This is a genomic window from Streptomyces longispororuber (genome assembly GCF_024448165.1).
GTDB lineage: Bacteria > Actinomycetota > Actinomycetes > Streptomycetales > Streptomycetaceae > Streptomyces > Streptomyces longispororuber_A.
Genome location: NZ_JAMOLN010000045.1, coordinates 1 through 54,580, shown reverse-complemented (window position 1 = coordinate 54,580; position 54,580 = coordinate 1). Strand labels below are relative to the sequence as shown.

The window sequence follows — 54,580 nt, the reverse complement described above, 5'->3', positions numbered from 1 at the left end:
CGGCCGGACGGGCCGACGCGGGCGGTTCGGCGGACGGTGCGGTGGAGGTCCTCGCCGAGGGCGTCGCGCTCGCGGGCGCCTGGACGACCTCCGGTGGGCGGGGTGCGCGCGTGCGCACCGGCGAGGGCAGTGCGGCCGGGCTCGGCATCCCGCGGACCGCGCCGTCGGGGGTGAGGAAGGCGGGGTCGCCGCCGGGCACCATGCCGAGCTCGCGGGCCCGGCGCTGGAGGGCGTCGGGCGCCGAGTAGGAGTCGACCTTGCGCTGCAGTTCCTGCTCGTCGTCGGTGAGCTCGGTGGTCTGCTTCCTCAGCTTGCTGAGCTTGAACGATCCTTCGTTGAGCGAGGAGTTCAGCAGCAGGAGCGTGATGAGTCCGCCGCCGAGCAGCAGGACGACGAGGAGGACGAACGGGGTGCGGGCGGCCTGGGAGCCACCGGACGGCAGGACCGGGAACAGCCGCGCCAGCCGAGCGGCCCTCCCCCGTAGTTCGCCTTGCGCGCCCTGGGAACCCCGGGCACCCTTCGAACCTTTTGAGCCACTCGTAGCACTCATGACCACCCCTCCACGCGTGCGTGCCTCACTGGACCCTCACCCGTTCACGTCCTCGCGGATGCGCTGCGCACCTCGCAGCCGTGCCGGGGCGGCCCGGCGGTTCTCGGCGACCTCTTCCTCCGTGGGGAGTTCGGCGCCGCGCGTGAGCAGCTTGAGCCGCGGCTGGTAGCGCTCGGGGACGACCGGCAGCCCGGGCGGCGCCGTGGTGGCGGCGCCGGTCGCGAAGACCTGCTTGACCAGCCGGTCCTCGAGCGAGTGGTACGACAGGACGGCGATCCGGCCGCCGACCGCCAGGGACTTCACCGCGGCGGGGACGGCCCGCTCCAGAACGCTCAGCTCGCCGTTGACCTCGATGCGCAGCGCCTGGAAGGTGCGCTTGGCCGGGTTGCCGCCGGTGCGCTTGGCCGCCTGCGGCAGGGAGTCACGGATCAGCTCGACGAGCCGTGCGCTGTTGCTGAACGGCTCCTTCTCGCGCTCCCGCACGATGGCCGAAACAATGCGCTTGGCCTGCTTCTCCTCGCCGTACTGGCGCAGGATCCGCACCAGTTCACCGGGGGCGTACGTGTTGAGGACCTCGGCGGCGCTCATCCCGGTCGTCTGGTCCATGCGCATGTCGAGCGGCGCGTCCTGGGCGTACGCGAAGCCGCGGTCGGCCTCGTCGAGCTGCATGGAGGAGACGCCGAGGTCGAACAGGACGCCCTGGACGCGCGGGACGTCCAACCGGTCGAGGACCTCGGGCAGTTCGTCGTAGACGGCGTGCACGAGGGTGGCCCGGTCGCCGAAGGGGGCGAGCCGCTCGCCGGACAGCCGCAGCGCTTCCTTGTCGCGGTCGAGCGCGACGAGGCGGCAGGAGGGGAACGTGGAGAGCAGCGCCTCACTGTGCCCGCCGAGGCCGAGGGTGCAGTCGACGACGACCGCCCCCGGCTGGGCCAGGGCCGGAGCCAACATGTCCAAGCAGCGCTGGAGCATGACCGGGACGTGTCGCTGACTCAAGGGGCCCTCTCAGGTCCGGCGGGCTCGCACGCACTGCCGGGTCCCCGCCCGCTCGTGAAGGGGATGGTGGTCCGTCGGCGCCGGGGAAGTGACGCCGGCCGACCGGAGCGGGAGGAGGCCGAGCCGTACGTACGCGCCGCGCACGCGGGGAGCGTCCGGCGGCGCCGGGATCTCCGTGTTGCATCGTTGCGTGGTTATCTGGGGTCGGCGTCACTTTAGTCCACGGTGCTCCGCGGTCAATCAACCGGCCTGCGCGTCGCGGGCGCGTCGGCGCGAAGCCGCATTTCGCCGGAATTCACCCGTTCGGCCGAGGCCGGTCCGCCCTGTGGGTTAGCTCACAACAAGGCTCGATGACGTTCTTTGTCCCACCTCACAGCGGGCCTGGGCCACCTGCGACCACTACCGTCATATCCATGACGACCTCCGCGCAGATCCCGTCCGACGTTCCCTCCGAAGGCGCCATAACCGCCGACGGCACCGTGACCGACCGTCTCGTCGACGCGAACGGCCGGTACGCCGCCGCGTTCACCGACCCCGGCATGGACGCCCGCCCCGTGCTGCACGTCGCCGTCGTGGCCTGCATGGACGCACGGCTCGACCTGCACGCCGCGCTCGGCCTCGAGCTCGGCGACTGCCACACCATCCGCAACGCGGGCGGCGTGGTCACCGACGACGTGATCCGTTCCCTCACCATCAGCCAGCGCGCCCTCGGCACCCGCAGCGTGGTCCTCATCCACCACACGGGCTGCGGCCTGGAGTCCCTCACCGAGGAGTTCCGGCACGACCTGGAGATGGAGGTCGGCCAGCGCCCCAGCTGGGCCGTGGAGGGATTCCGCGACGTCGACCAGGACGTGCGCCAGTCGATCCAGAAGGTGCGCACCTCGCCCTTCCTGCTGCACACCGACGACGTCCGCGGCTTCGTGTTCGACGTGAAGACGGGTCTGCTGCGCGAGATCACCCCGGCCTGAGGTTCCCGATCGGTCGGCCTTCCCCTCAAAAGGTTGTAAGCCCCGACATATCGCGGCCAGTTATCCACAGGCGAGTGACACGAACCGGTAACGCCAACAAGAATGCGTGTGTGACACCCCGCGCGAGCGACGGAACTTTTCGCGCGTGGTGTCCGTGTTTCGGGGTGGGCCGGTCCGCATCGCAGAGCGTCGGCCCGGGAAAGTACGGGCCGAGGAGGGCCGGGTGACGACCTATGACGATCGAGCGAGCCTCACTGATCTGACCACCACTGTGGAGCGGGTCCGCAGGTCGGTGGAGGGTGTGATCGAAGGCAAGCCTGAGGTCGTACGGCTTTCGCTGACGGTGCTGCTCGCCGAGGGGCATCTGCTCATCGAGGATGTGCCGGGCGTCGGCAAGACGATGCTCGCCAAGGCGCTCGCGCGGTCCATCGACTGCTCGGTGCGCCGCATCCAGTTCACTCCCGACCTGCTGCCGTCGGACATCACCGGTGTGTCCATCTTCGACCAGCAGCGGCGGGACTTCGAGTTCAAGCCGGGCGCGATCTTCGCCCAGATCGTGATCGGCGACGAGATCAACCGCGCGTCCCCCAAGACGCAGTCCGCGCTCCTGGAGTCCATGGAGGAGCGGCAGGTCACCATCGACGGCAAGACCTACGAACTGCCCAGCCCCTTCATGGTGGTGGCGACGCAGAACCCGGTCGAGATGGAGGGCACGTACCCGCTGCCCGAGGCCCAGCGCGACCGGTTCATGGCCCGGGTCTCCATCGGCTATCCCAGCCCGGAGGCCGAGCTGCAGATGCTGGACGTGCACGGCGGCGTGAACCCCCTGGACGACCTGCAGCCGGTGGCGCACGCGCACGACATCGTCAAGCTGGTGGACGCGGTGCGCACGGTCCACGTCGCCGATGCCGTACGGCGCTACGCGGTGGACCTGGTCGCCGCCACCCGCACCCACCCGGACCTCAGACTCGGCGCGTCCCCGCGCGCGACCCTGCACCTGCTGCGTGCGGCCAAGGCGTCGGCGGCCCTGAGCGGCCGGGAGTACGCACTGCCGGACGACGTGCAGGCGCTGGCCGTCGCGGTCCTGGCGCACCGTCTGCTGCCCACCGCGCAGGCCCAGTTGAACCGGCGCACCGCCGAGCAGGTCGTCCTCGACATCCTGCAGCGCACCCCGGTCCCGGCCACCGACACCCGCGCACCGCAGCAGAACTTCAACTCCGCTCCGATGTACGGCCAGCAGCCGCCCGGCACCCGGAGGCTGTGATGGCGGCAGGGGGGTACTACGCGGCGGACCCGGGGGGCGGGTTCACCGACGGCGACGGCGGGACGGACGACAAGGGCGACAAGAGCGGCCTGCGCACGGCCCTCGCCGGACTGACCACGCGCGGGCGCTCGTTCCTGGCCGCCGGTGTCGCCGCGGCGGTCTGCGCGTACGTACTGGGGCAGAGCGATCTGCTCCGGGTCGGCCTGCTGCTCGCGGTGCTCCCGCTGGTCTGCGCGGGCGTCCTGTACCGCACCCGCTACCGGGTCGCGGGCAGCCGCCGCCTCTCCCCCGCGCGCGTGCCCGCGAGTTCCGAGGCCCGCGTCCATCTCCGCATGGACAACATCTCGCGCCTTCCCACCGGTCTGCTGATGCTCCAGGACCGGGTGCCGTACGTGCTCGGGCCGCGGCCCCGCTTCGTTCTCGACCGGGTCGAGGCGGGCGGCCGCCGCGAGGTCTCCTACCGGGTCCGCTCGGACCTGCGGGGCCGTTATCCGCTGGGGCCGCTGCAGCTGCGCCTCACGGACCCGTTCGGCATGTGCGAACTGACCAGGTCCTTCTCGACGTACGACACGCTGACGGTGATCCCGCGCGTGGAGCCGCTGCCCGCGGTGCGGCTCTCCGGGGAGGCCAAGGGGTACGGCGACGGGCGGCACCGCTCGCTCGCGCTCGCCGGCGAGGACGACGTGATCCCGCGCGGGTACCGGCACGGCGACGACCTGCGCCGCGTCCACTGGCGTTCGACCGCGCGCTACGGCGAGCTGATGGTGCGCCGCGAGGAGCAGCCGCAGCGGGCCCGCTGCACGGTCCTGCTCGACACGCGCGGTGTCGCGTTCCATGGCGCGGGCCCCGACTCGCCCTTCGAGTGGGCGGTGTCCGGCACGGCCTCCGCCCTGGTGCACATGCTCGAACGGGGCTTCTCCGTGCGCCTGTTGACCGACACCGGTACCGCGGTTCCGGGTGAGGGCACCGACGGCTTCGCGGGCGCCAGCCAGGAGTCGGCGGACGCCGCGGGCCTGATGATGGACACGCTCGCCGTCGTCGACCACTCCGACAACTACACGCTCTCGTCCGCGTACGACGTGCTGCGCGGGGGGAACGAGGGACTGCTGATCGCGTTCTTCGGCGACATGGACGAGGAGCAGGCCACCGTGGCCGCGAAGATGCGCCGGCGCAGCGGCGGTGCCGTCGCCTTCCTGCTCGACAGCGAGTCCTGGGCCCTGGGTCCGGGAGCGCCGGTGTCGCAGCGCTGCGCCGAGCGGCTGCGCCTGCTGCAGGAGGCGGGCTGGAGCGCGGTGGCCGTGTCGCCGGGCACCTCCCTGGTGGAGCTGTGGCGCCAGGCGGACCGGGAGCGCACCGGGACACATCCATCGAGCCCGGCCGGAGGTTGGTCATGAGCGGCGGTGCCCGCCTTTCGATCTGCGCGACGCTGGCCACGTTCCTGGCCTCGTGCGCGCTGCTGCCCCTGGTGAACCGGTCGACGTGGCTGGTCCAGGCCGCGATCCTGCTGGTGATCCAGGCCGCGGTGGGCGCGGTGGCCCGCCGGGTGCCGCTCGCACGGCCGCTGACGGTGGCGGTGCAGGCGCTGGTCTCGCTGCTGCTGCTCACCCTGGTCTTCGCCCACGAGCAAGCGCTCGGGGCGGTCGTCCCGGGGCCGGAGGCCTTCCGGCACTTCGGGCTGCTCCTGGAGGCGGGCGGCGACGACGTCAGCCGGTTCGCGATCCCGGCGCCGCTGTCCGACGGCATCCGGCTGATGCTGGTCGGCGGCACGCTGGTGATCGGGCTCGCGGTGGACGCGCTCGCGGTGACCTTCCGCAGCGCGGCCCCGGCCGGGCTGCCGCTGCTCGCGCTGTACTCGGTCGCGGCCGGCCTCTCCGAGGGCAGCGCCGACTGGCTGTGGTTCGTGCTGGCGGCCGCCGGCTTCCTCCTGCTGCTGCTCGCCGAGGGCCGCGACCGGCTCTCCCAGTGGGGCCGGGTCTTCGGCGGCACGGGGCGGGCGCCCGGTGGCGCGCCGGGGGCGGACGGCGGGAGCGGCGCGATCGCCCCGGTCCGCACCGGTCGGCGGATCGGCGCCGTGGCGCTGGGCATCGCCCTCGCGGTACCGCTCGCCCTGCCGGCGCTGGACGGCGGTCTCCTGGGCCCGTCCGGCTCGGGCGTGGGCAACGGCACGGGGGGCGGCGGCACGATCTCCGCGGTCAACCCGCTGGTCTCGCTGCAGAACAGCCTGAACCAGCCGGAGGACCGGGAGGTCATGTCGTACCGGACGAACGCACCGCAGACGTCCGACATGTATCTGCGGATCGTGGCGCTCGACGACTTCGACGGCACGACCTGGCGTCCTTCGGTGCGCAGCATCACGGACGTGCCCGAGACGCTGCCCGGCCCGCAGGGCCTCAGCGACCAGATCCGCAGGACCGAGGTCCAGACGCGCATCGCGGCGGCCGACTGGTACGCGCAGGACTGGCTGCCCATGCCGTTCCCCGCGACGAAGGTGTCGATCAACGGCCGCTGGCGGTTCGAGCGGGTCGGCCGGACGCTGGTGGGCGACCACGGCCAGACCACGCGCGGCAAGCAGTACACCGTCAACAGCCTGATCGTGCAGCCGACCGCCCAGCAGCTCGCGGACGCCGGGGCGCCGTCGACCGACTTCGCCCGTGAGTTCACGGAGGTGCCGCCCTCGCTGCCGCGGGTGGTGGAGGAGACCGCGCTCAGGGTCACCGAGGGCGCGACGAACAACTACGAGCGGGCCGTGAAGCTGCAGGACTACTTCGCGGTCAACGGCGGCTTCACGTACAACACCGAGGTGACGGCGGGCAGCGGCTCGGCCGCGATCGCCCGCTTCCTGAAGCAGAAGGAGGGCTTCTGCGTCCACTTCTCCTTCTCGATGGCGGCCATGGCCAGGACGCTGGGCATCCCGGCCCGCGTCGCGGTCGGGTTCACGCCGGGCTCGCCCGGGGGCGACGGAAAGTACTCGGTGGGCCTGCGGGACGCGCACGCCTGGCCTGAGCTGTACTTCGAGGGCGTGGGCTGGACCCGCTTCGAGCCGACGCCGAACCGCGGCACGGTCCCCGAGTACACGCAGGACACCGCTCCGGCGGGCAGCCCGACGGATCCGGCGGCGCCCACCGAGTCCGCCTCGTCGGCGCCCTCGGCCTCCCAGCCGTCCTCCTCGGAGAGCTGCTCGCTGGCCCAGCGCAAGGACGGCAGCTGTGGGAACACGGCGCCGGCGGTCGTCGGCGGCGCGACGGACGACGGCCCGCCGACCGGCCCGATCGTGCTGGGTGCGCTGGCCGTGCTGCTGGTGATCGTGGTGCCGCTGCTGCCCATGCTCTGGCGCAAGCGGATCAGGGCGCTACGGCTGGGTTCGTCCGGCCGCACCGACGACGACGTCGCCGGGCGCACGCTCGCGGCCTGGCGGGAGGTGACGGACACGGCGTGGGACCACGGCATCCCGCCGGACGAGTCGCAGACCCCGCGGAAGGCGGCGGCCCGCATCGTCCGGCTCGGGCAGCTGGATCCGGCGGCCGCCGAGTCGGTCCACCGGGTGGCGGCCGCGGTGGAGCAGGTCCTGTACGCGCCACGGCCGCAGCCCGCGTCGGGGGTCGGTGAGGACGTGCGCCGGCTGTACTCCGGTCTGCACGCGAAGGTGAGCCGGCGGACGCGGCTGCGCGCGACGTTCGCGCCGCGCTCGGCCGTCCGGGTGGTCTGGGCCCTCGCGGAGCGCCGGCAGGCGTTCGTCGTGCGGCTGCGGGACCGGCTGACCGCGCTCCGCTCACGGCCGTCCGGCCAGGAGGGGTGAGCCCTTCCGCACCCGGTTCCGTACGCGGTTCCGTACGCGGCTGAGGGCGCCGGTCACCACGAGGTGGCCGGCGCCCTTCTTCCTGACCGGGTCTCCTTACGCAGGCCCCTGACGGGGTCCCGTTACGCACAAAGGGTGACCGCCGGAGGCGGTCACCCTTCATGTACGTGTGTCAGCTGCTCGGCGCCGAGGCGCTCAGCGGCCGCCCTGCTCGTCGCGGCGGCGCTGCCAGCGCTGCTCGATCCGGTCCATCATGGAGCGCTTCTGCTTGCTCTGCCGTCGGGCCGCGGGTGCGCCTGGCACCGCTCCCGCCTGCTGTTCACCGGGCTTGGGCGCCTTGCGCCAACCGGTGACCGCGAGCACCGCACAGCCCAGCATGACGAGGAATCCCACCACGCTGATCCAGATCTGCTGCGCGACCATTCCTGCCATGAGGAGCGCGATACCCACCAGGAAGCCCGCGACTGCCTGGTAGACCCGACGTCGGGTGTACGTACGCAGCCCGCTTCCCTCAAGCGCTGTCGCGAACTTGGGATCTTCGGCGTACAGCGCTCGCTCCATCTGCTCGAGCATTCGCTGCTCGTGCTCCGAGAGCGGCACGGAGTCCTCCTCATCGTGCAGTCGCCGGGGCGACCGGGGGTCCCCTTCAGGATAGGCAGGGAATCGCCCCCGTGAAACCCGCCCCTCTACGCCAACTTCACCATTCCGGACCGCGTCACGCCGCTCCGGCTCACTGAGGCGTCATTCCCCGGTGGCCGACCCGTCATGCCGGACGGTCTACCCAGATCATACGGCGCCGAGCGTCCGATCGGGGGGCCTGTGGCGTACTCCATCTGCCGCTGCGCCGCTGATCAGCGGCGGCTCTCCGGGGCCGCTCAGCCCTTTTCGGCCACCCGCTTCTCGCCCAGCACGTGCAGTTGCGTCGCCACGGCGTGGAAGGCGGGCAGCTCGGCGGCGGCCGCCTCCAGCTTGAGAAGCTCCTGGAGAGCGCCCGGCTCGGTGTCCACGAGAACGCCCGGGACGAGGTCCGCGAAGACCCGCACCCCGTGCACGGCGCTGACGTCCACGCCCGCGTCACCGACGAGCTGGGAGAGCTGCTCGGCGCTGAAACGGCGGGGCACGGGGTCGCCCTCGCCCCAGCGTCCTGCCGGGTCGTCAAGGGCCGTTCTGGCCTCCTTGAAGTGACCGGCGAGGGCCCGGGCGAGCACGGCGCCGCCGAGGCCGGCGGCGAGCAGGCTGAGCACACCGCCGGAGCGCAGCGCGTCGACCGCGTTGCGCACGCCCTCCGCCGGTTCCTCGACGTACTCCAGGACGCCGTGGCAGAGCACCGCGTCGTACGCGTCCCGCTCGACGACGTCGAACAGGCCGGACACATCGCCCTGCACGCCCTGCACCCGGTCGGCCACGCCGGCCTCGGCGGCGCGGCGCTCCAGCGCGAACAGCGCGTTCGGGCTGGGGTCGACGACCGTGACGCGGTGGCCGAGGGCGGCGACGGGCACCGCGAAGTTGCCACTGCCGCCGCCGGTGTCGAGGACGTCGAGGGGCTGGCTCCCGGCGGCCTTGGCGCGGCGGTCCAGAGCGTCCTTGAGGACCTCCCAGACCACGGCAGTACGGAGAGACGCTCGGGGGCGCATCGGGTCCGACACGGGAGTGACTCCTCGGCGCGGCTCCGGCCGGTGGGGCGGAGCGTGAACAGGTTCGGGCGCCTCCACCCTAATGGGCCCGGACCGGCACCCATGTCATCCGTGCACGTCACCCCCGGGAGCTCAGCCCGCGTCGGGCACCTCCCGCTCCGCCACGCGCAGGTCGTCCTCCTGCCGGGGCTGGGGCAGCACCGGCTGCAGGACGAGCATCCGCTCGACGAGGCGGAGGAACATCGCCACGTCGCGCACCAGATCGTCGGCGTCGCGGACGCTGGCCGCGCCGCGTATGCCCGCCTCCGCGCGGGCGCGACGGGTCGCCCCCGAGGCGAACAGTGCGCTCCACTCGGTCAGTTCGGGGGCTATCTCGGGGAGCACTTCCCAGGCGCTCCGGATCTTGGCGCGGCGCTTCGGAGTGGGCTCGGGCCTGCCGCGGGCCGCGAGCACGGCGGCGGCGGTGCGCAGCGCGGCGAGGTGGGCCGTCGCGTACCGCTCGTTCGACGTCTCGAACGCGGCCGCCTCGTCGAGTCCGGCGCGGGCCTGGGCGAGCAGGTCGAGGGCGGCGGGTGGCGCGCCCGCCCGGCGCAGTACCGGGTGGACGTCACTCGCCGGTCCGGTCAGTGAGGGGGCAGGGCCGGTGGCGGCGCGGCGGCGTGCGGCTGCTGCGGTGGATGCCTGATGTCCAGCCATGACGAACCTCCTGTCGTCGTGTGACGGCGCAGTGGCCGTATGTGCCCATCGTGGAGTACGCCACTGACAATCGGCTCTGACCTGGGCTTTTGCTTCGATCGAAGGTTCGGGCTAGTTTTTGCACTGACCAGTCAGTGCAAAAAGAGGGGGCAGGGGGGACCATGAACGGTCCGCAGGGCGGGGCCGCGCCGAGCGGGGCAGCCGTCACCGCTGAGGGGTTCGGGCTGAAGGGGCCGCGCGGCTGGGCGTTCCGCGGCGTCGACATCGACGCGCCGGCCGGGTCCCTGGTCGCGGTCGAGGGGCCGTCCGGCAGCGGCCGCACCTGTCTGCTGCTCGCGCTGACCGGACGCATGCGCCCGGCGGAGGGCGCGGCGGAGGTCGCCGGGTTCCGGCTGCCGAAGCAGATGGGCGCCGTACGCCGGGTGAGCGCGCTCGCGCACGTGCCCGGGGTCACCGACCTCGATCCGGCCCTCACGGTGGCCGAGCACCTGCACGAACGGGCGCTGCTGCAGCGGCGGTTCGACGGCACGCTGCGCGGACTCCTCAGGCCGCCCGCGGAGCGGACCACCGAGGCGAAGCTGCGGATCGACACCGCGCTGACCGCCGCCGGGCTCGACCGCGAGGCCCTGCCCAAGGGCTCCCGCACCGCCGTGCGCGACCTGGAGCGCGTCGAGGCGCTGCGCCTCTCCCTCGCCCTGGCCCTCGTCGGCCGCCCGCGCCTGATCGGCGTCGACGACACCGATCTGAAGCTGTCGGACGCCGAACGGACCGAGGTCTGGGACCTGTTGAGGGCGATCGCCGACGCAGGAACCACCGTCGTGGCCGTGTGCAGCGAGGCCCCTCGGGGCGCGGTCGTCGTGTCGACCGCCCCCGTCCGCACGGCGACCCCCGAAGAGCACTCCGAAGAGGACTCCGAAGCGACCCCCGAAATAACGACCGACACCGACAAGGAGGCGGCCGATGCGCTCGCCGAAGCTGGCCGCGCTTGAGCTCAGGCGCTTCGGCAGGGGGAAACTGCCGCGCGCCGCGCTCGTCGCCCTCCTGCTGCTGCCGCTGCTCTACGGGGCCCTGTACCTGTGGTCGTTCTGGGACCCGTACGGGAAGCTCGACAAGATTCCCGTCGCGCTCGTCAACGACGACCGGGGGGCGACCGCCGCGGGCCGGAAGATCAGCGCCGGTGACGAGATCACCAAGGGGCTGTACGACAGCGACACCTTCCAGTGGCACGAGGTCGGCGCCGCACAGGCCGAGAAGGGCGTCGAGGACGGCACGTACTACCTGTCGCTGACCATGCCGCGGGACTTCAGCAAGCGCATCGCGTCGAGCTCCGGGAACTCTCCGGAGACCAGCGCCCTTCAGGTGCGCACGAACGACGCGAACAACTACATCGTCGGGCAGATCTCCCGGACGGTCTTCTCCGAGGTGCGCTCCGCGGCGTCCACGAAGGCGTCGCGCTCCTTCCTCGACAAGATCTTCATCTCCTTCTCGGACATCCACGACGCGACCAAGAAGGCCGCGGACGGCGCGGACCAGCTCAAGGGCGGCATCGGCCAGGCCAAGAAGGGGTCGAAGGACCTCGCCGACGGTCTGAAGGACGCCAAGAAGGGCAGCGGCGACCTGGCGAGCGGCCTGAAGAAGCTCGACAAGGGGGCCGGCGACCTGGAGACGGGCTCCCGTCAGGTCTCCGACGGCACCCAGGTGCTCGCCGACAAGGTCAACGGCGCGGCCGACAAGGTGCGCCCGTTCCTGAAGGACAACAAGAAGGCGATCGGTGACACGGCCAGGCTGGTCGCCGACTCCGCCGCGGGCGTCCGGCACAACCTGGACGACCTGGTGAAGCTCGCGCCCGCCGCGCACAAGGGCGCCCACGCGGGATCGGACGTCCTCACCGCGATCTACGAGCGGCGCTGCGAGAAGGCGCTGCTGGACGACCCGGCCTGTCCGGACCTGAAGAAGGCGAAGACGGCGGCCGAGGACGTCGCCACCGTCTCCGACGACCTGAACACCCTCATCCAGGACGAGCACGGCGACCTGGACCTCATGGACAGCCATCTGGCGACGCTCCAGAAGCAGTCCGAGGCGCTCGCCGAGCGCGCCCCGACGCTCGACCAGGACGTCGAGACCGCGGTCGCCCAGATCAACAAGCTCAACAAGGGCGCGGGCCGCGTCGCCACGGGCGCCGAGAAGCTGCACACGGGGCTCGGCACGGCGAAGACCGGATCCACCGAACTCGACTCCGGCGTCGGCAGGTTGAAGACCGGGGCGAACGACCTCAACGGCGGCATGTTCAAGCTGGCCGACGGCTCAGGGAAGCTGGCGGGCGGGCTGCACGACGGCGTCCAGAAGATCCCCGACTACGACAAGAAGGACCGCGACCAGCGCACCGGGGTGATGGCCGACCCGGTCCAGCTCGCCTCGCAGTCGCTGCACAAGGCGCCCAACTACGGGACGGGCTTCGCGCCCTACTTCATCCCGCTGTCCCTGTGGGTGGGCGCGATGGTCGCCTACATGCTGATCGCCCCGCTCAACCGGCGGGCACTCGCCGTGGGCGCCTCCTCGTGGCGGGTGGCTCTCGCGGGCTGGCTGCCCGTCGCCGCCCTCGGGCTCCTCCAGGTGGCGGCCCTGATGTCCGTACTGCACTGGGCCCTGGGCCTCCAGATGCTGCACGCGGCCGGCACGGTCGGCTTCCTGTGCCTGGTCACGGCGTGCTTCGCGGCCATCGTGCAGTGGCTGAACGCACGGTTCGGGGCGGCGGGCCGCATCCTCGTGCTCGCCTTCCTGATGCTGCAGCTGACGTCGGCGGGCGGCACGTATCCGGTGCAGACGAGCCCCGGCTTCTTCAACGCGCTGCACCCGTTCCTGCCGATGAGCTACGTCGTCGAGGCCCTGCGGCGGCTGATCTCCGGCGGCGGGCTCGGCCCCGTGTGGCAGGCGTGCGCGGTCCTCGCGGCGTTCACGGCCGGTGCGCTGGCCCTGACGGCCCTGACGGCCCGCCGCAAGCAGGTGTGGACGCTCGACCGGCTGCACCCCGAGCTGAGCCTGTGAGCGCGCCCGCAGGGCGGCCTGTGACAATCAGGGCCATGGAAAGCAGCACACGGCGCCAGGCCACCCGGCAGAAGCTCTACGAGGCCGCTGTCACGCTCATCGCGGAGCAGGGCTTCTCCGCGACGACGGTCGACGAGATCGCCGAGCGCGCCGGGGTCGCGAAGGGCACGGTCTACTACAACTTCGCCAGCAAGTCGGTCCTCTTCGAGGAGCTGCTGCGCCACGGCGTCGGGCTCCTCACCACCTCCTTGCGGGACGCGGCGCAGAAGACGGACGAACGGGGCGGCAGCAAGGTCGACGCCCTGGACGCGATGATCCACGCGGGCCTGGTCTTCATCGACCGGTACCCGGCCTTCACCCAGCTCTACGTGGCGGAGCTGTGGCGCACCAACCGCGCCTGGCAGTCCACGCTCGCCGTGGTCCGCCAGGAGGCGGTGGCCGTCGTGGAGGGCGTGCTGCGCGGCGCCGTGGAGAGCGGCGAGCTGAGCGAGGAGATCGACGTGCCGCTCACGGCGGCCGCGCTCGTGGGCATGGTCCTCGTGGCCGCCCTGGACTGGCAGGCGTTCCAGCCGGAGCGCTCCCTGGACGACGTGCACGCGGCGCTGTCGCTGCTGCTCCAGGGGCGGGTGGGCGGCGGTCAGCCGCTGACCGGCCGGGCCTGACCCGCACGTGAGCGCCGGTCCGGCAGGGCCTGTGGTCATTCTCAGGCCTCACCGGACCGGCGCATCCCCCGTTGCTCCCCCGTAGGACCCCCGTCGGGTCTCCCCCGGGTCCCCCGTGCCTCGCTCCCACCCTGACGGGCGAGAGGAGCGGCCAAGGGCACCGCGTCCGTTCCGCCGCCCCGTGTCGGCGGTACCGGAACCGTGCCCCTCTCCGTGCCCACCACTCTCCCGTCTGCGCAGGTCGGGCCCCATCCGTGTACCTACTCATCTCACCGACTAGGTACGGATACTCAGACCTGCGTGCTCATCCCCAGGCACGGAGAGTTCCGCACTGGTTACGATCTTGTCCGTGTCCGTACTCCCCCTGGTGTTCACCAGTGGCTGGGCGAGCGGCATCAACGCGTACGCGGTGGTCCTGCTGCTCGGCATCTTCGGCGCGACCGGGCTGACCGACGAGGTCCCCGAGTCGTTGCAGCGCCCTGATGTGCTGATCGTGGCGGGAGTGCTCTTCCTGTGCGAGGCCGTCGCCGACAAGATCCCGTACGTGGACTCGGTGTGGGACACGGTGCACACCGTGATCCGGCCGGTGTCCGGGGCGGTCGTGGGGGCGCTGCTCGCCGGGCAGAGCGGGTCGCTGTCCGATCTCGCGGCGGGCGCGATCGGCGGGTCGACGGCGCTGGCCAGTCACACCGTGAAGGCCGGCACCCGGATGGCGATCAACACCTCGCCCGAGCCGGTGTCGAACTTCGTGATGAGCTCCGCCGAGGACCTCGGGGTCGGCGGCATCCTGACGTTCGCGATGTTCCATCCGGAGGCCGCCGCGATCATCGCGGCGGTGCTGCTGTTCCTCGGTCTGGTGCTGCTGTTCCTCCTGATCCGGCGCATCCGCAGGTTCCTGCGCAGACGGGCCCAGCGGCGCGAGGAGAAGCGGCTCGCCCGCGAGGCGCCACCGCCGCCCTGACCTGCGAGCGGCGTTGTCGGTGGCGGCCGATAAAGTCGCCGGCATGGCACGAATTGCGGTGATCGGCGCGGGCATGGGCGCCATGGCGGCCGCCGCTCGGCTGGCCGTCGCGGGCCACCGACCGGTGGTCTTCGAGCGCGCGTCGACGTACGGCGGGGCGGTCGGCAGGTTCGAGCGCGACGGCTTCGCGTTCGACACCGGCCCTGGCCTGCTCCACCTGCCCGCCGTGTACCGCGACCTGTTCGTGAAGACCGGCAAGGAGCCCCTGGAGGACCTCGTCGGCCTCACCCAGGTCGAGCCCGCCGTGCGGCACGTCTTCGCGGACGGCACGACGACGGACCTGCCGAACGCGCGGCGTGCGGGGGTCGCCGAGGCCCTGGACGCGGCGGTCGGCGCGGGCGCCGGCGCGCGCTGGTCGGCGTTCATGAACCGGGCGCGGGAGGCCTGGGACCGCTCCCGGCGCCCCCTCCTCGAAGAGCCCCTCTGGCCGAACTGGCAGGTGCTCGCCGACCGCGAGCCGTACCCGGCGGTGGTCCGGCGGCGCCTGCTGCGCAAGGACCGCGCGGCGACGACGCTCGCCGGCATCGGCGCCCTCGAACTCGGCGGCGACCCCCGCCTGGTGGCGCTCCTGGAGCAGTACGCGCTGGCGTACGGCCTCGATCCCCGCACGGCACCGGCGAGCGCCGCCGTGCTGCCGTACATGGAGCAGACCTTCGGGACGTGGGCGGTGACCGGGGGCCTGCGCGCCCTGGCGGACGCCGTGTACGACCGCTGCCTGAAGCGGAAGGTCGAGTTCAGATTCGGCTCGGCCGTCGCCCGCGTCATCGTGCGGGACGGCCGGGCGTCGGGCGTGGAGCTGGCCGACGGGACGGTGGAGGACGCCGGGTTCGTGGTGGCGGGCGTCGCCCCGCGGGTGCTCGACGGACTGCTGCCCGGGCAGGGCGTCCGGGGCGAGGTCCCGGCCCAGTCCGAGGCGTCGTGGCCCAGCCGCCTCACGGTGCACCTGGCGCTGCGCGGGACCGCGCCGGAGGGCACCCCGCACCGGACCGTGGTGCACGGCCCCGACCGGGACGCCGAGTTGGCGTGGCTCTTCGACGGCGGGGCGCGACCGCCGAGGCCGACGGTCACGGTGCTGCGCGCCGGTGACCCGTCCCAGGTGCCGGACGCGGGGCACGAGGCGGTCACCGTGACCGCGACGGTGCCCTCGCACGCGCGCGTGGCCGAGGCCGAGGTGGAGTCCGTCCTCGCGGCGGCCGAGCGGGCCGTGCCCGGGCTGCGCGAGCGCCTGCTCTGGCACGAGGTCAGGACGCCTCAGGACATCGCCGAGGCGACCGGCGCGGACGGCGGCGCCGTGCCCGCGCCCGCGCTGGCCGCGGCCCAGGGGCGGCTGCTGCACGCGGCGAACGGCACGGAGCTGGCCGGTCTGTTCGCGGTGGGCGGCTGGTCGCACCCCGGCGGCGGACTGCCGCACGCGGGCATGTCGGGGGCGCTGGTGGCGGGCCTGATCGTGGAGGGCCCGGAGTTCCGCGGCTCCCAGTGAGCCGCGGACGGCGGAGCGGGCCGCGGCAGGGGGCCGCGATCCGGCTTCAGTACCGGTACTGCTGCTCGTTGTAGCCCGTGTCGTACCCGGTGTTCGGGTCGTGCTGCGGATAGCCGGGATAGGGCTGCTCGGGCGGGAGTTCACCGCCGTAGTTCTGCTCCTGGCCGTCCCCGCTGCGCTGCTGCGGCACCCAGACGCCGCCGGGCGGGGTGTCCGAGCCGTAGCCCGCGGCCGTCGCGTACGGGTCGGCGTACTGCTGCTGCCCGGTGGCGTACGGATCGCCGTACTGGGGCTGCTGGGGGTAGGTCTGGGCGCCGATGTACGGGTCGGAGTACGGCGCGGCGTACGGCTGCTGGCCGGTGTCGTAGCCGTAGCCCTGCTGCTGGTCGTAGCCGTAGGACGCGGTGTCGTAGCCGTAGCTTTGGGCGCCCTGCGCCGACTGCGCGTACGCGGTGTCGCTGTAGACGCCGTACTGGCCTGTGTCGTCCGGCATCGGCTCGGCCGCGTACACGGTGGTTTGCTCGGCCGGGGACTCCGGGACCGGTGCGTAGGCCTCCTGGGGCGGCTGCTCGTACTCCAGGTCGGAGACCTCGAGCGTGGGGTCCTGGTGGGGCGCTTCCCTGCGACGGCGCTTGTCGGAGCCCGGCTTCTCGGCACCCTCGGGGCCGTGCTTGAGCGCCCAGCCCGCTGCGAAGCCCCGGCGGAACGACAGCGTGACGTACGTCTGGCCGATCGCGAAGGCGATGGCGCCCACGCCGATGACGACCACCGACGGCATCAGGACGCCGAGGACGACTCCGACGAAGCCCACGAAGGCCAGCAACCGCCAGCGCAGCCTCGCCTTGTACTGCAGCAGCACCTCACCGAGGAGCCAGAGTGCCACCAGCCCGAATGCCGCATAGAGGACCGCCCAGCCCATGTACGCCCCTCTCGTACGGCCGTATCCCCCTACGGGTACGGCCCATCAGGCCCGCTGGTCGTGCAGGCCCAGGTTTTCGTAGATTTCCAGCGTCGCCGTGGAGTTGTTGAGCGTAATGAAGTGCAGACCCGGCACTCCCTCGTCAAGCAGCTTGGCGCAAAACTCCGTAGCGAAGTCGATGCCAATGGAGCGTACAGCGGCTGGATCGTCTTTGGCTGTGAGGATCCGCTCTTTCAGCGCCGGAGGGAAGTCGGCGTTGCTGAGCTTGGGCAGGCGTTCGAGCATGCGCACACTCGTCACCGGCATGCATTCCGGGATGATCGGGGTGTCGCAGCCCGCGGCGGCGACCTTGTCGCGCAGCCGCAGGTACTCCTCCGGGTAGAAGAACATCTGGGTGATCGCGTAGTCGGCGCCGGCCCGGCACTTGTCGACGAAGTGCCGCACGTCGGAGTCCCAGTCCGCGGAGCGCGGGTGCATCGCGGGGAACGCGGCGACGCCGACGCAGAAGTCGCCGGACTCCTTGATCAGTTCGACGAGTTCGGCCGCGTACGTCAGGCCCTCCGGGTGCGAGACCCAGTCACCCATCGGGTCGCCCGGCGGGTCACCGCGGACCGCCAGCATGTTCCGGATCCCGGCGTCGGCGTACTGGCCGATGATGTTGCGCAGTTCGGCCACCGAGTGCTCGACGGCGGTGATGTGGGCGACCGGCGTCAGCGTCGTGTCCCCGACGATCTGCTGCGTCTCCTTGACGGTGCCCGCGCGCGTGGAGCCGCCGGCGCCGTACGTGACGGAGACGAAGTCGGGTGCGACCGCCTCGACCCTGCGCAGCGCGTTCCACAGGTTGCGCTCGCCCTTCGCGGTCTTCGGCGCGGAGAACTCGAACGAATACGTCGTCTTGCCGGTCGCGAGCATGTCGCGCACGGTGCGAGCGCGATCAGTCCTGGTGGAAGCGGTGCCAAGGGCCATACGGGCAGGTTACTGACGGAATCCGGTTGCCCCTAATCCCCGTCCACCCTGCGGACAGCGGGCCGGAACGCCTGTTCCCCACCGGTCACACGGTGCGCAGGCGCTTGGCGAACTCGGCCGCCGCGGCACCCGGATCGGCGGCCTCGGTGATCGCCCGGACGACGACGACGCGGCGGGCGCCGGCGTCCAGGACCTCGTCCAGGTTCCCGAGGTCGATGCCGCCGATGGCGAACCAGGGACGGTCGGTGCCGAGGCCCGCCGTGTACCGCACCAGGTCGAGGCCCGGGGCGTACCGGCCGGGCTTCGTGGGCGTCGGCCAGCAGGGGCCGGTGCAGAAGTAGTCCACGCCCTCCTGGACGGCGGCCGCGGCGGCCTCCTCGTCGGCGTGCGTGGAGCGGCCGATCAGGACGTCCTCGCCGAGGATCGCGCGGGCCGCGGGGACCGGCAGGTCGCCCTGGCCCAGGTGCAGCACGTCCGAGCCCGTCGCGTGGGCGACGTCCGCCCGGTCGTTCACCGCGAAGAGCTTGCCGTGGCGGCGGGCCGCTTCGGCGAACACGGCGAGGTGCTCCAGCTCCTCGCCCGCCTCCATGCCCTTGTCGCGCAGCTGCACGATGTCGACGCCGCCGGACAGCACGGCGTCGAGGAACTCCGGCAGGTCGCCCTGGCGCTTGCGCGCGTCGGTGCACAGGTACAGCCGTGCGTCGGCGAGCAGCGCGCGCTTGGAGTCGGCCATGGAAGTCCCCCCGTAGGTGGTGCGGTGTCGGTGGCGTGCGCACCACGCGGGTCGTGGTGCGCACGCCGGACGGTCGTCAGGTCAGACGGCGAGCGCCTGGGCGCGGCGCTTCACCTCCGTGCCGCGATTCTCGCTCAGCGCCTGCGCGGGGGTGCCGGGCAGGGTCGCGTCGGGAGTGAAGAGCCACTCCAGCATCTCTTCGTCGGTGAAGCCGTCGTCCCGCAGGAGCGTCAGGGTCCCGGTGAGGCCCTTGACGATCTTGTCGCCGTCGATGAAGGCGGCGGGCACGTGCAGTGCCCTGTTCTCACCACGGCGTACGGCGATCAGCTGGCCTTCCTTCACCAGCTGCCGCACACGCGTCACCTCGACACCGAACTGCTCGGCGATGTCGGGGAGGGTGAGCCAGTCGGGGACGAGAGCATCCGTCTTTGCGTCAATCTCGGTCACAGGACAAGCGTGCCATCCCGGACTGACACTCGGAAGCCGGGCCCCTCTGACCAGGCGTTCCGTGCGCGCGAACGGGTCGGCCAGGCCGCTCGGGCCGTTCAGGCCACCGCGGTCTTGAGCGGCCGGGCGGGGTCGGCCAGCCTGTCGGGGTCCAGGACGGTGCCCGCCTCGATGAGCTTGCGCCCCTGCGCGAGGTCGCGGGGCTTGCCGACGGCCAGGACGGCCACGAGGGCGCCGTCCCGCAGCCAGCACACCGACCACGCCGCGCCGGCCGGGTCGCCGCGCCAGACCGTTGTGTCGGCGACCTCGTGGTGGCCGGCGTACTGCACGAAGCGGCCGAACTGCTCGGACCAGAAGTAGGGCACCGGGTCGTAGGCGGCCGGGGTCTCGCCGATGATGTTCGCCGCGACGGTGCGGGGCCCCTGCAGCGCGTTGTCCCAGTGGTGGACCATCAGGCGCTTTGCGTAGCGCGTCGACGGGAAGGACGAGCAGTCCCCCACCGCGTACACGTCGGGCACGGAGGTGCGCAGCCGCTCGTCCGCCACCACCTCGCGGTGGGCGCCCAGTTCGATGCCGGAGCCGGCCAGCCAGCGGGTGGCGGGGCGGGCCCCGATGCCGACGACGACGGCGCCCGCGGGCAGCCGTGTGCCGTCGTCCAGGACCACCGCCCCCTCCTCGACGCTCGCCACGCGCGCGTGGGTGCGCAGCCGGGCTCCGGCGTCGGCGTACCAGGCCGTCATGGGGGCGGCGATCTCCGCGGGCAGCGCCCCGGCCAGCGGTCGCTCGGCCGCCTCCACGACGGTGACCCGGCAGCCCGCCTCGCGGGCCGCTGTGGCGAACTCGGCACCGATCCAGCCGGCCCCGACGACGACCACGTCGCGCTGCTCGGCGAGGACCGGGCGCAGCCGCTCCGCGTCGTCGAGGGTGCGCAGCAGGTGCGTGCCGGGCATGGCGTGCGCGCCCGGCAGCCGGACCGGTTCGGCGCCGGTGGCGACGACCAGGACGTCGTACGGGACCGGGCCGTGGGCCGTGTCGAGCTCGTGGTCGGCGGGGCGCAGGCCGGTGACCTCACGGCCGAGTTCCAGGGTGACGCCGAGCGCCTCGAAGTCGACGTCGAAGGCCGAGCCCTCGGCCTTGCCGAGCAGGACGGCCTTGGACAGCGGCGGGCGGTCGTAGGGCTGGTGGGGTTCGGCGCCGATGAGCGTGACGGCGCCGGGGAACCCCTGTTCGCGCAGCGCCACCGCCGTCTGCACGCCGGCCATGCCCGCGCCCACGATGACGACGTTCCGCTGCCCCGTGGGCGTCCCGTTCCCGCTCCGCTGCTCACTCACGGGATCACCTTAGGCACCTGATCTTGTGTCAGTCAGCGGCGTGGGCCACTCCCGGCCCGTGACGTCCTGCACACGTGTCACCGGTTTAGTGATCAAGCAGGTGCGGTGATCTCCTCGACGACGCTGGTCCCGCTGCCCTCCTGCGACTCCCAGGCCCAGGTCTCGTCGAGCCGCACGCGCCCGTCGGGCCGTTCGGACACGACGGAGACGCAGTGCCCCGACGACGTGCTGCCGTCGGTCCTCAACTGGACGTAGCGGAAGTCGAGCCGGTCGCCGGCGCGCGTCCCCACGAGGTGTCCCCGCACGACGTCGCCGCCTTCGTAGTCGGCCCAGATCCGGCCGTCCCGCTCGTGGTAGCGGAAGCGCGTCCTGGTTCCCACCTGCCCCGGCGCCTGGTCGGCTACGGGGGCGAGGACGAGACCGTCGAGGGATCGGGCCACGGGCGGAGGCTCCCTTACTGGGGCTGACGGCGAAGAGTTAGGGTGGCCAACGTAAAGCACTCGCGGGAGCCCGTACGCAGCGGGCTGAGAGGGAGGCTGGAGCGGCCTCCGACCGTACGAACCTGATCCGGGTCATGCCGGCGAAGGGAGGGGCTGGACGCCCATGTCGCGTACGCCGAGCACCACCACCGACGCAGTCGTCGTCGGGGGCGGCATCATCGGTCTGGTCACCGCGTGGAGGGCCGCGCAGCGCGGTCTGTCCGTCGCGGTCGTGGACCCCGAACCGGGTGGCGGGGCCGCCCAGGTGGCGGCCGGGATGCTGGCCGCCGTCACCGAACTCCACTACGGCGAGCAGACGTTGCTGGGCCTCAACGTCGAGTCGGCGCGGCGCTATCCGGAGTTCGCCGCGGAGCTGTCCGAGGCGTCGGGCCGGGACCTCGGCTACCGCGCGTGCGGCACGCTGGCCGTCGCCCTCGACGCGGACGACCGGGCACACCTGCGGGAACTGCACGCCCTGCAGCGGAAGTCGGGCCTGGAGTCCGAGTGGCTGTCGGGCCGGGAGTGCCGCCGCCTGGAGCCGATGCTCGCGCCGGGCGTGCGCGGGGGCCTGCGGGTCGACGGTGACCACCAGATCGACCCGAGAAGGCTCGCGGGCGCCCTCGTGACGGCCTGCGAGCGGTCCGGTGTGGTCTTCCACCGGACGTGGGCCGAACGGCTCTCCGTCGTACGGGGCCGGGCCCGCGGGATCGTCCTCGCGGACGGCGGCGAGCTCGCGGCGGACCAGGTCGTGCTCGCGGGAGGCAGCCGCAGCGGTCAGCTGGCGGGGGTGCCCGACGAGGTGCTGCCGCCGGTCCGGCCGGTCAAGGGCCAGGTCCTGCGGCTGACGGTGCCGAAGCGGTACGCGCCGTTCCTGAGCCGCACGGTCCGCGCCGTGGTCCGCGGCAGCCACGTCTACCTGGTGCCGCGCGTCAACGGCGAACTGGTCGTCGGTGCCACCACCGAGGAGCTCGGCTGGGACACCGAGGTCACGGCGGGCGGCGTCTACGAACTGCTGCGCGACGCCCACGAACTCGTCCCCGGCATCACCGAGCTGCCGCTGACCGAGACCCGCGCGGGCCTGCGCCCCGGCTCTCCGGACAACGCGCCGCTGCTCGGTCCGACGGCGCTGCCCGGACTCCTCCTGGCCACCGGCCACTACCGCAACGGCGTGCTGCTCACGCCGGTCACCGGCGACGCCATGGCGCAGGTCCTGGCCACCGGTGAACTCCCGGAAGAGGCCCGCCCGTTCACCCCCAGGCGCTTCAGCGGCGCCTCCTTGGAGCAGCCCGCATGAACGTATCCGTCAACGGTGAGTCGCGCGCGGTGGCGTCCGGCACCACCCTGGACGCCCTCGTGGCCACCCTCACCGCCGCGCACTCCGGTGTCGCGGCCGCGCTCAACGAGACCGTCGTCCCGCGCGCCCAGTGGCCCGTCACGGCGCTCTCCGAAGGAGACCGCGTCGAAGTGCTCACCGCCGTACAAGGAGGCTGACTCGACCATGGCTGACGACGCTTTCGTCCTCGGCGGCACCACCTACTCCTCGCGCCTGATCATGGGCACGGGAGGGGCGCCGAGCCTCGACGTCCTGGAACGCTCCCTGACCGCGTCGGGCACCGAGCTCACCACGGTGGCCATGCGCCGGGTGAACGCCGGCGTCCACGGGTCGGTGCTGTCGGTCCTGGAGAAGCTCGGCATCGGGGTGCTGCCGAACACGGCGGGCTGCTTCACCGCGGGAGAGGCGGTCCTCACGGCCCGCCTCGCGCGCGAGGCGCTCGGCACGGACCTGATCAAGCTGGAGGTCATCGCGGACGAGCGCACCCTCCTGCCGGACCCGGTCGAGCTGCTCGACGCGGCCGAGACGCTGGTGGACGACGGGTTCACGGTGCTTCCCTACACGAACGACGACCCGGTCCTCGCCCGGAAGCTGGAGGACGTGGGCTGCGCGGCGGTCATGCCGCTCGGTTCCCCGATCGGCTCCGGGCTCGGCATCCGCAACCCGCACAACTTCCAGCTGATCGTCGAGCACGCGCGCGTGCCGGTGATCCTGGACGCGGGCGCGGGCACGGCCTCCGATGTGGCGCTCGCCATGGAACTGGGGTGCGCGGGTGTGATGCTCGCCTCCGCGGTGACCCGCGCGCAGGAGCCGGTCCTGATGGCCGAGGGCATGCGGCACGCGGTCGAGGCCGGCCGCCTCGCGTACCGTGCCGGACGCATCCCCAAGCGCCATTTCGCGGCGGCGTCGTCCCCTTCGGAGGGGCAGGCGCGGCTGGATCCCGAACGCCCCGCGTTCTGATCGCACGCCCGGTCACAGCTCTGCTGCAGTACGGATCCGGTCCCGCCGCACGGGACCGGCCTGTCGGTGGCTCCTCGTAGACTCGCTGCGTGGACACGACCCTTCAGGACCCGTTGCTCGGGCATGTGCTCGACGGCCGGTACCGCATCGACGCACGCATCGCGGTCGGCGGGATGGCCACGGTCTACCGGGCCGTGGACACCCGCCTCGACCGGGTGCTCGCGCTCAAGGTGATGCACCCCTCGCTCGCGGCCGACGCCTCGTTCGTCGACCGCTTCATCCGCGAGGCCAAGTCCGTCGCCCGCCTCTCGCACCCCAATGTGGTCGGCGTGTACGACCAGGGCACGGACGGCGCGTACGTGTATCTGGCGATGGAGTACATCGCGGGCTGCACGCTCCGTGACGTGCTGCGGGACCGGGGAGCGCTCAGGCCGCGCGCGGCGCTGGACATCCTGGAGCCGGTCCTCGCCGCGCTCGGGGCGGCGCACCGCGCGGGCTTCGTGCACCGCGACATGAAGCCGGAGAACGTCCTGATAGGGGACGACGGCCGGGTGAAGGTGGCGGACTTCGGTCTCGTCCGCGCGGTGGACTCGGTCACGAACACGACGGGTTCGGTCCTCGGCACGGTGTCGTACCTGGCTCCCGAGCAGATCGAGGACGGCACGGCGACCGCGAGCGTGGACGTGTACGCGTGCGGGGTCGTGCTCTACGAGATGCTGACCGGCGCCAAGCCGCACTCCGGGGAGACCCCCGCCCAGATCCTGTACAAGCACCTGAACGAGGACGTGCCGCCGCCCTCCGCGCTGGTCCCCGGCCTCCCGTTCGAGCTGGACGAGCTGGTCGCGTCGGCCACTGCCCGCACCCCCGCGGTCCGCCCGCACGACGCGGTGGCACTGCTCGGCGACGTCAGGAACGCCAGGTCGGCGCTCAGCGACGCCCAGTTGGACGCGGTGCCGCCGCAGGCCCGCGACACCGAGCACGCGGGCGCCGACGACCGTACGAGCGTGATCCCGCGGGCGGTCCGGACGAACGCGGTGCAGCTGCCGCTGCCCGCCCCGGAGGACGAGCTCAACCGCACGAGCCGCCTGGCGACCCCACCGCCGGCGCCGCCCGCGCCCGCGCGGCGCCCGGGCGGCCGCGGCCCGCGGCGCGGCGTGTTCCTGGTCGTCGCCGCGGTGCTGCTGGCCCTCGGCGTGGGGGCGGGCGTCTGGTACATCAACTCGGGGCAGTTCACGAAGGTCCCCGCCCTGCTCACCAAGACCGAGGCGCAGGCGAAGCAGCGGCTCGACGAGGCCGGGCTGCAGACCGGCCGGATCACGCGCGCGTACAGCGACGCGTACAAGCGCGGCACGGTGATGGCCACCGATCCCGAGTCGGGTGCCCGCATCCGGGACGACGGCACGGTGAACCTGACGGTGTCCAAGGGCCCGGAGACGGTGAAGGTCCCCGACCTGAAGGGCACCCCGCTCGCCACGGCGAAGAGCGACCTGGAGGGCCGGGGCCTGGCACCCGGCATGATCACCAGGTCGTTCAGCGAGGAGATCCCGAAGGGCTCCGTGATCAGCACGGACCCGGCGGCGGGCGCGACCCGCAAGTCCGGTTCCGCGGTCGCCCTGGTCGTCTCCAAGGGCACGCCGGTCGACGTCCCCGACGTCACGGGCGACTCCGAGGACGACGCCGTCGCCGAGCTGGAGGAGGCCGGTCTGAAGGTGGAGATCGCCACGGACCGGGTCAACTCCGAGGAGGACAAGGGCGATGTGGCCGAGCAGTCCCCCAGTGCGGGCAAGCTGCTCGCCGAGGGCGACACGGTGACGCTGACGATCTCCAAGGGCCCCGTGATGGTCGAGGTCCCGGACGTCACGGGCAAGAAGGTCGACGAGGCGCACGCCGAGCTGGAGGCCGCCGGCTTCAAGGTCGACGAGGACCGCGGTCTGCTCGGTCTCTTCGGTGACACGGTGAAGGACCAGTCCGTGGAGGGCGGGGACGAGGCGCCCAAGGGGTCGTCGATCACGATCACCATCCGGTAGGACCACGGGGCCGGGCGGGTGACGCTCCGGCCCCATGACACCCTTGACCGGGTGAACAGCAGCATCCGCAACCCGATCGGCGGTCACGTCCCCGTGGCCGGCGGCCTCGCCTCCGTGGGGCTCTCCTACGCCCACGAGCTGAAGGCCGAGACCGTCCAGGTCTTCGTGGCCAACCCGCGCGGCTGGGCCACTCCTCCCGGCAACCCGAAGCAGGACGAGGAGTTCCGTGCCCGGTGCGCCGCCGAGGGCGTACCGGCGTACGTGCACGCCCCGTACCTGATCAACTTCGGCTCGCACACCGAGGCCACCGTCGAGAAGTCCGTGGAGTCCCTGCGGCACTCGCTGCGCAGGGCCCGCGCGATCGGCGCCCTCGGCGTCGTCGTGCACACCGGGTCCGCGACGGGCGGCCGTGAGCGTGGTGTCGCGCTCGCCCAGGTCCGGGAGCGGATGCTGCCGCTGCTCGACGAGCTGACCCACGACGACGACCCGTTCCTGCTGCTGGAGTCGACGGCGGGCCAGGGCGCGTCGCTGTGCTCGCGCACGTGGGACTTCGGCCCGTACTTCGACGCCCTCGACCACCACCCCAAGCTGGGCGTCTGCCTCGACACCTGTCACATCTTCGCGGCGGGCCACGACCTGACGGGCCCGGCCGGCATGACGCAGACGCTGGACCTGCTCGTGGAGACGGTCGGCGAGGGCCGGCTCAAGCTGATCCACGCCAACGACTCCAAGGACGTCGTGGGCGCCCACAAGGACCGTCACGAGAACATCGGCTCCGGCCACATCGGGGCGGACCCGTTCCGCGCGCTCATGGCGCACCCGGCGACCGAGAACGTCCCGCTGATCATCGAGACGCCCGGCGGCAAGGAGGGGCACGCGGCGGACGTCGCCCGCCTCAAGGAGCTGCGCGGCTGACGATCGCCCCGCCGGTAGGGACAGGCCCTAGAGCTCGGGGCCTTCCCCGGGCCCTTCCTGGTACGAGTACCGCTGCTCACGCCACGGGTCGCCCACGTTGTGGTACCCGCGCTCCTCCCAGAACCCGCGCCGGTCCGCGGTCATGTACTCGACGCCGCGCACCCACTTCGGCCCCTTCCAGGCGTACAGGTGCGGGACCACGAGACGCAGCGGGAAGCCGTGCTCGGCGGTGAGCAGTTCGCCGCCCTTGTGGGTCGCGAAGACGGTGCGCTCGGAGGCGAAGTCCGCGAGCCGCAGGTTCGAGCTGAACCCGTACTCGGCCCAGACCATCACATGCGTGACCGCGGGGTCGGGCGGGGCCAGCTCCAGGATCGTGGCGGCCCGCACGCCGCCCCATTCGGCGCCGAGCATGCTGAACTTCGTCACGCAGTGCAGATCGCCCACGACGGTCGCGTACGGCAGCGCCGAGAACTCCTCGTGGTTCCAGCAGTGCTTCTCACCGTCGGCGGTGGCGCCGAAGACCCTGAACTCCCAGCGCTCGGGCCGGAACTTGGGCACCGGGCCGTAGTGCGTGACCGGCCAGCCGCGCTGCAGGCGCTGCCCCGGCGGAAGCTCCGGCTGCACTGCTCCCCCAGACTCGCGACCCACCGGATGACCCATGCCTCCATCCTGACAGACCTCGGGCAGTGGACGTGACCACGCGGCCTCCGACGGCCCGCGGTCGATCATCGATTCGGGCAACTCCTACTAAGCATGCACTTACTGGACGCTTTTCTGTGCCGATGCAAGGATGCGCGGAACCTGCCCAGTCACCCTCTTGGAAGGAGCCTCTGCGATGCAGGGCGACCCCGAGGTCATCGAATTTCTCAACGAGCAGCTGACCGCCGAACTGACGGCGATCAACCAGTACTTCCTGCACGCCAAGATGCAGGAGAACTTCGGCTGGACGAAGCTCGCGAAGTACACGCGGCACGAGTCGTTCGACGAGATGAAGCACGCGGAGGTGCTGACCGACCGGATCCTGTTCCTGGACGGCCTGCCCAACTACCAGCGGCTCTTCCACGTCCGGGTCGGCCAGACGGTCACCGAGATGTTCCAGGCCGACCGGCAGATCGAGGTCGAGGCGATCGACCGGCTGAAGCGGGGCATCGAGGTGATGCGCGCCAAGGGCGACATCACGTCCGCAAACATCTTCGAGTCGATCCTCGAGGACGAGGAGCACCACATCGACTACCTGGACACGCAGCTGGAGCTGGTGGACAAGCTCGGTGAGGCGCTCTACATCGCCCAGCTCATCGAGCAGCCGGAGAGCTGATCAGGCGGCTTCCGGGAGCTCCGCCCGCGGCGCGAGGGCGACGGCCGAGTCACCCTGCTCGACCAGCTCTCGACGGGGGCACGCGCCGCGGCCGAGGAGGGCCTGGATCCGGCGCACGCACGACCCGCAGTCGGTGCCGGCCTTGCAGGCCGAGGCTATCTGGCGGGGGGTGCAGGCACCGTCCTCCGCGTGCTTCTTGACCTGCGCCTCGGTGACCCCGAAGCAGTTGCAGACGTACACGCGGTTCCACCTCCCGGTCGGGACTCATAGGTAGTGCCGTCCCGATTGATCGGTGAGGCTAACCTAACCTTACCCGCCGGGCCGGAAGCACAAAAGTGCCGTGGGGCGCGGATCCCTGTGATCCGCGCCCCACGGCGTTACGTACGGTCAGTGAACGTCACTGGTCGCGGTACATCTCCGCCACCAGGAACGCCAGGTCGAGCGACTGGCTGCGGTTCAGGCGCGGGTCGCAGGCCGTCTCGTAGCGCTGGTGCAGGTCGTCGACGAAGATCTCGTCGCCGCCGCCCACGCACTCGGTGACGTCGTCACCGGTGAGCTCGACGTGGATGCCGCCCGGGTGCGTGCCGAGCGCCTTGTGGACCTCGAAGAAGCCCTTGACCTCGTCGAGCACGTCGTCGAAGCGCCGGGTCTTGTGACCGGAGGCCGCCTCGTACGTGTTGCCGTGCATCGGGTCGGTGATCCAGGCGACGGTCGCGCCGGAGGCGGTGACCTTCTCGACCAGCTCGGGCAGCTTGTCGCGGACCTTGTCGGCACCCATGCGGACGATGAAGGTCAGCCGGCCCGGCTCGCGGTCCGGGTCGAGGCGCTCGATGTACTGCAGCGCCTCCTCGGCCGTCGTGGTCGGGCCGAGCTTGATGCCGATCGGGTTGCGGATCTTCGAGGCGAACTCGATGTGCGCGCCGTCCAGCTGACGGGTGCGCTCGCCGATCCAGACCATGTGGCCCGAGACGTCGTACAGGTTGCCCGTCCGCGAGTCCACGCGGGTCAGCGCCGACTCGTAGTCGAGCAGCAGCGCCTCGTGGGACGCGTAGAACTCGACCGTCTGGAACTCGGCCGGGTCGGTACCGCAGGCGCGCATGAAGTTCAGCGCGTTGTCGATCTCACGGGCGAGCTGCTCGTAGCGCTGGCCGGACGGGGACGACTTCACGAAGTCCTGGTTCCAGGCGTGCACCTGGCGCAGGTCCGCGTAGCCCCCCGTGGTGAAGGCACGCACCAGGTTCAGCGTCGAGGCGGACGCGTGGTACATCCGCTTCAGGCGCTCGGGGTCCGGGATGCGGGCGGCCTCGGTGAACTCGAAGCCGTTGACGGAGTCGCCGCGGTAGGTCGGCAGGGTGACGCCGTCGCGGGTCTCGGTCGGCTTGGAGCGCGGCTTGGAGTACTGGCCGGCGATGCGGCCGACCTTCACGACCGGCACCGAGGCGGCGTACGTCAGCACGGCGCCCATCTGGAGCAGGGTCTTCAGCTTGTTCCGGATGTGATCTGCGGAGACGGCGTCGAAGGCCTCGGCGCAGTCGCCGCCCTGGAGGAGGAACGCCTCTCCCTTGGCGACGGCAGCCAGTCGGGCGCGCAGCTGATCGCACTCGCCCGCGAAGACGAGCGGCGGATACGACTCGAGCTCCGCGATCACATCGCGCAGAGCCTCGGCATCGGGGTACTCGGGCTGCTGCGCCGCGGGCAGGTCTCGCCAGGTGTTGCCAGCGCTTGCGCTGGTCTTAGCGTTCACGGTCACCTCGCCAACATTACGGGTTCATGTCTCGCGTCCATTCCACCGCTCATCTTTTGAGACGGACCAGACACGTCTGAGCCGGACCCGCCGGGATCGGGTACGGTGACGCTCATGTTCGCGCAGCTTCTCAACCGCACCTGGTGGTGGACCGCACATCCGGCGGCCCACTGACTGCGCGTATCCGAATCCGCGAAGGCCGCCCGAGGGGCGGCCTTCAGTGTTTTCCGACACCGACAGCGGCTGTTCCTCCTGAACCGACTCTCCGAAAGTCACCGGAAGGAACCAGCCGTGTCGCTGACCGACCTGCTCGCCGACGAACGCCCCTTCGCCCTGCTCCGCCGCCGCACCCCCGGCCGTGACCACGACACCGTCGAGGTCCTGATCGGCCGGGTCGGCGTGCACGAGAAGCTCGCCGACGTCCCGGAGGGCCTCGCCCTGGTCCCCTTCCGGCAGATCAGGGAGCGCGGCTTCGACGTCCGCGACGACGGCACCCCGCTCGCGGTCCTGGTGCCCGAGGAGTCGTACGAGCTGCCGCTCGCCGAGGCCCTGGAGCAGTTGCCGCGGCACGACGTCCGGGTCAGGGACGGCGGGTTCGACGTCGACGACGACACGTACGCCGGCATCGTCGGCCGGGTCCTGGACGAGGAGATCGGGCGGGGCGAGGGCGCCAACTTCGTGATCCGCCGGACGTACCGGGGCGAGATCCCCGGGTTCTCCCGGGCCGACGCCCTCGCCCTCTTCCGGCGGCTGCTCGACGGGGAGCGGGGCGCCTACTGGACGTTCGTCGTGCACACCGGGGACCGCACGCTCGTGGGCGCCAGCCCCGAGGTGCACGTGCGGATGTCCGGCGGGACGGTCGTCATGAACCCCATCAGCGGCACGTACCGCTACCCGGCCGCCGGGCCGACGCCGGACGATCTGCTCGCCTTCCTCGCCGACGGCAAGGAGATCGAGGAGCTGTCGATGGTCGTCGACGAGGAGCTCAAGATGATGTGCACGGTCGGCGACATGGGCGGGGTCGTCGTCGGGCCGCGGCTGAAGGAGATGGCCCACCTCGCGCACACCGAGTACGAGCTGCGCGGGAAGTCCACCCTGGACGTGCGGGACGTCCTCAAGGAGACGATGTTCGCGGCGACCGTCACCGGCTCCCCCGTGCAGAACGCCTGCCGGGTCATCGAGCGGCACGAGGTCGGCGGGCGCGGCTACTACGCGGGGGCGCTGGCCCTGATCGGCCGGGACGCGGGCGGCGCGCAGACCCTCGACTCGCCCATCCTGATCCGGACCGCCGACATCGACGCGGCCGGGCAGCTGCGGGTCCCGGTCGGCGCCACGCTCGTCCGCGGCTCGGACCCGGCGAGCGAGGTCGCCGAGACGCACGCCAAGGCCGCCGGGGTGCTGGCCGCGCTGGGCGTGCGGCCGTCCCGTCCGCGCGAGGACCACGCGCGGCCCGCCCTGGCCGACGACCCGCGGGTGCGGGCGGCGCTGGACGGGCGGCGGGCGGCGCTCGCGCCGTTCTGGCTGCGGATGCAGGAGCGGGCCGGCGAGCTGACCGGGCACGCGCTCGTCGTCGACGGCGAGGACACCTTCACCGCGATGCTGGCGCACGTGCTGCGCTCGTCGGGTCTGGAGGTCTCGGTGCGGCGGTACGACGAGCCGGGGCTGCGGGAGACGGTGCTCGCGCACGCGGGGCCGGTGGTGCTCGGCCCCGGGCCCGGCGACCCGTCCGATCCGGCCGACCCGAAGATGCGGTTCCTGCGGTCGCTGGCGGCGGAGCTGATCCGCGGGCACGGGCACGGCGTGCTCGGGGTCTGCCTCGGGCACGAGCTGATCGCGGCCGAGCTGGGTCTGGAGATCGTGCGCAAGGACGTGCCCTACCAGGGCGCGCAGACCGAGATCGACCTCTTCGGGCGCACCGAGACCGTCGGCTTCTACAACAGTTTCGTGGCGCACTGCGACGACGAGGCGGCGGTGGAGCTGGCCGCGCACCACGTGGAGGTCAGCCGCGACCGGGGCAACGGCGAGGTGCACGCGGTGCGCGGTCCCGGCTTCGCGGGCGTGCAGTTCCACCCGGAGTCGGTGCTGTCGCTGCGCGGGGCGGGCGTGGTGCGCGAGCTCCTCGGTCAGCTGTTGGGCGCCGCGGGCACCAGGACGTTCTCGGAGCGGCGGCCCGCCCGGTAGTCCACGACGTTCTGCATCGTGGTGTCGATGATCTGGCCGACCGCGTCCACGGTGTAGTACGCCTGGTGCGACGTGACCAGGACGTTCGGGAACGTGACGAGGCGGGCCAGGGTGTCGTCGTCGACGATCTCCAGGGACTTGTCGAGGAAGAACAGGCCCGCCTCGGCCTCGTACACGTCGAGGCCGACACCCGTGAAGCGGCCCTCGCGCAGTTCGGCGACGAGGGCCTTGGTGTCGACGAGGCCTCCGCGGCTGGAGTTGATCAGGATCGCGTCGTCCTTCATCGTGCGCAGCGCGGCGGCGCCGACGATGTGCTCGGTGGCGGGCAGCAGCGGTACGTGCAGGCTGATCAGGTCGGCCTCGGCGAACAGCTGCTCCTTCTCGACGTACTTCATGCCGAGCTCGACGCAGTTCGGGTTCTCGGCGACGTCCCAGCCGAGCAGGTTCATGCCGAAGCCGTGGGCGATCCGGGTGAACGCCTCGCCGATCTTGCCGGTGCCGAGGACGCCGACGGTGCGGCCCCGCATGTCGCGGCCGAGGAGTCCGTCGAGGCGGAAGTCGAAGTCGCGGGTGCGGTTGCTGGCGCGGACGATGCGGCGGTTCACGGCCATCGCCAGGGCCCAGGCGAACTCGGCGACCGAGTACGGCGAGTAGTACGAGACCCTGGCGACGGTGAACCCGAGGCGCTCGGCGACCTCCAGATCGATGTTGTTGAAGCCGGTGGAGCGCTGGGCGATCATCTGCGTGCCGCCGGCCGCGAGGGTCTGGAGCACGCGGTTGTTGAGGGTCGCGTTCACGCTCGTGGAGATGATCTCGTAGCCCGCCGCGATGGGGGCGGTGTCCTCGTTGAGGAAGACGTCCAGGCAGCGGACGTCGTGGTGGCCCTCGAAGGCCTTCTCGATGAGGGGCTTTTCGTCGGATTGCACGCCAAATGCGAGGATCTCCATGGGCGCGAGTCTAGGCCGCCCAGGCCCCTCCGGCAGCCCCGGAACGTCAGCCGAAGAAGACGCCCACCTCCCGGTACAGGGTGGGATCCACCGTCTTCAGGCGCGCCGTCGCCTCGGCGATGGGCACGCGCACGATGTCCGTGCCGCGCAGCGCGACCATCTTGCCCCAGTCCCCGTCCCGCACCGCGTCGATCGCGTGCAGGCCGAACCGGGTGGCCAGCCAGCGGTCGAAGGCCGACGGCGTGCCACCGCGCTGGACGTGCCCGAGGACCGTGGTGCGGGCCTCCTTCCCGGTCCGCTTCTCGATCTGCTTCGCGAGCCACTCGCCGACGCCGGAGAGCCGGACGTGCCCGAAGGAGTCGAGCGACTCGTCCTTGAGGACCATGTCGCCGTCGCGGGGCATCGCCCCCTCGGCGACCACCACGATCGGTGCGTACGACGCCTTGAAGCGGGAGGTGACCCAGGCGCAGACCTGGTCGAGGTCGAAGCGCTGCTCGGGGATGAGGATGACGTTGGCACCGCCGGCCAGGCCCGAGTGCAGGGCGATCCAGCCCGCGTGCCGGCCCATGACCTCCACCACCAGGACCCGCATGTGCGACTCGGCCGTGGTGTGCAGGCGGTCGATGGCCTCGGTGGCGATGCCGACGGCGGTGTCGAAGCCGAAGGTGTAGTCGGTGGCGGAGAGGTCGTTGTCGATGGTCTTCGGTACGCCGACGGCCCGGATCCCGTACTCGTCGGTGAGGCGTGCCGCGACGCCGAGGGTGTCCTCGCCGCCGATCACGATGAGGGCCTCGACCTCCTGCTTGGCGAGGTTCTCCTTGACGCGGCGGATGCCGTGCTCCGCCTGGAGCGGGTTGGTGCGGGACGAGCCGAGGATGGTGCCGCCACGGGGCAGGATGCCGCGCACGGCGGGGATGTCGAGACGGACGGTGTCGTTCTCCAGGGGGCCTCGCCAGCCGTCCCGGAAGCCGACGAAGTCATAGCCGTACTCCTGCACGCCCTTGCGGACGATGCCCCGGATGACGGCGTTGAGCCCGGGGCAGTCGCCGCCTCCGGTCAGTACTCCGACCCGCATCGCGTAACTCCCTTGTCACGGTGAGCAGTTCGGAAAACTGTCCCGCGCGGAGTCACTCGTCGTCCAGACCCCGCTCGATCGCGTACCGCACGAGCTCCACGCGGTTGTGCAACTGGAGCTTGCCGAGGGTGTTCTGCACGTGGTTCTGGACGGTGCGGTGCGAGATGACCAGCCGTTCGGCGATCTGCTTGTAGCTGAGGCCCTTGGCGACCAGGCGCAGTACCTCGGTCTCCCGGTCCGTGAGCTCGGGGGCCTTCGGCTCGTCGGCGCCGGCGGCGGCCGCGGGCTCGGAGGCGAGCCGGCGGTACTCGCCGAGGACGAGACCTGCGAGTCCTGGCGTGAACACCGGGTCGCCGACGGCCGTGCGGCCCACCGCGTCGATCAGCTCGTCCGTCGACGCCGACTTGAGGAGATAGCCGGTCGCGCCCGACTTCACCGCCTCCAGCACGTCGGCGTGCTCGCCGCTCGCGGAGAGGACGAGGACGCGCAGCGCCGGATCGGCGCCGACGAGCTCCTTGCAGACCTGGACCCCGGGCTTGGCCGGCAGGTTCAGGTCGAGGACGAGGACGTCGGGGCCCACGGCCTGGGCGCGGCGCACCGCCTGCTCGCCGTCGCCCGCCGTGGCCACGACGTCGAAACCGGCCTCGGCCAGGTCGCGGGCGACGGCGTCGCGCCACATCGGATGGTCGTCGACCACCATGACCCTGATCCCGGCCGCGCCGTCCCCCGCATCCGCGGTCTGCTGTGCGCTCATCGCTCCGGACCTGCCTTCCCCCGTGACGTTCATGGCGTTCTCTGCTTCTTCGGTACGTTCAGTTCCACCTCGGTGCCCTGGCCGGGGACCGAGATCAGTTCGGCGGTGCCGCCGATGTCGCGCAGCCGCCCGCGGATGGACTGGGCGACGCCGAGCCGCCCCTCGCCCTCCGCCTGGGCGAGCCGGCCGTCGGGGATGCCGGGCCCGTCGTCCCGCACGGTCACGATCACCGTGTCCGGCTCGTCCTCGACCAGGATCCACGCGTGCGCGTCCGCGCCCGCGTGCCGCCGCACGTTGTCCAGGGCGGCGCTGACCGCGGCGGCCAGCTCCCGGGCCGCGGCGGGCGGCATCAGGACCGGGGCGCCCGGCTCGGCGAAGGTGACCCGGGCACCGGCGTGCCCGGCGAGCAGGGACCGCAGGTCGCGGGGCGCGGCGTCGTCGTCCGGGTGGCCGTCGGGGTCGTCGGGACGGTCGAAGGCGCGCACGACCGCGCCCAGGGCCGTGTCCTCGGAGGCCCGGGACGTGTGGGTCAGTCCGCCGGCGACCAGGGTGCGCAGCGCGACCTCCTGCTCGCCCGCCATCCGGCCGAGCTCGGCGGCCTCACCGCCCAGGGCGGTGCCGCGCCGCTGCACCATGGCGAGGACCTGGAGGACGCTGTCGTGGATGTCGCGGGCGAGCCGCTCCCGCTCGCGCGTGGCGGCCTCGATCTCCAGGGCGCGGGCGAGGGTCCGCTCGGAGGCGCGGGCCACCTCGACGACGTAGCCGATCGCTATGCCCGCGATGCACACCAGCAGGACGTTGTGGATGATGCTGCGGCTGATGTCGCCGCGCTGCACGACGTTCGAGACGCCGATGGCCACGGACGCGGTGGCCGCCCAGCGCCAGCCGCCCTTGAGGGCCCAGGCGAGGACGGCGCCCGCCGTCCAGATCGACGGCAGCGTGGAACCGCCGGTCACGGCCCGGTCGTGGCCCGCGACCGGTGAGAGCAGGATGCCCACGACGGCGATGGTCAGGTCGGCGGTGAGGAACCGCTTGGTGCACCGGCGGCCGCCCGACACCTGCGGCAGCGTCGCCAGGGTCCACACGGCCAGGACCACGAAGTAGGCGATCCCGACCCAGGGGCGCTCGTACACCTCGTACGCGGAGGCGAAGAGCCCGATCCCGTACACCATGGTGAGCACGCGATAGCCCATGAGGGCGCGCCACAGCGGCTGCTCGACCGACATCCGGACGACCCGCTCGCGCCTGGCTGTGTTCCCCATGTCTCCCCCCGACCCCGGCACGTGAGGAACGACGCGACTAGGAGCCGCCCCGTTCCTTCTCCAGCGCCTTCTGTGTCTCCTTCAGCGCTTCTTTCTGCGCGTCCTTCTCGGCCTTCTCCGCCTTCGCGGCGTCCGCGATCTGCCGCTTCGCGGCGGTCGCGTACATGTCGACGTACTCCTGGCCGGAGAGCTTCATGATCTCGTACATGACCTCGTCGGTCACCGCGCGCAGCACGAACCGGTCGTGCTCCATCCCCTGGTAGCGGGTGAAGTCGAGCGGCTCGCCGATGCGGATGCCGGGGCGCATCAGCTTGGGGAGGACCTTGCCCGGGGGCTGGATCTTCTCCGTGTCGATCATGGCGACGGGGATGACGGGGGCACCGGTGGCGAGCGCCACGCGGGCCAGGCCGCCGGGCTTGCCGCGGTAGAGGCGGCCGTCGGGCGAGCGCGTGCCCTCGGGGTAGATGCCGAACAGCTCGCCGCGCTCCAGGACCTCGATGCCGCTCTTGATGGCGGCCTCGCCGGCGCCGCGCGAACCCGAGCGGTCCACCGGCAGCTGGCCGACGCCCTTGAAGAAGGCGGCCGTGAGCTTGCCCTTCACGCCCGGCGTGGTGAAGTACTCGGCCTTCGCGATGAAGGTGACCTTGCGGTCGAGGACGGCCGGCAGGAAGAACGAGTCCGAGAAGGACAGGTGGTTGCTGGCCAGGATCGCGGGTCCCTCGGCGGGGATGTTCTCGAGCCCCTCCACCCACGGACGGAAGCCGAGCTTCAGCGGCCCTCCGATGGCCACCTTCATTGCGCCGTAGATCAACCCACTGCCTTCCCTCGTGCCCGGACCCTCGTACCCGTATCAGTCCGAGGATCAGACCTTAACCCGCGGCGCCGCTCAGGGGCCCGATGACCCTGGTCGGTGTCAGTCCGGTCGCGTACGGTGAAGTTCTCGTCCCGATGCCTGATGCCCCTCTCCCCACCCCTACCTTCACGAACAGGAGACCGATGGTGCCGGTCCTTCCTGGAGCCGAGCCGTACCGCCACGAAGGCGGCGAGGTCGGTGTCCTCCTCTGTCACGGCTTCACCGGATCCCCCCAGTCGCTGCGGCCCTGGGCGGAGTATCTGGCCGAGCGCGGCCTGACCGTCTCGCTCCCGCTGCTGCCCGGTCACGGCACCCGCTGGGAGGACATGGCGGTCACCGCCTGGCAGGACTGGTACGCGGAGGTGGACCGCGCCCTGGGCGAGCTGACGGAGCGCTGCTCGCAGGTCTTCGTCTTCGGTCTGTCCATGGGCGGCGCCCTCGCGCTGCGCCTCGCGGCCCGGCACGGCGACCGGATCGCGGGCCTCGTCCTGGTGAACCCGGGGAACAAGGTGCACGGCCTGTCCGCGTACGCGCTCCCGGTCGCCCGGCACCTCGTCCGCACGGTCAAGGGGATCGCCAGCGACATCGCCAAGGAGGGCGCGGTCGAGGTCGGCTACGACCGGGTGCCGCTGCACTCGGCGCACCAGCTGCGCACGTTCTTCCGGCTCGTCGACCGGGAACTGCCGCAGGTGACCCAGCCGTTGATGGTGTTGCACAGCGTCCAGGACCATGTGGTGCCGCCCGCCGACTCGGCCCGGGTGCTCGGCCGCGTGTCGTCCACGGACGTCACGGAGATCCTGCTGGAACAGAGCTACCACGTCGCGACGTTGGACCTGGACGCGGACCGGATCTTCGACGAGAGCTACGCGTTCGTCGACCGGCTCGCCCCCGGTGCAGGCAAGATTCCCAGCGAGGGCGCGACAAGCCCCGGCGAGGGCGCGGAAGGGACGGCCAGCGGTGGCTGAGCAGGAGCGGAGCGGGCCCGAGAGGCCGGAGAGCCCGGACGGCGGCGAGAGCCGGGAGCCCCAGCTGCCCGGCGGCGAGCAGCCGCAGGAGAGCGAGGAGCACGATCCCCTGCTGCCCGCCGACGAGGACGCCGCGTGGGCGGAGATCGTCGCCGGGTACGGGGAGGAGCCGCCGGACCCGCCGGGCGCGAAGCCGTTCAAGTCGGTGGAGGACCTGGCCCTGCTCGACCCGGAGACGAATCCGACGCCGGACCGCGACGAGCCCCCGCAGCAGGAGCCCCGGAGCCCGCTCGGCTCCTCGGTCTCCTTCGCGCCCGGGGTCGCCGCCACGCCCGGCCCGCGTGACTACAGCGCGCCGGAGGCGTCCGACGAGGACTTGGGCGAGGACGACGAGGACGACGAGGGCCACTTCGTCCCGCCGGAGCCTCCGCCGCTCCCGGAGGCGGACGTCACGGCCAAGTTCGCCTGGCTGGCCGTGATCGGCGGCCCGGTGCTGCTGCTCCTGTCGGTGCTGCTCGGCTGGGACATGACGTGGTGGCTGGCGACGCTCTGCATCGGCGGTTTCCTCGGCGGCTTCGCCACGCTGATCGCGCGGATGCGGCCGAGCGACGAGGAGGACGACGACCCGGGGCGCGGCGCCGTGGTCTGAGCCCGACCCGTACCTGCCGAGGGCCCGCCGGATCCGCTCCGGCGGGCCCTCGGCGTGTGCGGAGGGAACTCGTTCGCGGGCTGCGGCGAAGTACCTGTGAAACCAGCCCACGCCCTCGAGGCGTTCACACGGACGAGAGGAGCCCCGATGACCGTCGGCCCCCGGGTACCCGATGAGGACAGCGACGCCCGGTCGATCGCGCGGTCGCGGGACGAGCCCGAACAGTTCGCCGCGCTCTTCGACCGGTACGCCGACGCCGTGCACCACTACGCGGCGCGGCGGCTCGGTCCCGAGGCGGCGGAGGACCTGACGGCGGAGACCTTCACCACCGCCTTCCGGCAGCGCCACCGCTACGACCTGACCAGGCCCGACGCCCGCCCCTGGCTCTTCGGGATCGCCACCAACCTCGTCGGCCGGCACCGCAGGGCGGAGGCGCGCCGCTTCAAGGCGCTGTCCCGCATCCCGGAGCCGGTCGAGCACGAGGAGCCGGTGGCCGATCGCGCGGTGGCCAGGGCGGGGGCGCACGGGCTTCGCCGGGACCTGGCGGCCGCCCTCGCCGGGCTTCCGGCGCGGCAGCGGGACGTGCTGCTCCTGGTGGCCTGGGCCGACCTCGGGTACGAGGAGGCGGCGCAGGCGCTCGGGGTGCCGGTCGGCACCGTCAGATCCCGGCTGCACCGGGCTCGCAGCACATTGCGCGAGGCACTGGGTGGTACCGATCCGACCGCTCCGACCGCCCTCCGGGAGGCACACGCCCATGACTGACACCGACCGCGAACTCGACCCCGCCCTGCGGGAGCTGAGCGACTGGGCGGGCGACGCCCCGCCGCTGTCCCCCGCCGCCCGCCACCGGATGCGCGGCCGGCTGCTCGCCGTGGCCGACGGCCGCCGCCGCAGGCTCTGGCAGCGGCCCGGCCTGCGGATCGCCGCGTCCGGCCTGGTGACGGCCGCGCTCACGGCGACCGTGCTGGTCGTGGTGCGCGACGACCCCGGCACGAGCACGGCCCGGCAGACCGTGCGCCCGGTGTCCGCCCGCACCGTCCTGGCCGGCGCCGCCGCGTACGAGCGCGAGCACCCGCGGGCGGTGCCGACGACGCCGCCGCGCGACGACCAGTTCGTCTACACGAAGGAGATCATCAAGGAGACGGACCGGAAGACGGGCAGGACCGTCACGCACGTCGACGAGAACTGGCGCTCCGTCGACGGTTCGCAGCGGTCCTGGGTGATGGAGGTCGGCAAGGGCTGGTGGGCGCCGCCGCTGAAGAAGAACGAGTCGGTGTGGCCGCCGCAGGACTGGACCCGCCTGGAGAAGCTGCCCACCGACCCGGAGAAGCTGATCCTCTCGCTGCTCCACAAGACGGGGCCGAACGACAGGAACGACTCGCTCGACGAGATCACCGAGCAGGAGTGGTCCGAGATCCACTTCAGCCTCGCCGGGCTGCTCAAGCTCGTCCCGGTGATGCCCGAGGGCCTGCGCCCTGCCGCGTTCGAGGCGCTCGGCATGGTGCCGGGCGTGAAGACGGTGCAGGACCAGAAGGACGCGAAGGGCCGCACGGGCGTGGCGGTCACGTACGACGACCCGACGCTGCCGAAGGGCGTCTCCGGCTACGGCGGCTATTTCATCTTCGACCCGAAGACCTACGAGTTCCTCGGCTTCCGGGACGGCCGCACCTCCGGTGACGGACCGGGCATGAAGAAGTACACCCAGCTCTCCTACCTGGACGGCTGGGCGATCACCGACCGGGCGAAGCAGCGCCCCTAGGCGGCGGGCACACGGAGGGCGGCCAGGACCGGAAGGTGGTCCGTGGCCGCCCTCAACTCGTCCTCGTCGAGGAAGTCGGGGACCCCGCAGCCGAGCACCTCGATGCCCTCGGTGGCGAGGATCGCGTCGATCCGCTGGTGCGGGTCGGCGGGCGTCGACGTGTACTCGCGGCCCCAGGGCGCGGCCGCCCAGCAGTCGTTGAGGGCCTTGGCGAGCCGCCGGAAGGTGCGCCCGTCGGGCCGCTCGTTGAGGTCGCCGCCCACCACGGCGTGCGGCACGCCCGAGGCCCGGATGGCCTCGACCCGGTCGAGGAGCAGGCCGCCCTGCGCGTACCGCTCGTCCTTCTGCAGGCTCAGATGGCAGCTGACGACGCCCAGTCTCGGGCCCTGTGCGCCGCCGAACCGGACGACGGCGGTCGCGAAGCCGCGCCGGTGCAGTCCGGGGGTGAGCGGCAGCAGGACGTCCTCGGTCCGCTCGACGGTCGCCCGCAGGGAGCACAGCAGCGCGGGTCCGGCCGCGCTGCCGCCGCCGGAGAGGATCACCAGGTCGGCGGCGCGGGCGAGCCGGGCGAGCTGTTTGCGCCAGCGGAAGAACCGGGGCGCCTCCTGGATCAGTACGAGGTCGGGCGCGCAGGCCTTCATCACCCGGGCGAGCGCGACGGGGCTGTCGCGCATCGAGCGGATGTTGTAGCTGAGGACGCGGATGACGGCCGAACCGTCGGATTCGGTACGGGAGTTGGGGAGTTCGGTGAGCGAGCCGGAGTCCATGACGATCAAGATACGCCGGTGCCCGCCGCCCCCGAGGGGAACGACGGGCACCGTCACGCGTCCGGGTCTCACATGACCGGGTCGGGCTCCCGCGCCAGGTCGGCGGCGCCGACCATGCCCGCCTTGTTGCCCAGCTGGGCCGCGATGACGTCGGCGACCGGCCGCCAGTTCCCGCCGACCAGCCAGCGCTTGTACGACTTGCGGATCGGGTCGAGCACCAGCTCGCCCTCGTCCGACAGACCGCCGCCGACGATGAACGCCGAGGGGTCGAAGAGCGAGGCCAGGTCGGCCAGACCGGCGCCGGCCCAACGGGCCAGCTCACGGTACGAGTCGACGGCCACGGCGTCGCCCTCGCGTGCGGCGCTGGAGATGTGCTTGCCCTCGATGCCGTCCGGGGTGCCGTCGCCGAGCGACAGCAGGTACTCGGCGTTCTCGGGGGTGGCGTTGGCGCGCTGCTTCGCGTACCGCACCAGCGCACGCCCGGAGGCGTACTGCTCCCAGCAGCCCTGCGAACCGCAGCCGCACAGCAGGCCGTCCGGCACCATCCGGATGTGGCCGAACTCGGCGGCGACGCCGAAGTGACCGCGGCGCAGCTTGTTGCCGATGATGATGCCGCCGCCGAGGCCGGTACCGAGCGTGATGCAGATGACGTTGCGGTGGCCCTTGCCCGCGCCGAACTTGTACTCGCCCCAGGCGGCCGCGTTCGCGTCGTTCTCGACGACGACCGGCAGACCGACGCGCGCCTCGACCTTCTCCTTCAGCGGCTCCTGGCGCCAGTCGATGTTGGGCGCGAAGTACACGGTGGAGCGCTGGCGGTTGACGTAACCGGCCGCACCGATGCCCACACCGACGATCTCGTGCCCGGCCCTGGCGCCCTCGACGGCGGAAGCGATCGCGTCCACGATGCCTTCGGGCGTGGAAGGCGTCGGCACCTTGAACGTCGAGAGGATGTTGCCTTCCTCGTCGACCACGCCGGCCGCGATCTTCGTGCCGCCGATATCGACGCCGATGGTGAGTCCCATGAATCCCTCAGTTCGGTCGAGCCCCGCTACGGCCCACCGTACCTGAGCGCTCTTCAGTCCAGGTCGATGTGCTCCCCGCCGGGGCCTTCGTCCTTGGGGTTCGCGGAGCCGTCGGCGTCCTTGGCGTCGCCGGTGGCCGTGGGGTCCGTGGAGCGCTGGGTCCAGCGGCGCTCCTGGCCCTCGACGGCCGACCGGTAGGCGGCGAGCAGCTCGGAGCCCGCGGCGGCGAGGTGGTCGAGGACGTCGGAGTTGCGCTCGATGACGGGCTCGACGACGGACCTGGCCTGCCGGACGACCTGCTTGGCGACCTGCTCGGCGGTGCCCTGCGCGACGGCGCCCAGGAACGGGGCCTGTACGGACGAGAGCTTCTCGGTGACGGCGTCGACGAGCCTGCGCAGCTCCTCGGCGGCCGAGCCGGGCGGCGCCCCGTGCTCGGCGCGGCGGCGGGCCTGCTCCGCCGCGAGATCCTCGGCGCACGCCTTCTCCCAGGCGTCGGCGTCGACCTGGGGGGCGGGCTGCTCGGTGGCGTCGCTCATGGCGGCTGACTCCTGCGGAGAGCTGAAGAGATGCTGAAGCAGTGACGACTTCGACGTTACCCGAACGGGTGCACCGGCTTCACGGGGTCTGCGGCCACAGATCCGGATCCGGGGCGAACCGGACGCACAGCTCGCCGTCGACGAGTCCGGCCCCGGCCACCGTGCAGCGGCGGGGTGCGGAGGGCAGCGGGACGATGCGGCGGAACGGGCCGGCGCCGACGACCAGCTCGTCGCCCCGCCGGATCAGCGTCAGCTCCTCGCGCACGGCGCCGGGCAGCGGTATCCGCCAGACCAGCACGCCGTCGGCCCTGAGCCGGTCCTCCACGGGCCAGGCCACCGGTCCGGCGGCGCTGCCGGGCAGCGGTACGTCGAGGTCGGCGGGGCGGGCGTCCCGGCCGAGGTGGGCGATCTCGTACGCGCCCTGCTCCCATCCGGCGATCACCTTGCGCTGCCGGGCGGCGGCGTCGGCGAGCCACGGGTCGGTGGAGCCGTCGGGCAGGACGCGGTTGGCGAGCACGGCTTCGAGGCGCAGGCCGTGCAGGGCGAGGCCGGTGCGGGTGGTGCGCAGCGTCTCGGCGGCGGCCAGGGTGGGTTCGGCGACGAAGCGTACGAGGGTGCTGCCGGCGTCGATCACGGCCTGGGCGGCGGCGAGTTCGGAGTCCCAGCGGGCCGCGGTCTCGTAGAGCCACTCCGCGGGCATCGGCACCCCGGCGAGCCGGCCGAGGACGGGGCGCAGCGCGCGGGCGGCCTGCCGCTCGGCGGGCAGCAGGCGGCGCAGATAGCGGCGCAGCTGCTCGGGCAGGGCGAGGATCGAGACGGCCCGCGGGGCGGGCGGCAGGTCGACGACGACGAGGTCGTACCGGTCGTCGGGGGCGTCCCGCAGGGCCCGCAGCAGCGCGAGTTCCTCGCTGCCGGGCAGCGGGGTGAGTTCGTCGGCGTCGAGCCGGGCGGCGCCCAGCAGGTCGAGCGCGGAACCGGCCCGCTCCTGCAGGGCGACGAGGTCGTCGCGGAAGTCGTCGGCAGGGGCGAGCCGGGTGACGGTGACGCCGGGGAGGTCCTCCACGGCGTCACCGGTGACGAGGCGGGTGCGCAGGCCCTGCCGGGCCGCCTTCAGGGCCGTGGCCGAGGCGACGGTCGTTCGGCCGGAGCCGCCGGGGCCGGTGATGAGAAGGGTGCGCATGGAACGTGAGGCTACTGTGCCCGCGCCACGGGGCTCCGCCCCGGACCCCGCTCCGCGGTCGCCGGAGGGCGCTACGTGCCCGACTCGACGCGCTTCTTCAGGCCGGCCAGCGCCCGGTCGATGATGACCTTCTCCGCCTTGCGCTTGATCATCCCGAGCATCGGGATCTTCACGTCGACGGTGAGGGAGTACGTGACCTCCGTGCCGGCGCCGGCCGGCTTCAGCACGTACGAGCCGTCGAGCGAGCGCAGCATCTGCGACTTCACGAGCGTCCAGGACAGCTCGTTCTCGCCCGCCCACGTGTACTGGAGGGTCTGGTCGTCCTTGATAGCGCCGGCGTCCATGACGAGGCGGACCTGCTCGGCGCGGCCGGAGTCGTCGGTCGCGAGCACCTCGGCCTCCTTCACCTCGCCCGTCCAGTCCGGATAGCGGGCGAAGTCGGCGATCACGCCCATGACATCGGCCGGTGCCGCCTCGATCGTGATGCTCGAGCTGGTGTGTTCCGCCATCGCCGTGGCTCCTCCAGATGCGGTCCGCCGTGCGTACGTGTGTGTCGCGTGAAGGCTATCGCGCATGGGCGTCCCCGCCGTCACCACTCCAGGGCCCAGGGCCGTCCCGCGCTCGCGAAGTGGCCGACATTGACGCACTCGGTGGCGCCGATCCGCATCCGCCGGGCGAGCGGCTGGTGGACGTGGCCGAAGAGCGAGTAGCGGGGCCTGGTGCGGCGGATGACGTCGAGCAGCGCCCGGCTGCCGCGCTCGAAGCGCCGCGCGACGGTGTCGTAGACCAGGTCGGGCACTTCCGGCGGGATGTGGGTGCAGAGCACGTCCACCTCGCCCACGGCCTCGATCTTCGCGGCGTACTCCTCGTCGTCGATCTCGTACGGGGTCCGCATCGGGGTGCGCAGCCCGCCGCCCACGAACCCGAAGACCCAGCCCCCTATCTCCACGCGCTGCCCGTCGAGCACGGTCGTGCCCGGGCTCGCGTACTCGCTCCACAGCTGGGGCATGTCGACGTTGCCGTAGGTGGCGTACGTAGGACTGGGGAACGCGGCGAACAGCTCGGCGTACTGCTTGCGCACCGCTTTCTCGATGGCCGGGCCGCGGTCGACCCCGGCCCAGAGCTGCGCACCGAAGGCGCGGGCCTCCTCGAAGCGGCGGGCGGTGCGGAGCTCCACGAGGCGTGACGCGTTCGCAGAACCGAACAGATCGGGAAAAATGCCGCGCGAGTGATTGGCGTAGTCGAGAAAGAGGACCAGGTCACCGAGGCAGAGCAGGGCGTCGGCGCCGTCTCCGGCTCGTGCGAGGTCGGTGGAGTTTCCGTGCACATCGCTGACTACGTGTACGCGCATGCGATCACCCTAGGACGATGGGTCGAAGGTGGGTAGAGGCCGCCGGACCTGCGGTTACTTCCTAGTCAGGAAGCACGTGGACTACTGTGCGCACAGCACCGCCATGTCGTGTGACGCAGCGAACATCTGGCCTGGACCCCCTACCGAAAGACCAGTACTGGTGGGTAACGTCCGGGCAGTCCAGTCGTGCTCAGTTCAAATACCTGAGTATCTGAGCTCCGAGCACCTGCCCGATCTTGGACCGCACCGACGCAGCACACAGAGTCGTGGCGCCGGCGCCCTATGAGGAGCAGCAGTCTTGCGCGAGTTCAGCCTTCCGGCTTTGTACGAGGTCCCTGCGGACGGCAATCTGACCGACATCGTCCGCAGAAACGCCGCGCAGCATCCTGACGTCGCCGTCATCGGCCGCAAGGTCGGCGGCAACTGGACGGACGTCACGTCCGTCCAGTTCCTGGCCGAGGTGCAGTCCGCCGCGAAGGGCCTGATCGCCTCCGGCGTACAGCCCGGCGACCGGGTCGGCCTGATGTCGCGCACGCGGTACGAGTGGACGCTGCTCGACTTCGCGATCTGGAGCGCGGGCGCGGTCACCGTCCCGGTCTACGAGACGAGTTCGGCGGAGCAGATCCAGTGGATCCTCGGCGACTCCGGCGCCGTCGCGATCCTCGTCGAGTCCGACGCGCACGCCGCGGCCGTCGCCTCCGTGCGCGACCACCTGCCCGCCCTGAAGCACGTCTGGCAGATCGACGCGGGCGGCGTGGAGGAGCTGAACCGCGCCGGCGCCGAGGTCTCCGACGCGACGGTCGACGAGCGCAGCGCGGCGGCGAAGGCCGACGACCCGGCCACGATCGTCTACACGTCCGGCACGACGGGCCGCCCCAAGGGCTGCGTCCTCACGCACCGCAGCTTCTTCGCGGAGTGCGGCAACGTGGTCGAGCGCCTGAAGCCGCTCTTCCGCACCGGCGAGTGCTCGGTCCTCCTCTTCCTGCCGGTGGCCCACGTCTTCGGCCGCCTGGTCGAGGTGGCCTCCCTGATGGCCCCGATCAAGCTGGGCCACGCCCCGGACATCAAGAACCTCACGGACGAACTGGCCGCGTTCCGGCCCACGTTGATCCTGGGCGTCCCGCGCGTCTTCGAGAAGGTCTACAACTCGGCCCGGGCCAAGGCGCAGGCCGACGGCAAGGGCAAGATCTTCGACAAGGCGGCGGACACGGCGATCGAGTACAGCCGCGCCCTGGACACCCCGAAGGGCCCCTCGCTCGCCCTGAAGCTCAAGTACAAGACGTTCGACAAGCTGGTCTACAGCAAGCTGCGGGCCGTGCTCGGCGGGCGCGGCGAGTACGCGATCTCCGGTGGCGCGCCGCTGGGCGAGCGCCTCGGCCACTTCTTCCGCGGCATCGGCTTCACGGTCCTGGAGGGCTACGGCCTCACCGAGTCCTGCGCGGCCACCGCCTTCAACCCGTGGGACCGCCAGAAGATCGGCACGGTCGGCCAGCCGCTGCCCGGCTCGGTCGTCCGGATCGCCGACGACGGCGAGGTCCTGCTGCACGGCGAGCACCTGTTCACCGGCTACTGGAACAACCAGGGCGCCACGGAGGAGGCCCTGGCCGACGGCTGGTTCCACACGGGTGACATCGGCACGCTCGACGAGGACGGCTACCTCCGGATCACCGGCCGCAAGAAGGAGATCATCGTGACGGCGGGCGGCAAGAACGTCGCCCCGGCCGTCATCGAGGACCGGATCCGGGCGCACGCGCTCGTCGCCGAGTGCATGGTGGTCGGCGACGGCCGCCCGTTCGTCGGCGCCCTGGTCACCATCGACGAGGAGTTCCTCGGCAAGTGGGCCACGGACCACGGCAAGCCGGCCGACGCGACGGTCGCGTCGCTGGCGGGCGACGCGGATCTGCTGGCCGCGATCCAGTCGGCCGTGGACGACGGCAACGCGGCGGTCTCCAAGGCGGAGTCGGTCCGCAAGTTCCGGATCCTCGGCACCCAGTTCACCGAGGAGTCGGGTCACCTGACGCCGTCGCTGAAGCTGAAGCGGAACGTGGTGGCGAAGGACTACGCGGACGAGATCGAGGCGATCTACCGCGGGTGACCGGGTGACATCCGCCGCGGCACTTACGCCCCGGCGGGCCCCCGCGGCTCTCGTCGTGGCTGGTCGCGCAGTTCCCCGCGCCCCTTCAGGGGCGCGGGGAACTGCGCGAGAAGCCCCACCGGCCCGCACCCGCCCACGACGCGACACCCGGCAGAAGCGGAAGCGCTAGAGCAGCTCCCGCAACCGCTCCGCCAACAGATCCCACCGCCACCGTTCCTCCACCCACGCGCGGCCGCGCTCCCCCATCCGCCGCCGCAACTCCGGATCCAGCAGCAACGCGACGACCCGGTCCGCCGCATCCTCCGCGGACCCGCCCCGGACGACCCACCCGGTCTCCCCGTCCAGCACCGCGTCCGGCGCCCCACCGGAGTCACCGGCCACGACCGGCAGCCCGGTCGCGGAGGCCTCCAGGTAGACGATGCCGAGCCCCTCCACGTCGAGCCCGCCGCGCCGCGTCCGGCACGGCATCGCGAACACGTCCCCGGCCCCGTAGTGCGCGGGCAGCTCCGCCCACGGCACGGCCCCGGTGAAGCGCACGGAGTCCGCGACCCCGGTCTCCACGGCCAGCTTGCGCAGCTCCTTCTCGTACGGCCCGCCGCCGACGACGAGCAGCACCGCGTCCGGCACCGCCGCCAGGATCCGCGGCATCGCCAGGATCAGCGTGTCCTGGCCCTTGCGCGGCACGAGCCGCGAGACGCAGACGACCACCGGCCGCTCCGAGAGCCCGAGCCGCGCCCGGACCAGGTCGCCGCCCGACCCGGGGTGGAACGTCTTCTCGTCGACCCCCGGCGGAAGTTGGGCCATGCGCTCCGCCGCGGCGGGCGTCAGCGCCGCCGCGATCCGGGACCGCGTGTACTCGCCCAGGTACGTGACGGTGTCGGTCGACTCGCCGATCCTGCGCAGCAGTTGACGCGAGGCGGGCAGCTGCGCCCACCCCGCCTCGTGCCCGTGCGTCGTCGCGACGATCCGCTGCGCGCCCGCCTTGCGCAGCGCGCCCCCCATCAGCCCCAGCGGAGCGGCCGCCCCGAACCACACCGACGTACAGCCGTGCTCCTTCAGGAGGCCCACCGCGCGCCGGGTCACGCGCGGCGTCGGCAGCAGCATCGTCGTACGGTCGCGTACGACCGTGAACGGCTGCTCGGCGTCGAAGGCGGCGGTCGCCTCGATGCCCTCCTTGCTCCGCTTCCACGTGGACGCGTAGACGACGAGCCGCTCGGGGTCCAGGCGCAGCGCCATGTTGTGCAGGAACGCCTGGATGCCACCGGGGCGGGGCGGAAAGTCGTTCGTGACGAGCAGGGTCTTCGGTGTCTTGTGCATCGCCGCAGACAGTACCGAACCGACTCCCCGGAACGCGCCACGCCGCCTGGCTCCATGGCCACCGCACAGTCCTCCCAGGCATGATGGCTCGAATGAAGACGCGAAATCCCGCAGCGCTCCTGATCACCTGGGCCCTGACCAGGACCCTGCTCCTGCTGTGCGTCTTCAAGGTCGTCGTGGTCCCGGGCCCCGACGTGACCAGCGACGTGTCCGTGATCTACCACGGCTGGTTCGACGTGCTGCGCACCGGAACGTTCCCGCTGGACGACGTGACGTGGCAGTACCCGCCGGCCGCGGCGGTCGCGATCCTCTCTCCCGTGCTGCTGCCGTTCCTGTCGTACGCGCACGCGTTCTTCCTGCTGGCCTTCCTCGCCGACGCCGCCGTCTTCCTGATGCTGCTGTACGTCGCCGACCGGCAGGACAAGTCGCGGCGCGGCGTGTGGGTCTGGGTGGTCGGACTGCCGCTGCTGGGGCAGACGGTGTACGCCCGCTACGACGTGATGGTCACCGCCGTCGCGGCCGCCGCGCTGCTCGCCGCCGCCCGGCATCCGAAGGCGGCGGGCGTGCTGGCCGCGATCGGCGCGATGCTCAAGGTGTGGCCGGCGCTGCTGCTCGTCGGAATGCGGCGGGGCCGGGCCACCCGGGAGTCGTGGGGCGCGGCGGCGCTGACGGCCGGCGGGCTCCTGGTCGCTTTCACGATCGCGATGCCGGGCGCCATGGCCTTCCTGACGTTCCAGAAGGACCGGGGCACGGAGGTCGAGTCGCTGGGGTCGCTGGTCTTCCACGTGGCGCGGCAGTTCGGCTGGTCGGGCACGGTGCAGCTGAACTACGGCTCGGTCGAGTTCCTCGGTCCGTACGTCGATCTGGTCAGCGCCCTCGCGCAGGGGCTCACGGCGCTGGCGTTCGGCTGGCTGGTGCTGTGGCGGCTCAGGGCGCGCGCCTGGGGGTCCGGCACGCTCGCCGACGCGGCGCTGACGGCGGTGCTGCTGTTCACGACGACGAGCCGGGTGATCAGTCCGCAGTACATGCTGTGGCTGGTCGGGCTCGCCGCCGTGTGCCTGCTGTTCCGGGAGAGCCGGATGACGCTGCCGGTGTGGCTGGTGCTCGCGGCGACGTTCGTGACGTTCCTGGAGTTCCCCGTCTGGTTCTCGCACGTCGTCGCCAGCGACTGGCTCGGCGTGACGCTGCTCCTGGTGCGCAACGGCCTGCTGGTCGTGGCGACGCTGAGCGCCTGCCGCCGGCTGTGGCGGGCGACGGTGACCGAGCCGAGGCGGGCGGAGCGCACCCCGGTGCCCCCTCAGGCGGCCCGTGACCAGTCGGTGGGCGCCGCTTCCTGAGCGGCCGCCCGCCGGGCCATGACCAGTAGGCAGCCGCACTGCACGGCCATCGCCGCCCCCATCACCGCGCACACCCCGGCGAGACCCCAGAGCCCGGACAGCCAAGCGGCGCACGGCAGTTGGAGGAGCGTCCCGAGCAGCGTCACCCGCAGCACCTTCGGCGCTCCCCCGCTGCCCTCGAAGACGCCGCCCAGCGCGATGAACCCGGCCAGGAGCACCAGGTACGGGCCGACGCAGCGCAGGAACAGCGCGCCCTCCACGGTCACGTCGTGGGGTGCCCCGAACGCCCGCATCAGCCACGGCGCGAGCGCCAGGAACAGCAGGGCGGCCACCAGGCCCACGGCCCCCGACACCACGACCGCCTGCCGGCCGACGGCGCCGCGCTCGTCGTGGCCCGCGCCCCGCCGGTGGGCGGTGTGGATGGAGGCGGCCTGGCGCACCGCATAGAACGCCATCGTCGCGACGTAGAGGATCTTGTACGCGACGGCGTACGCGGCGACGGCCGTCACCCCGAGCCTGGCCACCACCGCGACGAGCGCGAGCGCACCCGTCTGCCGCACGGTGAAGTCGGCGGCCATGGGCAGCCCGGTGCGCGCCACGGCCCAGGGGCTGCCCACCCCGACCGCGCCGGCCAGCAGCGGGTCGCGCCGCAGCACCCGGAGCCCCGCCGCGAGCGCGACGAGCCGGGCCGCCACGGTCGAGACGGCCGCGCCCACCACCCCGTACCCACGGATGAGCAGCGGGTCCAGGACGAGGATCAGGCCGTTCGTGAGGAGGGCGAGCCGCATCGGGGTGCGGGTGTCGCCCGCGCCCTTGAGGATGCCGTCGACGAGCTGCTGCGCGTAGAAGACGGCCATGCCCGGCAGGGAGACGCCGAAGTACGCGACGGCGAGCCGCACCGCGCCGCCGCCGTCCCCGAGCGCGAGCCGTGCGACGTCCTCGCGCAGCAGCCAGCCACCGCCCGCGACGACGGGCACGAGCAGCGCGCACAGCCCCACGCCGCCGCGCACCGCGGCCCGCAGCGCGCCGGGGTCCTGCGCGCCCCTGGCGTGCGCGACCAGGACCGTCGTGCCGGAGCCGAAGACCAGGGCGACGCCGAGCAGCACGTTCTCGACGTTCGTCGCGACGGCGACCGCGGCGACGGCCTCCCCGCCGAGCCGGGCCACCCAGAGGGTGTTGATGATCCCTGCCGCCACGTTGGCGAGCAGCGAGAAGTACACGGGCCGCGCGAGCTCGACGAGTGTCCTGCGGTGTTCGACGGCCTCCACGGCCACCATCCCTTCCCCAGCCGGTACCTCTTTTCGAGGTATCGGATACCTCGAAAAGAGGTAGCATGCCGTGACCGGCCACCGCAACCACTCCGGAGCGCCCATGCTGGAGCTGCCGATCCTCGGCTTCCTCTACGAACAGCCGCTGCACGGCTACGAGTTGAAGGAGCGCATCAAGTCCCTGAGCGGCCACGTCCGCCCGGTCAGCGACGGCGCGCTCTATCCGGCGATCACCCGGCTCGTGAAGGCGGGCAAACTCGACGAGCACACGGCCCCCGGCTCGGGCGCCGCCCCGCGCCGCGTCCTGACCCTCACGGACGCGGGACGCACCGCCCTGCTCGACCGCCTCCGCACGCCGAAGGACATCGAGATCACGGACCAGACGCGCTTCAACACGCTGCTCGCGTTCCTGCGCCACCTCGCCGACCCGGCCGAGCAGGCCGCGGTGCTCCGCCGCCGCCTCGACTTCCTGGAGACCCCGGCGAGCTTCTTCTACGACGAGGAGGGCAGGCCGGTGCGTGCGGAGGAGCCCGACGACCTGTTCCGGCAGGGGATGCTGCGGGTGGCGCGGGCGACGGGGAAGGCGGAGCGGGCGTGGCTGCGGGAGGCGATCACGCAGCTGGGGGCGTGAGCCTCAGCCCAGCTCGGAGCGCACGTACTCCCGCCAGCGCGCCACGAAGTCCTTCTCCTCGACCCCGAGCACGCTCGCCAGTGCCCCCTCGACCGCGCCGGTCCGCTGCCGGTGCCCGCCGACGGCCCGGTAGAAGGCCTTGAGCTTCTCCTCGCCCCAGCGGTCCGCGATCATCCGGCAGGCCATCCAGCCGGACTCGTAGGCGCGGGCGAGCTCGGCCGCGTCACCGCTGAACCCGAAGGCGGCGTCGTCCGGGAGCTCGGCGGGCGCGCTGCCGTCCCGCACGGACCGCTGCAGTTCGGGCGCCGCCTGCCCCGCCGTGCGCCCGGTGCCGCGGTAGCCCACCCAGTCCGCGTACCCCTCCGACAGCCACAGCGGCGTCGCCGCCGAGGTCACGGCGCGGGTGGCCACGTGCGTGGTCTCGTGGGTGAGGACGACCTGCTTGCCGAAGGAGCCGAGCACGCCGTACGCCTCGGGGTTGAGGATCACCCGGTCCGCCGGGGCCGTGCGCGAGCCGCCCGCCTCACCCGTCGTGACGGCCGCGATCCCCTGGTAGCCGGAGGCGGGCGCCCCCAGCAACTCCCCCATGCCGTCGAGCGACTCGGGCACGAGCACGACGACCCCGCGGGCCCAGTCCGAGCCCCAGGCGTCCACGACGGCGGGCACCGCGTCGTCGGCGATCCGCGCGTACGACCGCAGCACGGACCGCTGCTGCCCGACCCCGAGCACCAGGCTGTGGTCCCCCTGCACGGCGGTCACCCTGCCCTGCTCCCACAGCTGCCGCCCCGACTTGTTCACCGGCTCGTCCTCGACGACGCGCCAGCCGCCGTCCTTGCGTTCCAGCGTCAGTCTGCGGGCGGCGACGACGGGCGCCCCGTCGTACCCGTCGACGCGATAGCGCAGTTCGGCCTCCGCCCCGATCCGGGAGCCGCGGCCGTCGAGCCGCGTGAGCTCGTACTCCCATGACTTCAGCGGGACCTCGGCCAGGTCGGAGAGCAGGTACGGATCGGCGCCGCCGGTCGCCCGGTACGCGCCGGCGTCCCCGTCCAGGACCGCGTCCGCCCGCCGGTCGAGCACCCGCTGCACGGCGGCCGTGCGGGGGTCGGCGGGCGACTCGGCGCCGCGCTCGCACCCGGAAAGCCCGACGAGCAGGGCGCCCAGCACCACGAAGGAGCCCGCCCTGCTCATCGCACGCCGTCGACCAGCCATCTTTCTGATCGTACGGCGAATCCCCGCAGGGAGCCTCAGACCCGGGTCACGGATGAGACGGGCATCATGCCGACCGGGTCGTACCGCACCGGCGCGCCCGGGTACGGCGCGTGGATCACCTGGCCGTTGCCCGCGTAGATGCCGATGTGGTGGGCGTCCGAGCCGTACGCGACGAGGTCGCCCGGCTGCGCCTGCGACAGGGAGACCTGGCGGCCCGCGTACCGCTGGGCCTGCGAGGTGCGCGGCAGACCGACCCCGGCCTGCGCGTACGACCACTGCATCAGGCCCGAACAGTCGAACCCGGACGGCCCGTTGGCGCCCCAGATGTACGGCTTGCCGAGCGCGGACTGGGCGGCGGCGAGGGCCGTGGCGGCGCGGGCCGACGAGGCGGCGCCCGCCCCGGACAGATCGGGGCGGCCGTCACCGCGCGAGGCCCGGTCGTAGGCCGCCCGCTCGGCGCCGGGCAGCGAGTTGAGCAGCCTGCGCGCCTTGGCGAGCTTCGCCTCGACGCTGCGCTTGTGCCGGGCGACGGCCTTGCGGCTCGCGTCCAGTTCGGTGAGCTTGCGCTGTGCCTCGGCCCGCTCCTGGGCCAGTTCCCGCTGCGCGTCCTGCAGTTCGCCGAGCTCGCCGGCCTGCCGGGCGCTGAGCCGGTTGAGGGTGCTGGCCCGGTCCAGGTAGGCGTCCGGGTCGGAGGAGAGCATCAGGGCGAGCGAGGGATCGATGCCGCCCGAGCGGTACTGGGCGCCGGCCACCATGCCGAGCGCCCGCCGCATCTTGTTGATGCGCTCCTGCCCCCGGGCCACTTCGTCCTGCGACTTCGCCAGCTCCTCGCGGAGCCGGTCGGCGCGCTCGTCGGCCTTGTTGAACGCCTCGGTGGCCTTCTCCGCCTGCTCGTACAGGCGGTCCACCTCGGCCTTGGTGTCGGCCGGCCTGTCCTGCGGGGCTGCGCCCGCGGGCACGGCGCCGAGTGCGGCCGCCGTTCCCGCTACGGCCACGGTCAGGACGATTGCGCGCGTGCTCCGGTCGGATCCTGCTGACCCGGAGTGCGCGGTACGGCGATGGGACCCCACGGGTGGCCGCTCTCCCTTCCGCTGACGTGCCCCGGTGATCCGGGGAATGCGCGCCGACAGTAGCCGCGCGACTACCGCCCGGCCAACGACCGTTCGGGGCACACAAAACCGCGCGCCCCGCCTATGACGCAGGTCACGGGCGGGGCGCGGGGTCAGCGACAGGGTCCGGAATTCGCCCGAACGGGCGCGTTTCCGGATGCCGTTGGTAAGAGGATCAGATGCGGACGCCGAACTGGAACGATCCGATGGTGCTCATCGACTCGTAGCGGACGACGGCGCCGGGGTGCGGGGCGTGCAGCACCTGGCCGTTTCCGGCGTACAGGCCCACGTGCGCGAGGCTGTTGAAGAAGACGAGGTCGCCCGGCTTGAGCTGGCTCATGCCTATCTTCGGGCCGTCGTTCTGCTGCGTGTAGGTGGTGCGGGTGATCCCGACACCGGCCTGGTTGTAGGCCCACTGCGTCAGACCGGAGCAGTCGTAGGAGTTGGGACCCGTGCCGCCGGAGACGTAGGGCTTGCCGAGCTGGGTGGCGGCGGCGCTCAGGGCGGCGGCGCCGCGCTTGGAGGCGGGCACCTCGTTGCCGAGGTCGACGCGGCCGGCGGAGTCGCGGCTGGCACGCTCCTCGGCGGCGGCCATCTTGGCGCGCTCCTGGGCGGTCAGCGTGTTGAGCAGCTTCTGCGCCTCGCCCAGCTTCTTCTGGACTTCCTTCTTCTTCTTGCCCAGCTGGGTGCGGGTGTCCGCGAGGTCCTGGAGCTTCTCGGACGCCTCGGCGCGCTCCTGGGCCAGCGTGCGCTGCTTCGCCTGGACCTTCTTCAGCGACTCCAGCTGCTGGGCGCTCAGCGAGTCGAGGGTGGACGCCTTGTCGAGATAGCTGTCCGGGTCGGCGGAGAGGAAGAGCTGGACGGAGGGGTCGATGCCACCGGAGCGGTACTGCTGGCTGGCGAGCGAACCGAGGCCGGTGCGGAGCGTGTTGAGCTCCTCCTGCTCCCGGGCGACCTTGTCCTGAAGCTCGCCGATCTCCTTCTCGAGCTTCTTCTGCTTCTCCTTGGCCCCGTTGTAGAGGTCGGTGGCCTTGC

General features: G+C 72.2%; 53 protein-coding genes and 1 riboswitch. Of the genes, 23 read left to right on the top strand and 30 right to left on the bottom strand.

Annotated features, from left to right (window positions below; all coding sequences use genetic code 11):
* Positions 1-550 (bottom strand): septum formation initiator family protein (locus M4J07_RS15670; protein WP_255972231.1); only part of this gene is annotated, 550 nt, incomplete at its 3' end.
* Positions 551-586: 36 nt separating this feature from the next.
* The gene (gene rsmH / locus M4J07_RS15665; protein WP_255972229.1) at positions 587-1,543 is read right to left on the bottom strand and encodes a 16S rRNA (cytosine(1402)-N(4))-methyltransferase RsmH; all 957 of its coding nucleotides are present in this window, start codon (positions 1,541-1,543) and stop codon (positions 587-589) included.
* A gap of 413 nt (positions 1,544-1,956) precedes the next feature.
* On the opposite strand from rsmH, the gene M4J07_RS15660 reads away from it, so the two are divergent.
* The 4 genes from M4J07_RS15660 (at position 1,957) to M4J07_RS15645 (ending at position 7,571) form a co-directional block, all read left to right on the top strand.
* Positions 1,957-2,511, top strand: coding sequence for a beta-class carbonic anhydrase (locus tag M4J07_RS15660; protein WP_255972227.1), 555 nt, complete (start codon positions 1,957-1,959; stop codon positions 2,509-2,511).
* 223 nt (positions 2,512-2,734) lie between these two features.
* The gene (locus M4J07_RS15655) at positions 2,735-3,775 is read left to right on the top strand and encodes an AAA family ATPase (protein WP_255972225.1); all 1,041 of its coding nucleotides are present in this window, start codon (positions 2,735-2,737) and stop codon (positions 3,773-3,775) included.
* A complete protein-coding gene (locus M4J07_RS15650; RefSeq protein WP_255972223.1) occupies positions 3,775-5,169 on the top strand; it encodes a DUF58 domain-containing protein in 1,395 nt (464 codons plus the stop codon). Before M4J07_RS15655 ends, M4J07_RS15650 begins: the two co-directional genes overlap by 1 nt.
* Entirely contained in the window at positions 5,166-7,571 is a 2,406-nt protein-coding gene (locus M4J07_RS15645; protein WP_255972221.1) for a transglutaminase TgpA family protein, read from the top strand. Before M4J07_RS15650 ends, M4J07_RS15645 begins: the two co-directional genes overlap by 4 nt.
* 195 nt (positions 7,572-7,766) lie before the next feature.
* On the opposite strand, the gene M4J07_RS15640 is transcribed toward M4J07_RS15645, so the two are convergent.
* The 3 genes from M4J07_RS15640 to M4J07_RS15630 all read right to left on the bottom strand — a co-directional run bounded on the left by M4J07_RS15640 (position 7,767) and on the right by M4J07_RS15630 (position 9,901).
* Positions 7,767-8,171 (bottom strand): DUF3040 domain-containing protein, encoded by a 405-nt coding sequence (locus M4J07_RS15640; RefSeq protein ID WP_255972219.1) that lies wholly within the window; start codon positions 8,169-8,171, stop codon positions 7,767-7,769.
* Between the two features lie 275 nt (positions 8,172-8,446).
* On the bottom strand, positions 8,447-9,217 hold the full coding sequence (locus tag M4J07_RS15635) for a methyltransferase (RefSeq protein WP_255972217.1): 771 nt from the start codon (positions 9,215-9,217) through the stop codon (positions 8,447-8,449).
* 120 nt (positions 9,218-9,337) lie between these two features.
* Positions 9,338-9,901, bottom strand: coding sequence for an SAV_6107 family HEPN domain-containing protein (locus M4J07_RS15630; RefSeq protein ID WP_255972215.1), 564 nt, complete (start codon positions 9,899-9,901; stop codon positions 9,338-9,340).
* A gap of 161 nt (positions 9,902-10,062) precedes the next feature.
* On the opposite strand from M4J07_RS15630, the gene M4J07_RS15625 reads away from it, so the two are divergent.
* From M4J07_RS15625 to M4J07_RS15605, 5 genes are all read left to right on the top strand, one after another.
* Positions 10,063-10,890 (top strand): ATP-binding cassette domain-containing protein, encoded by an 828-nt coding sequence (locus tag M4J07_RS15625; RefSeq protein ID WP_255972213.1) that lies wholly within the window; start codon positions 10,063-10,065, stop codon positions 10,888-10,890.
* On the top strand, positions 10,862-12,946 hold the full coding sequence (locus M4J07_RS15620; protein ID WP_255972212.1) for a YhgE/Pip family protein: 2,085 nt from the start codon (positions 10,862-10,864) through the stop codon (positions 12,944-12,946). The genes M4J07_RS15625 and M4J07_RS15620 overlap by 29 nt, the downstream gene beginning before the upstream one ends.
* Before the next feature lie 35 nt (positions 12,947-12,981).
* Complete coding sequence (locus M4J07_RS15615; RefSeq protein WP_255972210.1) at positions 12,982-13,608, top strand: TetR/AcrR family transcriptional regulator; 627 nt, start codon at positions 12,982-12,984, stop codon at positions 13,606-13,608.
* A gap of 349 nt (positions 13,609-13,957) precedes the next feature.
* Positions 13,958-14,569 (top strand): DUF4126 domain-containing protein, encoded by a 612-nt coding sequence (locus M4J07_RS15610; RefSeq protein ID WP_255972208.1) that lies wholly within the window; start codon positions 13,958-13,960, stop codon positions 14,567-14,569.
* 43 nt (positions 14,570-14,612) lie between these two features.
* On the top strand, positions 14,613-16,109 hold the full coding sequence (locus M4J07_RS15605; protein ID WP_255972207.1) for a phytoene desaturase family protein: 1,497 nt from the start codon (positions 14,613-14,615) through the stop codon (positions 16,107-16,109).
* 46 nt (positions 16,110-16,155) lie between these two features.
* Here the strand turns inward: M4J07_RS15605 and M4J07_RS15600 are convergent, their stop codons facing one another.
* The 6 genes from M4J07_RS15600 to M4J07_RS15575 all read right to left on the bottom strand — a co-directional run bounded on the left by M4J07_RS15600 (position 16,156) and on the right by M4J07_RS15575 (position 20,945).
* Entirely contained in the window at positions 16,156-17,028 is an 873-nt protein-coding gene (locus tag M4J07_RS15600) for a hypothetical protein (RefSeq protein ID WP_255972205.1), read from the bottom strand.
* A gap of 45 nt (positions 17,029-17,073) precedes the next feature.
* Positions 17,074-17,994: a methylenetetrahydrofolate reductase [NAD(P)H] gene (gene metF / locus M4J07_RS15595; RefSeq protein ID WP_255972203.1), complete on the bottom strand. Its 921-nt coding sequence runs from the start codon at positions 17,992-17,994 to the stop codon at positions 17,074-17,076.
* A gap of 85 nt (positions 17,995-18,079) precedes the next feature.
* On the bottom strand, positions 18,080-18,727 hold the full coding sequence (thiE, locus tag M4J07_RS15590) for a thiamine phosphate synthase (protein ID WP_255972201.1): 648 nt from the start codon (positions 18,725-18,727) through the stop codon (positions 18,080-18,082).
* Between the two features lie 81 nt (positions 18,728-18,808).
* Entirely contained in the window at positions 18,809-19,174 is a 366-nt protein-coding gene (locus M4J07_RS15585; RefSeq protein WP_255972200.1) for an Rv2175c family DNA-binding protein, read from the bottom strand.
* Between the two features lie 98 nt (positions 19,175-19,272).
* Positions 19,273-20,436 (bottom strand): NAD(P)/FAD-dependent oxidoreductase, encoded by a 1,164-nt coding sequence (locus tag M4J07_RS15580; protein WP_255972240.1) that lies wholly within the window; start codon positions 20,434-20,436, stop codon positions 19,273-19,275.
* A gap of 161 nt (positions 20,437-20,597) precedes the next feature.
* The gene (locus tag M4J07_RS15575) at positions 20,598-20,945 is read right to left on the bottom strand and encodes a hypothetical protein (protein ID WP_255972198.1); all 348 of its coding nucleotides are present in this window, start codon (positions 20,943-20,945) and stop codon (positions 20,598-20,600) included.
* A gap of 52 nt (positions 20,946-20,997) precedes the next feature.
* Positions 20,998-21,111: riboswitch (TPP riboswitch) on the top strand.
* Here M4J07_RS15575 and thiO point away from each other — a divergent pair.
* From thiO to M4J07_RS15550, 5 genes are all read left to right on the top strand, one after another.
* Entirely contained in the window at positions 21,109-22,278 is a 1,170-nt protein-coding gene (gene thiO / locus M4J07_RS15570) for a glycine oxidase ThiO (RefSeq protein ID WP_255972196.1), read from the top strand. It overlaps the preceding riboswitch by 3 nt.
* Positions 22,275-22,475, top strand: a complete 201-nt coding sequence (gene thiS, locus M4J07_RS15565) for a sulfur carrier protein ThiS (RefSeq protein WP_255972195.1) — start codon at positions 22,275-22,277, stop codon at positions 22,473-22,475. The genes thiO and thiS overlap by 4 nt, the downstream gene beginning before the upstream one ends.
* Before the next feature lie 7 nt (positions 22,476-22,482).
* On the top strand, positions 22,483-23,277 hold the full coding sequence (locus M4J07_RS15560) for a thiazole synthase (protein WP_255972193.1): 795 nt from the start codon (positions 22,483-22,485) through the stop codon (positions 23,275-23,277).
* An 89-nt stretch (positions 23,278-23,366) separates the two neighbouring features.
* Entirely contained in the window at positions 23,367-25,304 is a 1,938-nt protein-coding gene (gene pknB, locus M4J07_RS15555; RefSeq protein ID WP_255972192.1) for a Stk1 family PASTA domain-containing Ser/Thr kinase, read from the top strand.
* A gap of 51 nt (positions 25,305-25,355) precedes the next feature.
* Entirely contained in the window at positions 25,356-26,219 is an 864-nt protein-coding gene (locus M4J07_RS15550) for a deoxyribonuclease IV (RefSeq protein WP_255972190.1), read from the top strand.
* Between the two features lie 27 nt (positions 26,220-26,246).
* Here the strand turns inward: M4J07_RS15550 and M4J07_RS15545 are convergent, their stop codons facing one another.
* Positions 26,247-26,879: a sulfite oxidase-like oxidoreductase gene (locus M4J07_RS15545; protein ID WP_255972188.1), complete on the bottom strand. Its 633-nt coding sequence runs from the start codon at positions 26,877-26,879 to the stop codon at positions 26,247-26,249.
* A gap of 175 nt (positions 26,880-27,054) precedes the next feature.
* Between M4J07_RS15545 and bfr the strand changes: the two genes are divergently transcribed.
* Positions 27,055-27,534 carry a bacterioferritin gene (gene bfr, locus M4J07_RS15540; RefSeq protein WP_255972186.1) on the top strand — a complete coding sequence of 160 codons (480 nt, stop codon included), beginning with the start codon at positions 27,055-27,057 and terminating at the stop codon, positions 27,532-27,534.
* On the opposite strand, the gene M4J07_RS15535 is transcribed toward bfr, so the two are convergent.
* Together M4J07_RS15535 and M4J07_RS15530 are read right to left on the bottom strand one after the other, a co-directional pair.
* On the bottom strand, positions 27,535-27,774 hold the full coding sequence (locus M4J07_RS15535) for a (2Fe-2S)-binding protein (protein ID WP_255972184.1): 240 nt from the start codon (positions 27,772-27,774) through the stop codon (positions 27,535-27,537). It abuts the gene before it with no gap.
* A 157-nt stretch (positions 27,775-27,931) separates the two neighbouring features.
* On the bottom strand, positions 27,932-29,284 hold the full coding sequence (locus M4J07_RS15530; RefSeq protein ID WP_255972182.1) for a class II 3-deoxy-7-phosphoheptulonate synthase: 1,353 nt from the start codon (positions 29,282-29,284) through the stop codon (positions 27,932-27,934).
* A gap of 285 nt (positions 29,285-29,569) precedes the next feature.
* On the opposite strand from M4J07_RS15530, the gene M4J07_RS15525 reads away from it, so the two are divergent.
* Positions 29,570-31,459: an anthranilate synthase family protein gene (locus tag M4J07_RS15525; RefSeq protein WP_255972180.1), complete on the top strand. Its 1,890-nt coding sequence runs from the start codon at positions 29,570-29,572 to the stop codon at positions 31,457-31,459.
* On the opposite strand, the gene M4J07_RS15520 is transcribed toward M4J07_RS15525, so the two are convergent.
* The 5 genes from M4J07_RS15520 to M4J07_RS15500 are packed head-to-tail and all read right to left on the bottom strand — an operon-like array spanning position 31,402 to position 36,305.
* Positions 31,402-32,406, bottom strand: a complete 1,005-nt coding sequence (locus tag M4J07_RS15520; protein ID WP_255972178.1) for a 2-hydroxyacid dehydrogenase — start codon at positions 32,404-32,406, stop codon at positions 31,402-31,404. The two genes, M4J07_RS15525 and M4J07_RS15520, sit on opposite strands and share 58 nt — an antisense overlap.
* Positions 32,407-32,452: 46 nt before the next feature.
* Positions 32,453-33,481, bottom strand: coding sequence for a 6-phosphofructokinase (locus M4J07_RS15515; protein WP_255972176.1), 1,029 nt, complete (start codon positions 33,479-33,481; stop codon positions 32,453-32,455).
* 52 nt (positions 33,482-33,533) lie between these two features.
* Positions 33,534-34,235, bottom strand: a complete 702-nt coding sequence (locus tag M4J07_RS15510) for a response regulator (RefSeq protein WP_255972174.1) — start codon at positions 34,233-34,235, stop codon at positions 33,534-33,536.
* A gap of 29 nt (positions 34,236-34,264) precedes the next feature.
* Positions 34,265-35,497: a MacS family sensor histidine kinase gene (gene macS, locus M4J07_RS15505; RefSeq protein ID WP_255972172.1), complete on the bottom strand. Its 1,233-nt coding sequence runs from the start codon at positions 35,495-35,497 to the stop codon at positions 34,265-34,267.
* Between the two features lie 37 nt (positions 35,498-35,534).
* On the bottom strand, positions 35,535-36,305 hold the full coding sequence (locus M4J07_RS15500) for a lysophospholipid acyltransferase family protein (protein WP_255972238.1): 771 nt from the start codon (positions 36,303-36,305) through the stop codon (positions 35,535-35,537).
* A 191-nt stretch (positions 36,306-36,496) separates the two neighbouring features.
* Between M4J07_RS15500 and M4J07_RS15495 the strand changes: the two genes are divergently transcribed.
* The 4 genes from M4J07_RS15495 (at position 36,497) to M4J07_RS15480 (ending at position 39,723) form a co-directional block, all read left to right on the top strand.
* Positions 36,497-37,315 (top strand): alpha/beta hydrolase, encoded by an 819-nt coding sequence (locus M4J07_RS15495; RefSeq protein ID WP_255972236.1) that lies wholly within the window; start codon positions 36,497-36,499, stop codon positions 37,313-37,315.
* A 64-nt stretch (positions 37,316-37,379) separates the two neighbouring features.
* Positions 37,380-37,964 (top strand): hypothetical protein, encoded by a 585-nt coding sequence (locus tag M4J07_RS15490; protein ID WP_255972234.1) that lies wholly within the window; start codon positions 37,380-37,382, stop codon positions 37,962-37,964.
* A gap of 147 nt (positions 37,965-38,111) precedes the next feature.
* Positions 38,112-38,726 (top strand): RNA polymerase sigma factor, encoded by a 615-nt coding sequence (locus tag M4J07_RS15485; protein WP_255972170.1) that lies wholly within the window; start codon positions 38,112-38,114, stop codon positions 38,724-38,726.
* Positions 38,719-39,723 (top strand): CU044_5270 family protein, encoded by a 1,005-nt coding sequence (locus tag M4J07_RS15480; RefSeq protein ID WP_255972168.1) that lies wholly within the window; start codon positions 38,719-38,721, stop codon positions 39,721-39,723. Before M4J07_RS15485 ends, M4J07_RS15480 begins: the two co-directional genes overlap by 8 nt.
* Here the strand turns inward: M4J07_RS15480 and M4J07_RS15475 are convergent.
* The 6 genes from M4J07_RS15475 to M4J07_RS15450 all read right to left on the bottom strand — a co-directional run bounded on the left by M4J07_RS15475 (position 39,720) and on the right by M4J07_RS15450 (position 44,579).
* On the bottom strand, positions 39,720-40,490 hold the full coding sequence (locus M4J07_RS15475) for an endonuclease/exonuclease/phosphatase family protein (protein ID WP_255972166.1): 771 nt from the start codon (positions 40,488-40,490) through the stop codon (positions 39,720-39,722). The two genes, M4J07_RS15480 and M4J07_RS15475, sit on opposite strands and share 4 nt — an antisense overlap.
* A gap of 68 nt (positions 40,491-40,558) precedes the next feature.
* On the bottom strand, positions 40,559-41,512 hold the full coding sequence (locus M4J07_RS15470; RefSeq protein WP_255972164.1) for an ROK family glucokinase: 954 nt from the start codon (positions 41,510-41,512) through the stop codon (positions 40,559-40,561).
* 53 nt (positions 41,513-41,565) lie between these two features.
* The gene (locus tag M4J07_RS15465; RefSeq protein ID WP_255972162.1) at positions 41,566-42,048 is read right to left on the bottom strand and encodes a DUF5304 domain-containing protein; all 483 of its coding nucleotides are present in this window, start codon (positions 42,046-42,048) and stop codon (positions 41,566-41,568) included.
* A gap of 79 nt (positions 42,049-42,127) precedes the next feature.
* Positions 42,128-43,228 carry an ArsA family ATPase gene (locus M4J07_RS15460; protein ID WP_255972160.1) on the bottom strand — a complete coding sequence of 367 codons (1,101 nt, stop codon included), beginning with the start codon at positions 43,226-43,228 and terminating at the stop codon, positions 42,128-42,130.
* 71 nt (positions 43,229-43,299) lie between these two features.
* On the bottom strand, positions 43,300-43,737 hold the full coding sequence (locus M4J07_RS15455) for an SRPBCC family protein (protein ID WP_255972158.1): 438 nt from the start codon (positions 43,735-43,737) through the stop codon (positions 43,300-43,302).
* 80 nt (positions 43,738-43,817) lie between these two features.
* Positions 43,818-44,579: a metallophosphoesterase family protein gene (locus M4J07_RS15450; RefSeq protein ID WP_255972156.1), complete on the bottom strand. Its 762-nt coding sequence runs from the start codon at positions 44,577-44,579 to the stop codon at positions 43,818-43,820.
* Between the two features lie 298 nt (positions 44,580-44,877).
* Between M4J07_RS15450 and M4J07_RS15445 the strand changes: the two genes are divergently transcribed.
* Positions 44,878-46,674, top strand: a complete 1,797-nt coding sequence (locus tag M4J07_RS15445) for an AMP-dependent synthetase/ligase (RefSeq protein ID WP_255972154.1) — start codon at positions 44,878-44,880, stop codon at positions 46,672-46,674.
* A 165-nt stretch (positions 46,675-46,839) separates the two neighbouring features.
* Here M4J07_RS15445 and M4J07_RS15440 read toward each other — a convergent pair whose 3' ends face one another.
* The gene (locus M4J07_RS15440) at positions 46,840-47,991 is read right to left on the bottom strand and encodes a glycosyltransferase family 4 protein (RefSeq protein WP_255972152.1); all 1,152 of its coding nucleotides are present in this window, start codon (positions 47,989-47,991) and stop codon (positions 46,840-46,842) included.
* Between the two features lie 92 nt (positions 47,992-48,083).
* On the opposite strand from M4J07_RS15440, the gene M4J07_RS15435 reads away from it, so the two are divergent.
* Positions 48,084-49,328, top strand: coding sequence for a glycosyltransferase family 87 protein (locus tag M4J07_RS15435; RefSeq protein ID WP_255972150.1), 1,245 nt, complete (start codon positions 48,084-48,086; stop codon positions 49,326-49,328).
* Here the strand turns inward: M4J07_RS15435 and M4J07_RS15430 are convergent.
* Complete coding sequence (locus M4J07_RS15430; protein WP_255972148.1) at positions 49,289-50,596, bottom strand: MATE family efflux transporter; 1,308 nt, start codon at positions 50,594-50,596, stop codon at positions 49,289-49,291. The genes M4J07_RS15435 and M4J07_RS15430 overlap by 40 nt on opposite strands.
* 103 nt (positions 50,597-50,699) lie before the next feature.
* Here M4J07_RS15430 and M4J07_RS15425 point away from each other — a divergent pair, with 103 nt between their 5' ends.
* Positions 50,700-51,227 carry a PadR family transcriptional regulator gene (locus tag M4J07_RS15425; RefSeq protein WP_255972232.1) on the top strand — a complete coding sequence of 176 codons (528 nt, stop codon included), beginning with the start codon at positions 50,700-50,702 and terminating at the stop codon, positions 51,225-51,227.
* Between the two features lie 3 nt (positions 51,228-51,230).
* Here M4J07_RS15425 and M4J07_RS15420 read toward each other — a convergent pair whose 3' ends face one another.
* From M4J07_RS15420 to M4J07_RS15410, 3 genes are all read right to left on the bottom strand, one after another.
* A complete protein-coding gene (locus M4J07_RS15420; protein WP_255972147.1) occupies positions 51,231-52,436 on the bottom strand; it encodes a hypothetical protein in 1,206 nt (401 codons plus the stop codon).
* Positions 52,437-52,471: 35 nt separating this feature from the next.
* Positions 52,472-53,506 (bottom strand): C40 family peptidase, encoded by a 1,035-nt coding sequence (locus M4J07_RS15415; RefSeq protein ID WP_255972145.1) that lies wholly within the window; start codon positions 53,504-53,506, stop codon positions 52,472-52,474.
* A 214-nt stretch (positions 53,507-53,720) separates the two neighbouring features.
* On the bottom strand, positions 53,721-54,580 hold an 860-nt coding region (locus M4J07_RS15410; protein WP_255972143.1), incomplete at its 5' end, for a C40 family peptidase.

Bases quoted from the DNA above. Each gene is read 5' to 3' on its own strand.
- M4J07_RS15660 (WP_255972227.1), top strand. From the start codon at position 1,957: ATGACGACCTCCGCGCAGATCCCGTCCGACGTTCCCTCCGAAGGCGCC.
- M4J07_RS15650 (WP_255972223.1), top strand. From the start codon at position 3,775: ATGGCGGCAGGGGGGTACTACGCGGCGGACCCGGGGGGCGGGTTCACC.
- M4J07_RS15645 (WP_255972221.1), top strand. From the start codon at position 5,166: ATGAGCGGCGGTGCCCGCCTTTCGATCTGCGCGACGCTGGCCACGTTC.
- M4J07_RS15630 (WP_255972215.1), bottom strand. From the start codon at position 9,901: ATGGCTGGACATCAGGCATCCACCGCAGCAGCCGCACGCCGCCGCGCC.
- M4J07_RS15625 (WP_255972213.1), top strand. From the start codon at position 10,063: ATGAACGGTCCGCAGGGCGGGGCCGCGCCGAGCGGGGCAGCCGTCACC.
- M4J07_RS15620 (WP_255972212.1), top strand. From the start codon at position 10,862: ATGCGCTCGCCGAAGCTGGCCGCGCTTGAGCTCAGGCGCTTCGGCAGG.
- M4J07_RS15615 (WP_255972210.1), top strand. From the start codon at position 12,982: ATGGAAAGCAGCACACGGCGCCAGGCCACCCGGCAGAAGCTCTACGAG.
- M4J07_RS15605 (WP_255972207.1), top strand. From the start codon at position 14,613: ATGGCACGAATTGCGGTGATCGGCGCGGGCATGGGCGCCATGGCGGCC.
- M4J07_RS15600 (WP_255972205.1), bottom strand. From the start codon at position 17,028: ATGGGCTGGGCGGTCCTCTATGCGGCATTCGGGCTGGTGGCACTCTGG.
- metF (WP_255972203.1), bottom strand. From the start codon at position 17,994: ATGGCCCTTGGCACCGCTTCCACCAGGACTGATCGCGCTCGCACCGTG.
- thiE (WP_255972201.1), bottom strand. From the start codon at position 18,727: ATGGCCGACTCCAAGCGCGCGCTGCTCGCCGACGCACGGCTGTACCTG.
- M4J07_RS15580 (WP_255972240.1), bottom strand. From the start codon at position 20,436: ATGGCCGGCGTGCAGACGGCGGTGGCGCTGCGCGAACAGGGGTTCCCC.
- thiO (WP_255972196.1), top strand. From the start codon at position 21,109: ATGTCGCGTACGCCGAGCACCACCACCGACGCAGTCGTCGTCGGGGGC.
- thiS (WP_255972195.1), top strand. From the start codon at position 22,275: ATGAACGTATCCGTCAACGGTGAGTCGCGCGCGGTGGCGTCCGGCACC.
- M4J07_RS15560 (WP_255972193.1), top strand. From the start codon at position 22,483: ATGGCTGACGACGCTTTCGTCCTCGGCGGCACCACCTACTCCTCGCGC.
- M4J07_RS15545 (WP_255972188.1), bottom strand. From the start codon at position 26,879: ATGGGTCATCCGGTGGGTCGCGAGTCTGGGGGAGCAGTGCAGCCGGAG.
- bfr (WP_255972186.1), top strand. From the start codon at position 27,055: ATGCAGGGCGACCCCGAGGTCATCGAATTTCTCAACGAGCAGCTGACC.
- M4J07_RS15520 (WP_255972178.1), bottom strand. From the start codon at position 32,406: ATGGAGATCCTCGCATTTGGCGTGCAATCCGACGAAAAGCCCCTCATC.
- M4J07_RS15515 (WP_255972176.1), bottom strand. From the start codon at position 33,481: ATGCGGGTCGGAGTACTGACCGGAGGCGGCGACTGCCCCGGGCTCAAC.
- M4J07_RS15510 (WP_255972174.1), bottom strand. From the start codon at position 34,235: ATGAGCGCACAGCAGACCGCGGATGCGGGGGACGGCGCGGCCGGGATC.
- macS (WP_255972172.1), bottom strand. From the start codon at position 35,497: ATGGGGAACACAGCCAGGCGCGAGCGGGTCGTCCGGATGTCGGTCGAG.
- M4J07_RS15485 (WP_255972170.1), top strand. From the start codon at position 38,112: ATGACCGTCGGCCCCCGGGTACCCGATGAGGACAGCGACGCCCGGTCG.
- M4J07_RS15480 (WP_255972168.1), top strand. From the start codon at position 38,719: ATGACTGACACCGACCGCGAACTCGACCCCGCCCTGCGGGAGCTGAGC.
- M4J07_RS15475 (WP_255972166.1), bottom strand. From the start codon at position 40,490: ATGGACTCCGGCTCGCTCACCGAACTCCCCAACTCCCGTACCGAATCC.
- M4J07_RS15470 (WP_255972164.1), bottom strand. From the start codon at position 41,512: ATGGGACTCACCATCGGCGTCGATATCGGCGGCACGAAGATCGCGGCC.
- M4J07_RS15465 (WP_255972162.1), bottom strand. From the start codon at position 42,048: ATGAGCGACGCCACCGAGCAGCCCGCCCCCCAGGTCGACGCCGACGCC.
- M4J07_RS15460 (WP_255972160.1), bottom strand. From the start codon at position 43,228: ATGCGCACCCTTCTCATCACCGGCCCCGGCGGCTCCGGCCGAACGACC.
- M4J07_RS15455 (WP_255972158.1), bottom strand. From the start codon at position 43,737: ATGGCGGAACACACCAGCTCGAGCATCACGATCGAGGCGGCACCGGCC.
- M4J07_RS15450 (WP_255972156.1), bottom strand. From the start codon at position 44,579: ATGCGCGTACACGTAGTCAGCGATGTGCACGGAAACTCCACCGACCTC.
- M4J07_RS15440 (WP_255972152.1), bottom strand. From the start codon at position 47,991: ATGCACAAGACACCGAAGACCCTGCTCGTCACGAACGACTTTCCGCCC.
- M4J07_RS15435 (WP_255972150.1), top strand. From the start codon at position 48,084: ATGAAGACGCGAAATCCCGCAGCGCTCCTGATCACCTGGGCCCTGACC.
- M4J07_RS15425 (WP_255972232.1), top strand. From the start codon at position 50,700: ATGCTGGAGCTGCCGATCCTCGGCTTCCTCTACGAACAGCCGCTGCAC.
- M4J07_RS15420 (WP_255972147.1), bottom strand. From the start codon at position 52,436: ATGGCTGGTCGACGGCGTGCGATGAGCAGGGCGGGCTCCTTCGTGGTG.